This window comes from Petralouisia sp., assembly GCF_056822245.1.
This window is the reverse complement of sequence record NZ_JBQIOP010000026.1, coordinates 1-57666: the sequence shown is the minus strand read 5'-3', so window position 1 is coordinate 57666 and position 57666 is coordinate 1. Positions and strand designations below refer to the sequence as shown.

General features: G+C 45.1%; 53 protein-coding genes, 1 tRNA gene and 5 pseudogenes. 12 read left to right on the top strand and 47 right to left on the bottom strand.

Features of this window, described 5'->3' with window-relative positions; all coding sequences use genetic code 11:
- Nucleotides 1-44: 44 nt before the first annotated feature.
- The 3 genes from ACTO17_RS11770 to ACTO17_RS11760 form a co-directional block, all read right to left on the bottom strand.
- Nucleotides 45-995, bottom strand: a complete 951-nt coding sequence (locus ACTO17_RS11770) for a site-specific DNA-methyltransferase (RefSeq protein WP_482558070.1) — start codon at nt 993-995, stop codon at nt 45-47.
- 226 nt (nt 996-1221) lie between these two features.
- Nucleotides 1222-2499 carry a plasmid recombination protein gene (locus tag ACTO17_RS11765; protein ID WP_482558069.1) on the bottom strand — a complete coding sequence of 426 codons (1278 nt, stop codon included), beginning with the start codon at nt 2497-2499 and terminating at the stop codon, nt 1222-1224.
- Nucleotides 2500-2880: 381 nt separating this feature from the next.
- On the bottom strand, nt 2881-3111 hold the full coding sequence (locus ACTO17_RS11760; protein ID WP_482558068.1) for a helix-turn-helix domain-containing protein: 231 nt from the start codon (nt 3109-3111) through the stop codon (nt 2881-2883).
- A 174-nt stretch (nt 3112-3285) separates the two neighbouring features.
- Here ACTO17_RS11760 and ACTO17_RS11755 point away from each other — a divergent pair, with 174 nt between their 5' ends.
- Entirely contained in the window at nt 3286-3906 is a 621-nt protein-coding gene (locus tag ACTO17_RS11755; RefSeq protein WP_482558067.1) for a helix-turn-helix domain-containing protein, read from the top strand.
- A 31-nt stretch (nt 3907-3937) separates the two neighbouring features.
- Nucleotides 3938-4762 (top strand): annotated as a pseudogene (locus tag ACTO17_RS11750) (tyrosine-type recombinase/integrase); the annotation flags it as partial.
- Between the two features lie 24 nt (nt 4763-4786).
- On the opposite strand, the gene ACTO17_RS11745 reads toward ACTO17_RS11750, so the two are convergent.
- From ACTO17_RS11745 to ACTO17_RS11735, 3 genes are all read right to left on the bottom strand, one after another.
- A complete protein-coding gene (locus ACTO17_RS11745) occupies nt 4787-5548 on the bottom strand; it encodes an EFR1 family ferrodoxin (RefSeq protein WP_482558066.1) in 762 nt (253 codons plus the stop codon).
- 67 nt (nt 5549-5615) lie between these two features.
- Nucleotides 5616-5834 (bottom strand): pyridoxamine 5'-phosphate oxidase family protein, encoded by a 219-nt coding sequence (locus ACTO17_RS11740; protein WP_482558065.1) that lies wholly within the window; start codon nt 5832-5834, stop codon nt 5616-5618.
- A 42-nt stretch (nt 5835-5876) separates the two neighbouring features.
- Nucleotides 5877-6515, bottom strand: coding sequence for an MBL fold metallo-hydrolase (locus ACTO17_RS11735; RefSeq protein ID WP_482558064.1), 639 nt, complete (start codon nt 6513-6515; stop codon nt 5877-5879).
- A gap of 137 nt (nt 6516-6652) precedes the next feature.
- On the opposite strand from ACTO17_RS11735, the pseudogene ACTO17_RS11730 reads away from it, so the two are divergent.
- Nucleotides 6653-7245 (top strand): annotated as a pseudogene (locus ACTO17_RS11730) (transposase); the annotation flags it as partial.
- A gap of 321 nt (nt 7246-7566) precedes the next feature.
- Here ACTO17_RS11730 and ACTO17_RS11725 read toward each other — a convergent pair.
- Nucleotides 7567-7977: a hypothetical protein gene (locus ACTO17_RS11725; protein ID WP_482558063.1), complete on the bottom strand. Its 411-nt coding sequence runs from the start codon at nt 7975-7977 to the stop codon at nt 7567-7569.
- Nucleotides 7978-8672: 695 nt separating this feature from the next.
- Between ACTO17_RS11725 and ACTO17_RS11720 the strand changes: the two genes are divergently transcribed.
- The 4 genes and pseudogenes from ACTO17_RS11720 to ACTO17_RS11705 all read left to right on the top strand — a co-directional run bounded on the left by ACTO17_RS11720 (nt 8673) and on the right by ACTO17_RS11705 (nt 11844).
- Nucleotides 8673-9476, top strand: coding sequence for a PD-(D/E)XK nuclease family transposase (locus tag ACTO17_RS11720; protein WP_482558062.1), 804 nt, complete (start codon nt 8673-8675; stop codon nt 9474-9476).
- A gap of 139 nt (nt 9477-9615) precedes the next feature.
- A pseudogene (locus tag ACTO17_RS11715) lies at nt 9616-10023 on the top strand (transposase); the annotation flags it as partial.
- A 180-nt stretch (nt 10024-10203) separates the two neighbouring features.
- Nucleotides 10204-10654 (top strand): annotated as a pseudogene (locus ACTO17_RS11710) (transposase); the annotation flags it as partial.
- A gap of 65 nt (nt 10655-10719) precedes the next feature.
- Nucleotides 10720-11844 (top strand): annotated as a pseudogene (locus tag ACTO17_RS11705) (IS3 family transposase).
- Here the strand turns inward: ACTO17_RS11705 and ACTO17_RS11700 are convergent.
- From ACTO17_RS11700 to ACTO17_RS11620, 17 genes are all read right to left on the bottom strand, one after another.
- Nucleotides 11841-12014: a hypothetical protein gene (locus tag ACTO17_RS11700; protein ID WP_482558061.1), complete on the bottom strand. Its 174-nt coding sequence runs from the start codon at nt 12012-12014 to the stop codon at nt 11841-11843. The pseudogene ACTO17_RS11705 and the gene ACTO17_RS11700 overlap by 4 nt on opposite strands.
- Nucleotides 12015-12149: 135 nt before the next feature.
- The gene (locus tag ACTO17_RS11695) at nt 12150-12620 is read right to left on the bottom strand and encodes a nuclease-related domain-containing protein (RefSeq protein WP_482558072.1); all 471 of its coding nucleotides are present in this window, start codon (nt 12618-12620) and stop codon (nt 12150-12152) included.
- On the bottom strand, nt 12620-12784 hold the full coding sequence (locus ACTO17_RS11690) for a hypothetical protein (RefSeq protein WP_482558060.1): 165 nt from the start codon (nt 12782-12784) through the stop codon (nt 12620-12622). The genes ACTO17_RS11695 and ACTO17_RS11690 overlap by 1 nt, the downstream gene beginning before the upstream one ends.
- A gap of 74 nt (nt 12785-12858) precedes the next feature.
- On the bottom strand, nt 12859-13353 hold the full coding sequence (locus ACTO17_RS11685) for a hypothetical protein (RefSeq protein ID WP_482558059.1): 495 nt from the start codon (nt 13351-13353) through the stop codon (nt 12859-12861).
- Nucleotides 13354-13397: 44 nt separating this feature from the next.
- Nucleotides 13398-13964 carry a DUF4303 domain-containing protein gene (locus tag ACTO17_RS11680; protein ID WP_482558058.1) on the bottom strand — a complete coding sequence of 189 codons (567 nt, stop codon included), beginning with the start codon at nt 13962-13964 and terminating at the stop codon, nt 13398-13400.
- 48 nt (nt 13965-14012) lie between these two features.
- The gene (locus tag ACTO17_RS11675; protein ID WP_172539119.1) at nt 14013-14672 is read right to left on the bottom strand and encodes a hypothetical protein; all 660 of its coding nucleotides are present in this window, start codon (nt 14670-14672) and stop codon (nt 14013-14015) included.
- A 296-nt stretch (nt 14673-14968) separates the two neighbouring features.
- Nucleotides 14969-15319, bottom strand: coding sequence for a winged helix-turn-helix domain-containing protein (locus ACTO17_RS11670; protein ID WP_482558057.1), 351 nt, complete (start codon nt 15317-15319; stop codon nt 14969-14971).
- Between the two features lie 357 nt (nt 15320-15676).
- Nucleotides 15677-16795: a serine racemase VanT catalytic subunit gene (vanT, locus tag ACTO17_RS11665; protein ID WP_172537811.1), complete on the bottom strand. Its 1119-nt coding sequence runs from the start codon at nt 16793-16795 to the stop codon at nt 15677-15679.
- A 4-nt stretch (nt 16796-16799) separates the two neighbouring features.
- Nucleotides 16800-17840 (bottom strand): acyltransferase family protein, encoded by a 1041-nt coding sequence (locus tag ACTO17_RS11660; protein ID WP_482558056.1) that lies wholly within the window; start codon nt 17838-17840, stop codon nt 16800-16802.
- Nucleotides 17841-17874: 34 nt separating this feature from the next.
- On the bottom strand, nt 17875-18714 hold the full coding sequence (locus tag ACTO17_RS11655) for a D-alanyl-D-alanine carboxypeptidase family protein (protein ID WP_482558055.1): 840 nt from the start codon (nt 18712-18714) through the stop codon (nt 17875-17877).
- A 127-nt stretch (nt 18715-18841) separates the two neighbouring features.
- Nucleotides 18842-19903 carry a D-alanine--D-serine ligase VanG gene (vanG, locus tag ACTO17_RS11650; RefSeq protein WP_482558054.1) on the bottom strand — a complete coding sequence of 354 codons (1062 nt, stop codon included), beginning with the start codon at nt 19901-19903 and terminating at the stop codon, nt 18842-18844.
- 339 nt (nt 19904-20242) lie between these two features.
- A complete protein-coding gene (locus ACTO17_RS11645) occupies nt 20243-20755 on the bottom strand; it encodes a Uma2 family endonuclease (protein ID WP_172537814.1) in 513 nt (170 codons plus the stop codon).
- A 240-nt stretch (nt 20756-20995) separates the two neighbouring features.
- The gene (locus ACTO17_RS11640; RefSeq protein ID WP_482558053.1) at nt 20996-24730 is read right to left on the bottom strand and encodes an Ig-like domain-containing protein; all 3735 of its coding nucleotides are present in this window, start codon (nt 24728-24730) and stop codon (nt 20996-20998) included.
- A 165-nt stretch (nt 24731-24895) separates the two neighbouring features.
- Complete coding sequence (locus tag ACTO17_RS11635; protein WP_482558052.1) at nt 24896-25690, bottom strand: class B sortase; 795 nt, start codon at nt 25688-25690, stop codon at nt 24896-24898.
- Complete coding sequence (locus ACTO17_RS11630; protein WP_482558051.1) at nt 25677-29909, bottom strand: MSCRAMM family protein; 4233 nt, start codon at nt 29907-29909, stop codon at nt 25677-25679. The genes ACTO17_RS11635 and ACTO17_RS11630 overlap by 14 nt, the downstream gene beginning before the upstream one ends.
- A gap of 205 nt (nt 29910-30114) precedes the next feature.
- Nucleotides 30115-30717, bottom strand: coding sequence for a TetR/AcrR family transcriptional regulator (locus tag ACTO17_RS11625; protein ID WP_482558050.1), 603 nt, complete (start codon nt 30715-30717; stop codon nt 30115-30117).
- 194 nt (nt 30718-30911) lie between these two features.
- The gene (locus ACTO17_RS11620; RefSeq protein ID WP_482558049.1) at nt 30912-31625 is read right to left on the bottom strand and encodes a FlxA-like family protein; all 714 of its coding nucleotides are present in this window, start codon (nt 31623-31625) and stop codon (nt 30912-30914) included.
- A gap of 181 nt (nt 31626-31806) precedes the next feature.
- Here ACTO17_RS11620 and ACTO17_RS11615 point away from each other — a divergent pair.
- Nucleotides 31807-31880 (top strand) — tRNA-Val (locus ACTO17_RS11615).
- A gap of 71 nt (nt 31881-31951) precedes the next feature.
- Here ACTO17_RS11615 and ACTO17_RS11610 read toward each other — a convergent pair.
- From ACTO17_RS11610 to ACTO17_RS11515, 20 genes are all read right to left on the bottom strand, one after another.
- Complete coding sequence (locus ACTO17_RS11610) at nt 31952-33037, bottom strand: sensor histidine kinase (protein ID WP_482558071.1); 1086 nt, start codon at nt 33035-33037, stop codon at nt 31952-31954.
- Between the two features lie 58 nt (nt 33038-33095).
- A complete protein-coding gene (gene vanR / locus ACTO17_RS11605) occupies nt 33096-33800 on the bottom strand; it encodes a VanR-ABDEGLN family response regulator transcription factor (protein ID WP_482558048.1) in 705 nt (234 codons plus the stop codon).
- Between the two features lie 214 nt (nt 33801-34014).
- Entirely contained in the window at nt 34015-35292 is a 1278-nt protein-coding gene (gene purD, locus ACTO17_RS11600; protein WP_172538279.1) for a phosphoribosylamine--glycine ligase, read from the bottom strand.
- Between the two features lie 78 nt (nt 35293-35370).
- Nucleotides 35371-36018: a phosphoribosylglycinamide formyltransferase gene (purN, locus tag ACTO17_RS11595; protein WP_482558047.1), complete on the bottom strand. Its 648-nt coding sequence runs from the start codon at nt 36016-36018 to the stop codon at nt 35371-35373.
- The gene (gene purM, locus ACTO17_RS11590) at nt 36012-37037 is read right to left on the bottom strand and encodes a phosphoribosylformylglycinamidine cyclo-ligase (protein ID WP_172538277.1); all 1026 of its coding nucleotides are present in this window, start codon (nt 37035-37037) and stop codon (nt 36012-36014) included. Before purM ends, purN begins: the two co-directional genes overlap by 7 nt.
- Before the next feature lie 92 nt (nt 37038-37129).
- Nucleotides 37130-37630, bottom strand: a complete 501-nt coding sequence (gene purE, locus ACTO17_RS11585; protein WP_482558046.1) for a 5-(carboxyamino)imidazole ribonucleotide mutase — start codon at nt 37628-37630, stop codon at nt 37130-37132.
- Nucleotides 37631-37671: 41 nt separating this feature from the next.
- Nucleotides 37672-39201, bottom strand: coding sequence for a methyl-accepting chemotaxis protein (locus tag ACTO17_RS11580; protein ID WP_172538275.1), 1530 nt, complete (start codon nt 39199-39201; stop codon nt 37672-37674).
- A gap of 26 nt (nt 39202-39227) precedes the next feature.
- The gene (locus ACTO17_RS11575) at nt 39228-41300 is read right to left on the bottom strand and encodes an aminopeptidase (RefSeq protein WP_482558045.1); all 2073 of its coding nucleotides are present in this window, start codon (nt 41298-41300) and stop codon (nt 39228-39230) included.
- A gap of 34 nt (nt 41301-41334) precedes the next feature.
- Entirely contained in the window at nt 41335-41652 is a 318-nt protein-coding gene (locus ACTO17_RS11570) for a DUF6142 family protein (RefSeq protein WP_172538273.1), read from the bottom strand.
- Nucleotides 41624-42103, bottom strand: a complete 480-nt coding sequence (locus tag ACTO17_RS11565) for a VanZ family protein (protein ID WP_172538272.1) — start codon at nt 42101-42103, stop codon at nt 41624-41626. The genes ACTO17_RS11570 and ACTO17_RS11565 overlap by 29 nt, the downstream gene beginning before the upstream one ends.
- Nucleotides 42104-42114: 11 nt before the next feature.
- Nucleotides 42115-42267, bottom strand: a complete 153-nt coding sequence (locus tag ACTO17_RS11560) for a hypothetical protein (RefSeq protein ID WP_172538271.1) — start codon at nt 42265-42267, stop codon at nt 42115-42117.
- 29 nt (nt 42268-42296) lie between these two features.
- Nucleotides 42297-42971, bottom strand: a complete 675-nt coding sequence (pyrE, locus tag ACTO17_RS11555) for an orotate phosphoribosyltransferase (RefSeq protein WP_172538270.1) — start codon at nt 42969-42971, stop codon at nt 42297-42299.
- 206 nt (nt 42972-43177) lie between these two features.
- The gene (gene ilvD, locus ACTO17_RS11550; RefSeq protein ID WP_482558044.1) at nt 43178-44962 is read right to left on the bottom strand and encodes a dihydroxy-acid dehydratase; all 1785 of its coding nucleotides are present in this window, start codon (nt 44960-44962) and stop codon (nt 43178-43180) included.
- Nucleotides 44955-45737 carry a FadR/GntR family transcriptional regulator gene (locus tag ACTO17_RS11545; RefSeq protein WP_482558043.1) on the bottom strand — a complete coding sequence of 261 codons (783 nt, stop codon included), beginning with the start codon at nt 45735-45737 and terminating at the stop codon, nt 44955-44957. Before ACTO17_RS11545 ends, ilvD begins: the two co-directional genes overlap by 8 nt.
- Before the next feature lie 28 nt (nt 45738-45765).
- A complete protein-coding gene (locus tag ACTO17_RS11540; RefSeq protein WP_172538015.1) occupies nt 45766-46881 on the bottom strand; it encodes a D-TA family PLP-dependent enzyme in 1116 nt (371 codons plus the stop codon).
- Entirely contained in the window at nt 46874-47338 is a 465-nt protein-coding gene (locus tag ACTO17_RS11535; RefSeq protein WP_172538016.1) for a RidA family protein, read from the bottom strand. Before ACTO17_RS11535 ends, ACTO17_RS11540 begins: the two co-directional genes overlap by 8 nt.
- A gap of 12 nt (nt 47339-47350) precedes the next feature.
- Nucleotides 47351-48487, bottom strand: coding sequence for an iron-containing alcohol dehydrogenase (locus tag ACTO17_RS11530; protein WP_482558042.1), 1137 nt, complete (start codon nt 48485-48487; stop codon nt 47351-47353).
- Between the two features lies 1 nt (nt 48488).
- On the bottom strand, nt 48489-49565 hold the full coding sequence (locus ACTO17_RS11525) for an N-acyl-D-amino-acid deacylase family protein (protein WP_482558041.1): 1077 nt from the start codon (nt 49563-49565) through the stop codon (nt 48489-48491).
- Nucleotides 49566-49576: 11 nt separating this feature from the next.
- A complete protein-coding gene (locus tag ACTO17_RS11520) occupies nt 49577-50101 on the bottom strand; it encodes an amidohydrolase family protein (RefSeq protein ID WP_482558040.1) in 525 nt (174 codons plus the stop codon).
- A gap of 78 nt (nt 50102-50179) precedes the next feature.
- Complete coding sequence (locus tag ACTO17_RS11515) at nt 50180-51667, bottom strand: sodium:solute symporter family protein (protein WP_482558039.1); 1488 nt, start codon at nt 51665-51667, stop codon at nt 50180-50182.
- 353 nt (nt 51668-52020) lie between these two features.
- Between ACTO17_RS11515 and dgoD the strand changes: the two genes are divergently transcribed.
- The 4 genes from dgoD (at nt 52021) to ACTO17_RS11495 (ending at nt 55634) form a co-directional block, all read left to right on the top strand.
- Nucleotides 52021-53169: a galactonate dehydratase gene (gene dgoD, locus ACTO17_RS11510; protein WP_482558038.1), complete on the top strand. Its 1149-nt coding sequence runs from the start codon at nt 52021-52023 to the stop codon at nt 53167-53169.
- Nucleotides 53170-53196: 27 nt separating this feature from the next.
- The gene (locus ACTO17_RS11505; protein ID WP_482558037.1) at nt 53197-53859 is read left to right on the top strand and encodes a bifunctional 4-hydroxy-2-oxoglutarate aldolase/2-dehydro-3-deoxy-phosphogluconate aldolase; all 663 of its coding nucleotides are present in this window, start codon (nt 53197-53199) and stop codon (nt 53857-53859) included.
- A 19-nt stretch (nt 53860-53878) separates the two neighbouring features.
- Nucleotides 53879-54901 (top strand): PfkB family carbohydrate kinase, encoded by a 1023-nt coding sequence (locus tag ACTO17_RS11500; protein ID WP_482558036.1) that lies wholly within the window; start codon nt 53879-53881, stop codon nt 54899-54901.
- A 172-nt stretch (nt 54902-55073) separates the two neighbouring features.
- On the top strand, nt 55074-55634 hold the full coding sequence (locus tag ACTO17_RS11495; protein ID WP_482558035.1) for a MerR family transcriptional regulator: 561 nt from the start codon (nt 55074-55076) through the stop codon (nt 55632-55634).
- Between the two features lie 318 nt (nt 55635-55952).
- Here the strand turns inward: ACTO17_RS11495 and ACTO17_RS11490 are convergent, their stop codons facing one another.
- The 3 genes from ACTO17_RS11490 to ACTO17_RS11480 all read right to left on the bottom strand — a co-directional run.
- Nucleotides 55953-56366 carry a DUF3788 domain-containing protein gene (locus ACTO17_RS11490; RefSeq protein ID WP_482558034.1) on the bottom strand — a complete coding sequence of 138 codons (414 nt, stop codon included), beginning with the start codon at nt 56364-56366 and terminating at the stop codon, nt 55953-55955.
- A gap of 32 nt (nt 56367-56398) precedes the next feature.
- On the bottom strand, nt 56399-56815 hold the full coding sequence (locus ACTO17_RS11485) for a pyridoxamine 5'-phosphate oxidase family protein (RefSeq protein WP_482558033.1): 417 nt from the start codon (nt 56813-56815) through the stop codon (nt 56399-56401).
- 377 nt (nt 56816-57192) lie between these two features.
- Nucleotides 57193-57666, bottom strand: a 474-nt coding sequence (locus ACTO17_RS11480; RefSeq protein ID WP_482558032.1) for a hypothetical protein, incomplete at its 5' end; no start/stop codon positions are given.

Below are 57666 nucleotides of genomic sequence, written 5' to 3'. Positions count from 1 at the left end.
TCGTACAGGATCACTTTCTTTCGTATTTTTTGTTTGCAAACTTATTATACATCAGAAAGTCCTGTATGACATTTTTTTATGGAAAAGTTGTAAAGTGGTGAATAAAACTCAAATGTTTCTTTTGTGATTGCCCAAGTCCTATTTACGTTTGCTGGAAATTGCTCACCATTTTTGGGATTAATCATAGTAAAAAAGCTATTGGGTCGTTCTTCTGCCGTTGTCTGTTTTGTTAAATCATGTATTCGCCAAGGTCTGTTAGGAATATCTTCTGTTTCATAATACTTTCGATTATTTTCTCGCTTTGTAAAAGCATTGAACATTTCACTTTTGGCATAAACCAAAATCCACTCATAATCTTGAGAAATCCCAAAGGGAACATCCGTTTTTGCGGTACGTTTTCTCCAAGGTATCATTCCTGCAAAATTCTGTTCTCCCAAAATGCTATCGCATAGCAGCTTCAAATTAGCTTGTTCATTGTCATCAATGCTTATAAATATAGCGCCTGCATTATGCAACAATTTGTGTGCAATTTTTAACCGCACTTCCATAAATGAAATCCATTTTGAATGAATGTATCCATCTGATTTTGTAATATAATTGTCATCATATTTAAAATCATCCACTCCTCTGTTATATGGTGGATCAATATATATTAAATCAATTTTTCCTTTATGTGTTTTCTCCAATAATTTTAATGCGGACAGATTATCCCCCTCTATTAAGAAATTCATCTTCCCATTGCCTTTATCAATAAACAACTCTTTGTCTTCTTTCAATACGGGAGTATGCGTATCAAGAATATCATTTATCTTTTCTCTATGTTCTTCAAAAACTAAACCATATTTTTTCCCATTGACATCTTTTTCTATTTGGTTTAAGTATAATAACAGATTTCCGGTGTTTTCATCTTGCGGTGCCGAAGCTATATACTTTCGTATCTCTTTTATTTTATCTAATAGGTCATCTCTCTTTTTCTTTGAAATGTTTATACTCATTAGTTCCTCCACAATATTAAATGTATCTATATCTTGCACTTGACTAATTTTACCATAAATCTAGTAAAAATAACAGATTATTGCGGAATTATCTTGTGCAATAGCGTGAAATAAACTCATTAGTTTTTATGTAATCCATCGAAATTTCGATGGATTTGTTATAGCTTGAAAATGATATACAGATTATATATAAATGATATTGATAAATAAAGATGTTATAATCTATTTACATATGGTTCCGGCTCATTTTTACACCCATAAGCTGTACCTGCTGTTCGGCAGCCTCCACATTCTGCGCCAACTGCTCCATTGTGTCTGTGCGGTTTTCAGGCTTGATTTCCGGCTGTATCAGTTCCTTTGGGTATTCCTGCCTTGTATGGATATCCATATAGGATTTCAGCCGGTAATAATAGCCTTCATTCCTGCTATCTTCAAACACAGGGGAAACTTCACCCTTTGAAGTCTGCCACCGCATAAGGCGTGGAAACCAGCACAGTCCGTCCACAATGATTTCCTTAAATGAATTGAGCAGCTCCCCAAGTGCGGTAAACAGTCCCCGAAAGCTGTTTCCTGCCTCTATATCCTCCCCACGTTCCACATGGTTCGCAAATTCCTCAATCAATGGCGCAAAGGGAAGGTACGCCTGTATAAACTGCTTTATCTTTTGGAGTGTATTCAGAAAGATATTGGAACTTTCAATCTCCCCGTCCAGTTCCTCTAATTTTTTCTGCGTAATGGATTTCTGATGGTTCAGAACGAGAATGTCAGCCTCCAGTCCTATTTTATCTGTTGATAGTTTTTCAATCTTTTCTTCCTCATTTGCAACTTTGTATTCCGCAACCGTCAGGTCATGGTTTTTGTCCTTTTTCTTTGCTCTTACTTCCTGCTGGAATATGGCTTTCATATAATAGCTTGCATCTGCCCGCATTTTATCCTGCAAAATTTCCGACAGGACTTGGGGCGTGAATACGGAACGTTTTGACACTTTTGTTGACAGCCCCCGCTTAAATCCCCTCCCTACCGGAACTCCTACAACGTGCATATGCGGGCTTGCTTCATCAAAATAGACTGCTGCATTTGCAATCTTAAAATCCGGCAGATACTCCTGCAATTTCAAAATGAGCTGCTTATAGACCTGTTTCATAAATATTTTGTCCCCGCTGTTCTGTTCCCCAAATTTTTTATCCCCGCATTGTATGATGACTTCCACCGTCATGTCCTGTTCCGTTTCGGACACATGTTCAAAATAATCGCCAATCCGTCTTTCCAGTCTTGTCTGCTTTGCATTGTATTCATGCAGTGCGGCATCAAATTCTTTACGGTATACATTTTTCACGTCCTGCATGAGATTGGTTGTCCCATAAAGAAGTGTGATGTTATCCCTGCTGTAATCCTGCGAATGGTATTTCCTCAGATTGTGTTTTGCAACTCCGGCGAGTTTTGCCTTGCTGTTGATTGCGCTTTTCTTATTGCTGATGTGGTTGCTGAAAGAAATCTCTCCCATGTTTCCTCCTTGATTTCATGTTGAAACAGTGCGGTTATCATCTTGGCTCTGCCATAGATGATAACCCCCTAGCAGTATTGTCAAAGCCAATGGAACATTGGCTTGCCAATACTGCGGGGCTCTCCGAGGGTATCCAGTGAAATGTGCTTTCAGCATATTGGAAACAATTTTTCGGCTGTTTTATGCCTGTTTTTCCAGCAGTCCTTTTATTTCTGCCCGTCTTTGTTATCCTTATCTGTACCCAATATACGGATTACGCTGAATTACATTTCTGCTGTTTCCAGCGGTCAACTGACTTTGTTCAAAGTAATTGCACTTTTTAAGTTCATTTTCCAAAAATGATTGTATTTTTTAAGTTCACTGTAGCTGCTTATCTGTCCTTTATACAACCGCCTTTCTTGTGACAGCCTTGACATTTCCCTTGTCCCGCAAATCCCTTCCTTCATTGACCGTCATAAACAGTTCCAGAATGTCCTTTTTGATAAGTACCTTTCTCCCCACTTTCAATACAGGGAGTTTATCCCATTCCACCAGCTTTCTCAGTGTGTTCCGACCGATGCCTGTGTAGTCTGCCGCCTCCTCAATGGAAAGGGCAATCTTCATTTCTGCCATTCATTCTCCTCCTCTTGAATTGCATTATGCAATTATATAGTATGCTTACTATACATCATTTATATTTCTTTGCCAAGCGTTATGTGATTTTAAAAATTATTTTTAACTTGCATACTGCAATAATGGTTTTGGTATGGTATACTTTAACCATACCGATAAAGGAGGAAACCCAACATGAAAGACAAAGAGTTGCGCCGGATAATCGGCGACAGAGCAAAACAACGGAGACTGGAACTGGGCGTCAACCAGCCTTATGTTGCTGAAAAAATGGGCGTCACCGCATCCACCATTCAGAGGTACGAGGCAGGAACGATTGACAACACCAAGAAACTTGTCCTTGACGGTTTGGCAGATGCCCTCCATGTTTCCGTAGAGTGGTTAAAAGGCGAAACGGAGGAATACGAATCTGACATTACGGATAAAAAGGAAATGTTAATACGTGATGCCATGTCTTCCATTTTTTCAAAGCTGCCTTATGACATGGAAACTTCCGAATCAGACTTTTCAAAAGACCTGTTGTTACTGATGTTGCAGGAATATGAGCTGTTTGTGGATTCGTTCCGCCTTGCGTGCAGGAAATTTAAAGGAAATGAGGAAAGCGCAAGACTTGCGGAGACAATGGGATTTGAATCGGAAAGGGAATATAATGAAATCATGTTCCTGCGGGAGATTACCCACACTGTAAATGCCCTTAATGATATGGGCGACATAGTGAGGCTCTACTCCAAAAACCCTGACACCGCCGCTGCAAGGCTTTCCGTTCTCTTATCAGGGGAAGATTCCGATTCGGTATAGCGGGACGGCAGATTTTATGCTATCCTTATTTTCAGAAAGCAAGAGCGAAACGGAAAAGCTGTTAAGGCAGGCAATGGAGGATTATGAAAGCAAGAAATTCATTGCAAAGGCGGATAATATCACTCTCGGACAGTTGCTTGACACATGGGCAGAGGAAGAATTAAAGACAGGAACATTGAGCAATGGCACTGTCGGTACTTATTTACAGGCAATCAACCGCATTAAACAGCACCCTGTAAGCAGACGAAAGCTAAAAACAGTTACTTCGGGGCATTTACAGCAGTTTATGGATTTGCTCTCATTCGGTGGAACGGTTGAGGACTTTGTTTCAAAGGGATATTCTATTGACTATATACGGTCTTACTCCGCAGTGTTGCAGCAGTCCTTCCGCTTTGCAGTGTTCCCGAAACAGTACATCACATTTAATCCCATGCAGTATGTGGTAATGAGACACAAAAAGGACGATATGGATTTGTTTGCGGAGGAAACGGACGCTGAAACAGGCAAGGTCAAGCCTATTTCGTATGAGCAGTATCAAAAACTGACTGCACAACTTGGAAAACGAAGCAAAGACGCAATCCTGCCTGTACAGATAGCTTATTTCACCGGGCTTAGGCTTGGGGAAGTGGCAGGCCTGACTTGGCAGGACATCAACCTTGAGGAACAATATCTGACAGTCCGCAGGAGTGTCCGTTACAACGGCGCTACCCATAAGCACGAAATCGGCTCAACCAAGAGGAAAAAAGTGCGTATAGTTGATTTTGGAAATGCCCTCGCTGACATCTTGAAGAAAACAAGAAAACAGCAGCTTAAAAACCGTATGCGGTATGGCGAACTCTATCACAAGAATTTCTATACAGTACCATTTACACTCTCCTCATCATAAATATTTCTCAATCACACTCTGCTCCACAACCTTTTTCCCAAGCAAGGTCATAGCTTGCTTCGGGCAATTATTGATACACCTATAACACATGGTACACTGGTTATTCTGTACCACTTTCTTATCAACAATCTTGATATTATTCATAGGACATAACTTTTCACACCTGCCACACCCTATGCACTTATTTTCATCCACTCGCAGCTTATCTGAATAGTTCTTTGTCTTATGTCCAAAATACAACCTTTGACCAAAGAAACCCGCCATGCGATATAATATGCCAATTCCCTCCTGGGTTGGTTTCCCTAATTTCAAAAGCTGAACCGACTTGCTAATCTTCTGCTCCGCTTTCTTCACCAGCTCCTTGTTCTTTTTCAGCGGACGCTTCAACACTTTTTCATCGCCTATGCTATCCGGCATTTTCAAATGCAATCCGCCTATTAGTTCTGCTCCGCATTGCTTTAAAAGCCGTCCAAGAATTCCTGCCCCATCACCACTAAACAATCTCATTGTGACAATAACAAAAACCTTTTTATTCTTCCACAGTTCTTTATTCTTAATTATAAAATCACGCAGTATCTTCGGCACAGTACTATATTGCACAGGATATGCAAATACAAACATTTCTTCATTTCTCACAGCTTCAACAATGTTATTATCCTCTATTGAAAAGGATTTAGCAGTTTCATCATATTCATTACAAAAGAATTCCACTGCGTATCTCGAATTGCCAGTACCGCTAAAATATATCCCTACCATTTATACCTCGTTTCCTGATCTGTTAAGACTTCCATCTTTCCAACTAACATAACACCAATATATTTAATCAATCCCTTATGATAAAAATAAATACTGCATTAGGATTATTTAGAAACTGCTTCACTCTAAGAGATAATGTATTTGTAGAGAAATAGAATTCCTTCAAACTACTCATTTTTCTAGGTTTTAATATTGCTTTTACATTCGGATAACCATTCTCATCCACAGAACATATGAAACTAACCTTTTGCTTTTTTATAAATTTTTGTATTGTGTTCAAATCCATTATCTAAATACATTTTCTGGTACTTTTGCTCCCGTGCACATTTTATTTCACCCATTTACGATTTCGCTTTGGTTTCCCATGTCCAAAATAAATTGTTTTCGCTCCCATTTCCCCAATGCGTTTTGCACTTTCTAACATTTTATCTTTATCTGTGTACAGCATTGATATGGTTGGATAAAACATATTCATTAAAGCATCTCCCACAAACAATTTGTCACCTTCTATCTCTAAACCAACAGAACCCTCTGTATGTCCCGGCAATTCAACAACCTTTGCATCAACACCATATTTATTCAAGTTGTCTCCCTCCTGTAAATACACCATTGGCTCAAATGCATCCAGGGTATCCTTCTCAAAACTATTTAAAGATACTAATAATACTATTTTCCCCAAAAGAGTTTTTGCCGACATTTTTTGTTTCCTATTATCCGGTATCATATTAATATCTTTTTTACTCATTGCAACCGGAATGTTTAAAGCATTAGCAAAATAAGCTGCATTTTGACAATGATCCATATGACCGTGAGTGAGTACAATTAAGCTAACCTGAAACTCCCTGCACTTTTCTAAAATCTTTTCCCGATATTTTTTTCTGCCTGTATCAATTAATATGGCTTTATCTTTATCAACCACGATATAACAATTCACATTACCCGAACTAATTCTATGTATATTAACCATAATATATATTGAACCTCACTTATATTGAACTCAGCAATTTCCCTAATTTAACCTGTTGTGCCAGTTGATTTGACATAAAAAATTTCAACAAAATGTGCTATTCTATAGTTGTACACGACTACGAAAGGAGGCACATTATGTTGAAGTTCCAAGATGATTATACCACTCTCATAGCAGCTTTTGAAGATTTTATTTTGCTTGTTTTAACAATTATTGATGGTTTGTATCAACAGTTTGTCTCTACATCTGTTTCACAGAGGAGAAATGTGGACACAGCAAAGATGTCTGATTCCAAGAGCATCACTTTGAGTATCTGCGGCAAACTGCCTGGGATAGACTCTGAAAACGCCTGATATTCCTTTGTAAAACGGAATTTCCGCCATCTCTTTCCCCAGATCTGCTGCTGCACGCGATTCAACTGGACCAGAAGAGCCCTTTTGCAGGTGACAGAGCTGATCCGTCAAAGGCTGGCCAGTCATTCCCCATACCATCCAGCCGTTATTTTGTGGTTGACAGCTTCCCCCTCCCAGTCTGTAAGTTTGGGCGGGCCCGGTACTATCGTTCCTTCTGTGCAGATGGTACAGATTATGGCAGGCGCCCTTCCAAAAAAGAAACCTATTTTGGCTTCAAGGTTCATGCCCTGGTTACCTTGGAGGGCTATATCACAGCTTTTGAGATCACCCCAGCCTCAGTGGATGACTGGGAGGGGCTCCGGGATCTTGCACAAAACCGCATTGGTGCCTGATGTCACTGAAGCCATCTAATTATAATTGGGGTATAATCTGTGCATGGCCTTCAACCGTATATTTCAGAACCTTGTGACCTTGCAAAAATCAAGCAGTGAATCTTCTGAAAATTAAGTTTTTAGCATTTTGAAGGGACTTTTGTGGTTTTTTTGTACATTTCGGTGAGCTATGCAGTTTTGGTTATATAAGTAGCACAACGAGTTAAGTTACACACTTTCTTTTACACTCTCGCCTAAAAGAAAAATACATCCGTACCTATGATAAATGCGTAACATTCCCCGACAGACTGTGTCCCTGGCAGTCGGTCAAACCCTGACAAATCCCTCCTTCCAATGCAAGTCCCCAATATAATAACAGCTTACAGCCCACTCCGTTCTCTCGTTCGCGCGCTGCATCAGGCGGCACTCTTCCCGTGCGCGCTCCTCAGTCAAAAAACATGAACTTTCGACAATATCAATCTCATCGAGATGTTCATTGGTATTCCACCCCTGCACAAACCATACAGACTTCGGCGCGATATGGTCAGGATTGTCAGCAATTTCTTTTTTCACGATTCCATACGTGCAGTCATATTCACAAAAGCCCTGAACATTTTCCAGATAATACCGCGCTGTTTCCTCTGCCTGCCCCTGTGTCAGGAAGAAACCAATTAGAAAATCCTGTGAATAATTGTCATAACTTAATTCCCTGTCCGTCAATATCAAACGATATACCATATACCGCCCACCTTTCTTATGACTTTCTTTTCATTATAAGAATACCAGATCACTGTGTCAAATGAATTTTGGTTCTTTCCACCTTCATCTTTTTAAATGTAAAAAATAACTAATCTATTACTCCGACATTTAACCTCCGGAGTAATAATCAGCGGGAAGTTTTTCCCATGAATAAGGCATTTCTACATATTTTTAAAAAATATGCCTTTGGGCATTTTTTGTAATAACCATTTATAAGTTTATCCTGGCGCAAAAAAGGAAACTGTTTTGCAGGAAGAAGGAATGTGGTAAAGTATAAAAAACAGTCTGCAGTTACTGTCTGCTGAAAACATCTATAGTAACCCCCCATCTTGCACAGCCTGCCGTCTAGCGGGCCGCATGGCCATCCATACTATGGAAGCCAAGGGCTTTCATAGTAAACCCCCATCTTGCTTAGCTTGTCGTGCGACAGGCCGCATGGCCATCCATACTATGGAAGCCAAGGGCTTTCATAGTAAACCCCCATCTTGCTTAGCTTGTCGTGCGACAGGCCGCATGGCCATCCATACTGTGAAAGCTTTAGCTTTCATAGTAAAGCTGACCAGTCAAATCCGAAAGTAAAGTTACACTATTGAGCTGTTGTTCTCAAATTGAAAAAATAGAAACTTTATGGTACTATGATTATACAAAAGTAAAATTGAAAGCGGGTGAGAAGCTTGACAGTGACGGAACAGATAGACCAGAAGCATCAAGAAGATTTACAGAGACTAAGAGGTTTTCGCCTGCTTGATGATGATTTCCTTACAAAGTGTTTTGAGGGAGATACGGCAAGCATAGAATTGGTATTGCAGATCGTGTTGGAAAAGCCAGATTTAAAGGTGCAGGATGTCCGTACCCAGGTATTTGTGGAGAACCTGCTGAACCGTTCGGTGAGGCTGGATATTTTGGCTACGGACAGCACAGGGGCAAAACTAAATGTGGAAGTACAGCGCTCCGACAAAGGCGCCGGGAACAAAAGAGCAAGGTATAACTCCAGCATGATGGACGCAAACCTTTTGAAGAAAGGCGAGGACTTCGACAAGCTGCCGGAAACGTGGGTAATCTTTATTACAGAGAATGACGTAATGGGAAAAGGGCTGCCACTCTATCCGATTGAGCGGTGCTTTTTAGGAACCGGGGAAAGATTTGAGGACGGTTCGCACATACTGTATGTAAATGGCGCTTACCGTGGAGATACGCCAATTGGGAAGTTAATGCATGACTTCTCCTGCACAGACGCTGCGGAGATGTATTATGGGACACTGGCAGACAGGGTGAGATTTTTCAAAGAGAGCAAGGAGGGAATCGAAATTATGTGCCAAGCTATGGAAGATATGAGGAATCAGACATTGAAAGAAGGAGCCATCAATTCCGCAAAGAGAATGTTGGCAGATGGGATTTTGACACTTGAAAAAATTGCAGAATATGCAGGACTTCCTCTTGACGAAGTGAAAAAATTGAAAACAGAACGAACAACATAAAACAAAATCGTAAGCCGGGGGAATGTAAAATAAAGTGTGTAAGTTAGAAATACTGCAAATCTAACTGCACACTTTATTTTTCTGTATAAGGTGGGCTACACTCAAAGAAAGGATGAAGAAAAGGATGGGTACAGCACTTATGGCACGAAGAAACAGACAGAACACAAGAGGAGCAGCAATCGCGCAGGCAATTATGGCGGAATACCAGCCGCAGACAAGGGAAGAGATGCAGGATGCCATCAAGGATATTTTCGGCCCGATGTTTGAGGCCATGCTCCAAGGTGAAATGGATTCCCACCTGGGATATGGAAACAACAAGCGCGGGGAAAAGAATACCACGAACAGGCGCAACGGTTATTCCCATAAGTCCGTCAATACTGCATATGGGAAAATGGATGTTTCCGTGCCCAGGGACCGGGAAGAAAGCTTTGAACCCAAAGCAATCCCCAAACGCACAAAAGATATCAGCAGGATCGCGGACAAGGTATTGTCCATGTATGCGAGGGGTATGAGCCAGCGCGGTATTGCTGATACTGTGGAAGATATTACTCCGGCGGTTAAATATCGACGTTTTTACTTGCTTAAATTTCCATCTGCCACGTTATGACCGATAAAGCGGGGCAGACCCTCATCAATCGTTGTAGCACTCGCTACAACTCATTCTTCCGCCTTGCAGATGAAAATTTATTCTGCATAAAATTCGTCGACATTTAACCGCCGGAGTAATATATACGGTTTTGATATTTCCCATGAGACCATTTCAACGATTACGGACAGGGTAATCGGAACTGCACAAAAATGGCAGAACCGTCCACTGAAAAAGTTCTGCACATTCCTTTTTGTCGACTGTATTTACGTTACCATACGCAAAGAGACGGAAACAAACAACTGTGCGGTATATGTCGTTCTGGGCTATGATGTAAACGGTATAAAGGATGTGCTGAGGCTGTGGATCGGCGAATCGGAAGAGAAACACTAATTGGATGCAGATATTTGTCGAGATCCGGGCAAAGGGCGTGGAAGATGTGCTGTTCATCAGCATAGATGGCGTATCAGGACTGAAAGAAGGGGCAGGAAGCAGCATGTAGCCCAGCTTTATAATTATGGAAATGCGGTCAGGGAAGATCATGTACACGACAAACGCCATAGAATCCGTTAACTCGAGTTTGGATAGGTTACAATAAACTGGACAGATTTTTTAAGGTCATATAATAGAAAACCAATAAGCAAAGGAGCATCCAATATGACCGAAACAAAACAGAAAAGAAAACCCTGCAAGTACACAGATGAATTTAAGCAGCAGCTAGTGGATTTATACCATTCTGACAAACGTAGATGCGATATCTGCCGGGAATACGATATTGCCCATTCCCTGTTTGATAAATGGGTAAAGCAGGCGGAACACTCCGGCTCTTTCCATGAAAAGGACAACCGTACACCAGAGCAGCAAGAACTGTTAAAACTCCGCAGGGAAAACCAGCAGCTTAAAATGGAGAACGATATTTTAAAGCAAGCGGCGCTGATCTTAGGACGAAAGTAAATGTGATCAAGGCGAATGCCCACAAATACTCTGTATCAGCAGTGTGCCGCGTCCTACAGGTAAACAGAAGCACTTATTATTACGAGGCAAAACAAAGGCCGGATGATTCAGAGCCTGCCTCGGAAATCACAGAAATTTTCAAAGCAAGCCGCAGCAATTACGGTACACGCAAAATAAAGAAGGAGCTGATGAAAACAGGTATCCAGACGCCGGATTGGGCGGATCATGAAGCAGCAAGGGCTTGTTTCCAACTACACAGCCGCACAATTTAAGCCGCACAAAGACACCTGCAGCGAATCTGAAACAGAAAATGCTGTGAACCGCCAGTTCCAGGGAAGGGAATACAGGGATGTTGTAATAAGCGATCTAACCTATGTAAGAGTCGGGACAGGCTGGAATTACATATGTATCCTTGTAGACCTCTATAATAGGGAAATCATAGGTTATAGTGCAGGAGAGCATAAAACAGCGGAACTTGTAAAAAAAGCATTCCAACGTGTGGAAGGAAACCTTGCGGATATCCGCCTGTTCCATACAGACCGTGGAAACGAATTCAAAAACCAGACAATCGAAGAACTTCTGGAGGCATTTAATATAGAACGGTTCCTGAGCCAGAACGGATGTCCATATGATAATGCCGCAGCAGAAGCGACATTTAAAATCATAAAAACAGAATTTGTATGGAATGAAACATTTGCAGATTTGAAGGAATTGAAATTGAAGTTATGGGATTCTGTGAACTGTTATAACCATCACAGAATACATTCCGCTTTAGGATATCAGACACCGGTACAATACAGGGAAAACAACCTTAAAAAAGTTGTCTAAAAAAGTGTTGATAATCCCGTGTCAATATCCGCTTCACGGACACCCGCCAGGATTTCCAGAATCACGCCCTCATAAATCCCGGAAAATCCTGCCAAATCTGAAATTCCGATATGCGAATCCTTCATCAGGTGCAATATCTTGTCCCTCGTACCGAGCGCCTTTGTGCCCATTGCTACGTTTTCTTTCCCTATAATAAAATCCTCCATTTCCTAAAAAATTTATATTTTTTGTTTCTTTGCAGGCAAAAAAATAGCGCATAGATTTTTGATTCTCTATGCGCCCTGGCGCTGTACTGCTTTATTTAATTATGATTGGTTCCCATCCTGCTGTAACAGCGTGATAATCTGTTCTATCTCTTTGGGGTGGAGATGATTATTTCCTTTCGTATGAATCGCCCTGTGAATGTCCGAAAGACTGGAAATGATATACCCGCTGTCCACAGGACTGTTTTGATGGAGCAAAATGACACGCCCCTCCACCCATGCCTTGATCCGATGACACTGAAGGTAATGTGCCAACAGATAAACCTGTCTTTTTAACTGTCTGATTGGATTTTTCACCTGCTTTGCATACATATTCCCAAAACTGATGATTTTTATTTTCTGCCATTCATAATCATCTTCATCCCCTATCAACTGGCCGCTGTAATTCTTGATCTCAAAAATAAATACGCCAAATTTATTGACAACGGTGCAGTCCATCTCTGCCCGCTTACTGTCATACGCTATTTCCGTGTTTGTGAGCAGATAATCGCCTTCCTTAAGAACCCGGCTTATTATTTCCGCCGCAATCTTCTCCCGTGCCTGCCCGCCCTGCTGTTTGCAGGTTCAAATGTCCAGTCCAAGGAGGACAGCCATTTTATAAACACGGCGGCCAGACAAATGAACAGACCAGCCAGCAGAATCCCAGCCACGGCAGCCACTGCCCACTTTAACTCCATATACTTTCCTCTTTCCCGTTTCTTTCGTTTTTATTCCCCGCTACCCGCAGCAATAGTTTTACAAACGGGAATTGTCAAGAATAATATGCCCAGTCAATTCCAGGATAAAGTTCCCCTGTTCGAATGAAATATTCAACTGCTTTTACACCTGCATCCATATCTGTAATGGCTTGACATTTTGGAATGGGAGATTGACCATCGTAGTCGATCGGGGTATATACATTTTCATCTCCCAAATCTACTTCTTCAAGCCGCTCCACTGTATTGGCATACTCAGGATTGTAGGAAAAATAGGTTTCTGTATTTTCGCTGCCATAACACAGGGACAGCCATTCTCCATCCGACACTACCTCCAAGCATATGTCACATAATTCTCCATCAGGGTCTAAGCACAAGCTGACCTCAATACCTTTTGGCACATCATTTAATATTTTGCCAATCAAGTCCGGCGTAATTTCATCTTCATTGTACTGTTCGCCATAGGAAGCACATTCAATATTCTTCACAACAGTTGTATTGTGGTTAAACGATGGAATAATGTTTGTTTTTGTAAGAATTTTAAATTCCATTCACTTTCACGCTCCGTTTCTAAACCTGAATTTACTGTTACGGGTTAATCGTTTTTTGGGGTTTCGCAGGTTTCCAAATATTCCGACAACAGAGCCGAAGGCGGATTTAGTCGCAATGCCCGGTCATATTCGGCGCCATCACCGTCAGGCGGAGCCTGTTCTACATTGATGACCACACATTCCCTCTCTTTCCCAGTCCCAAACAAACCGGAAGCATCGAGCCTTTTCATGGCCGCCTCCATAAGAGCAATCCGCTCTTCCCACTCGGTCTCATATAGTTCATCATCGGATAATTTACTTGCCCTTTGATCCAGCAATGCACCCACTTCGCCAAAAAATTCATCATATCCATAAATAGCATAGGGAGAGTCTGAGCTATCCCATTTCCACCAGCTCTTGTCCTCATTAGTTATCTGCTGTTCCTTTATGGATTTTTCCAAGGCTTCGTAAGACCATGCTGAAATATAGGGGTGCATTCCCTCATCAAATACAAATACATAAAAATAAAAATGTTCTTTGGTTGTTTCTTTCAAAGACAGGAACGCCGCTCTGGCAGCGGTTATAAGAGCTACCATTAATTCCTCATTATCTTTTTCAGTACACATATCCATCTTGACCTTTCTTTTTTTAATCCCGATTTTACTTTCAAAAACTGGATTTTATTTATAGTAATATGCCGCTATTTCATTAAATTCCAAACCGTTTCTTCTGCATAAAAGCGCGAAATCGCCTTCACCGTTCCAAGAATGAAACAGCCTGTGCAGTTTGATATAATATCGAAATTCTTGTTGTAATTCAACATCTATATCATGCTTTTTCAGTATCTCTTTACCAAGCTCTTCTGCCTCGTCAAGTTCCGAAACATTTTCAAGGCAGGAATATTCTGGAAAATGATGTGCGCCAAAGGAAAGCAAATAAATCAATCTCAACATCAGAATCCTGGCTGTTTTGAAATCATCTTTATTCTTCTGATAAATCGAAACCGTTTCATCTAAATCTCCAAATAGCTCACAATGCCATCGTGCCTGTGGCAAAGCTCCTTGATTCACAAAAGGAAAAAGTTCCTGCCCTAAACGAATAGAAACCTCATACGGCAAAGAATAATCCTGGAATAATTCTACATGATTATCGCAAATTTCGGTGCAGACTATTGTAATAAATTCTTTATGAACATCCTCTGATAATGTATCATAATACTTCATAATTTCACGGATAACTGCATTCGCCCTCTTCTTTAAGCCCTGTTCCCAAAATTTACAATAGTCATTTAAGCCTCTTTGCAATTCTTCAGGCAATTGTGGATAATCAAAATGCTTCATGAAAACACCCCTCCAAATACCAATTTGATACTCTTTGGCTTCTCTAAAATCCGCTTTTTGTATGTCAGAATGTTATATACTGTGTCCTTGTATAACTCTGCTCCATATACTTGTGATGGCAAAAAAAACAAAAAATCCAACAGTAACACCCCTGACAACAGGCGCCATTCCTGCCCATATGCCGATATACATAGAGCTATGCCGCTCACGATCCAGATTCCTGCTGAAAATGTATTTATATTCATCTTATCCTCCATCCTGCGCATACCGCAGAACCAGCGCTGATTTTCACGGGTCTATTCCCCAAACGTATAGCCGAGGCCAAAGATATTTTTTATGTAAATGTACTCTGTATTTTTCTCGATTTTTTTCCTCAGACGGTTAATAGAAACCGTAACTGCATGTTCCTCCACATACTTGCCATCTATATCCCAAACCTGATTTAATAATACATCTTTCGTTATAATCCTGCCCTTATTCCTGGATAATAATTCAAGCAATTTCCATTCCTTTGGCGTAAGCTTTATTTCCTTTTCCTTCAGCCATACTCTTTTCTTTTCGTAATCTATTTTTAAATCTTTATAATACAGTATCGCTTCGGAATCAGTATTCCTCTTTATTTTAAGCCATAAGCCCAATAGGCCCAATAGGGGTTGTCGGAAAACAGCAATTTTTCACAATATACACCCGCCATTTATAATACTAAAGCGTATTTGAAAAATGCTCTAAGAACTTACAACTATATTGTGTATAAATTTCATTTTCCGACAGCTCCCTGCTTATATTACTCCGGCGGTTAAATATCGCAGTATCTTACTTGCCCAAACCTCCATCTGCTGCGTTGTGCCCGATAAAGCCGGGCAGACCCTCATCAATCACTGTAGCACTCGCTACAGCTCAATCTTCCGCCTTGCATATGAAGATTTGTTCTGCGTAATCTACGTCGATATTTAACCGCCGGAGTAATATTTTTAATAAGACGCTCCAGAAAGCAGACAGAATCTTTAAACCGCAATCCGCTCTAATCGCTCCCCCATTCTGCTTAAAATCTCGTTGCTGATGGTGCCTGCCCATCCGGCCATATCTTCTGCGCGGATTTCCAGGTCTCCGGATTTTCCAATCAGCACGGCTTCATCTCCGGGGGCCGCCTGTTCTATATCGCTGAGATCCACTAACATCTGATCCATGCAGATCCGGCCAATCACAGGGGCCGGTTTTCCATTGCAGAGCACTTGTCCCCGGTTGGACAGGCTTCTGGGAACGCCGTCGGCATAGCCGATGGAAAGCACGCCGATTTTCTGATTTTTCCCGGCGCTGTACGTCAGGCCGTATCCGGCGCTTTCTCCCTGATACAGCATCTTCACGCTTTCCACTCTGGCTTTCAGTGAGAGCACCGGTTTCAATTCCACCGATGCATTAATTTTGTCATTTTTACCGCTTAAGATTCCGTACAGCGCAATTCCCGCCCTGGCGTAATCAAAACACAGTTCTGAATAATTCAAAATTCCATAGCTGCCCTGCAGATGGCACTTAAATCCGCTGATTCCCCTTCGGTGAAGTTCTTCTGCCACATATTCAAAATGATGGATCTGCTCTAAGGTATAAGCCCGATCTCTCCCGTCTTTTCCATCGGACACGCACAGATGGGAATAGATTCCCGTCACGTTCAGATTGGGGATTCGGAATATTTTTACAATTTCTTCCATATGATCCCACCGTTCTCCCAGACGGTGCATTCCTGTATCGATTCCGACATGAACTGTGAATCTTCTTCCGTCACGTTTCAGCTGCCTTGCATAATCTCCGTCTACCACGGTCTGAATCAAATGATAGGAAATCAAATCGTCAAACTGTTCCGGATGGGTATAGGACAGCACCAGAATATCTCCGGTGATCCCGTTTCTGCGAAGCATGGCCCCCTCTGCGGCTGAAGCGACACAAAAGCTCTTCACTCCCTGAGCCTGCAGCGCTTTGGAAACCAGAACCGCCCCATGGCCGTATGCATTCGCCTTAACTGCCGGCATCAGGTCACAGTCCGGCGGCAGCAGGGAACGAAACTGTTCCATATTATGCTTTAAATGTTCCATATTAAGTTCTATCCATGCACGTCCTTTTTGATACATAAGCTCACCTCTGCATTTTGTTTTTCACAAATTTCATTCCTTCTGCAGCTCCAAAGGAAAGGATCAGCGTCACAAGACAAACCAAGAGATAATGCGCCAATGACTGCTCCACCAGTAAATCTGTCATTTTCACTGCCCCTGCCAGGCCCCGCACCAGAATAATGCTGACAGGATGAATGATGTATATGCACATGGACAAATCCCTCACAATTGACGCGGAACTGCCCTCCAGGCCAAGCAGCAGCTCAAACAGAAAAAACATCACCGGAATCAGCATAAGGTACATGCTGTTATGCTTCTGCCATTCCAGAGCCCAGGTCAACATTCCTTCCGCCAGCATTCCCGCCATGGAAATGGAAAGTCCCACGGCCGCTTTCCGTACCTCTAATTCTGCCTTTCCGTTGGCCAGAAGCACCCCAAGCCACAAAAACACCGGTGCAAAAAAAATGCCGTTTCTGGTGTAAGAACTGATGGTAAAAATTCCCTGATACATCATTTTCAGTGCGGGAATCTGGCTGACCAGCTGATAATAGCTGTCGCCTCCCGTCCCAATCAGGTACAGCAAAACAGTAACAGCGGCTATTGCCACCGGGCTTAACAGATGCATCATTCCCACCAGCAGCAGACAGCCCAAAATCACTGCCGGCAGATACCAGAGATGGTAAAAAGTCCCGTCAAAAAAGATTTCCTTCAGCCATCCTCCCAGACCGATATTACACTGTTTTGCATAAATCTTCACCGGCAGGTAGATACAGGTTGCCGCCCCGTACAAAACTGCTGTTTTCTGCAGAAATTTTTTTAATTTCTGAGAGGCATGCTCCGCCTGCCGGGAGTTTCTTCCCATAGATTTCTGATAAGGGGCAAGCACAAAATATCCGGTGACCATCAGAAAAAATGGCACTGCAATCCTTCCAATACAATAAGTTACAAGAAAATCCGCCGTTTCACTGAAAGATTCCAGGGGTGACGTGTGAATTGCCACAATTAAAAATGCTGCAATCAGCCGGAAATCATCAATTGCTCCGTAATTCTTTCTTTGTCTCATGCTTTCTCCCTCTGTTTGGTACTGTAATCCAGTTTCATAAAGCCGCCGTGGTGATAATAAATCCGTCCGCGTTATTTCCTGAAATTTCCGGCCAGGCTGCAAGTCCTTTCCACTCGGTTACAGGCCCCCGGGCCCTCAGATATCCGATTCTGTAATGTTTCCAGGTCAAAGGATGCACCGTCAGATCAAACTGTTTCAGCCATTGGATATATTCTTCTAAAGCCATCCCTGTCTTTTCCATAATCTCTGCATGGGGCTTTCCCACATATCTGAAATGCCAGGGTTCTGCGCCGATTCCTGTAATTTTCTGCTTCTCGGATTTATAACGCTCCACAAAACCAAACTCAGCGGCCTGTTCCCGGAATTTCCTGCAAATTCCCTCATTGGGAAAATCCGGCCTGATAAAATCTATTTCCGGCTGATCTTTGGCCAAATCTATGGCAAGGCCTGTCTGATGCTCGCTGTGATCCGGAAAAGCCACATATTTTTCTGTAAATTCCCTGCCGTTTTCTTTCAGGGAATCATTAAAAATTTTTACCTGCTCTGACCTGGCGCGGTACCCGCTGACGCCTACGATACGCCGAGACAACTGTATATCGTCTCTTTCCAATTGGGAAGAGAACAAATACTCAGAATGCTTCAACAATTTCTGCAGCATCTTTGCGCTGTTCTTTTCCATAAGAATCTCCGGCTGCTCTGTGAAAACAGAACACAGTTCTTCCCCGGACAGGCCGTGTCTTACCGGATGCTTCTGATTTACCAGCACCAGATTTCCCTGATAGATCTGCGCCTCTGTCAGCAGTATTCTGCCTGTGTGAGTTCTCTGTGAAAAAATATTCCTTTGTTCCTGCTCCAACAGCATGGCATGTTCCATTTTGCGCCCTCCCTGTATCTTAATTCCTCTGTATTACTCCGGCGGTTAAATATCGACGAATTTTAACCGCCGGAGTAATAATTCCTGCAAACGCAAGCACAGTTCTCCAAAAAACTCTCTTTACGCCTTAATCATTCTCCTGCAATTCCAACAATCGCGACAGCAGCTCTTTAAAAGAAATTCCTGCTTCCTTCATCATATTGGGATAACGGCTGTGGGAAGTAAAGCCGGGAATTGTGTTTACTTCATTAAAATAAATCTCGCCTGAGGGAGTCAGGAACATATCCACTCTGGCAAAATAACTGCATCCCAGACCCCGGTAAATGATTTTCGCCGTCTCCTGAATTTCTTCTGCTTTTTCAGGGGAAATCCGGGCAGGCACATGAATTTTCGAAGTTTTTAAGGTATATTTTTCCGTATAGTCGAAAAACCCTTCTGACAATTCGATTTCATCCACTGCGCCTGTTATTAATTCCTTTGTTCCAAGTACCGCGCAGCCTACCTCAAATCCTGTTATCATCTCCTCTAAAATTACAGAAGAATCATATTCAAAAGCATGTTCCACTGCCGGGCGCAGCTCCTCCGGCTTTTCCACTCTGGTAATACCGAAGGAGGAGCCTGCCCGCAAAGGCTTCACAAACAGAGGATAGCCCAGTTCCCTGCCTTTGATTTTAATGTCCATCAGATTCCATTCTTCTTGGGCAATGGTGTAAGATCGGGGAACTTTTACCCCCTGTTCCCCGGCCAGGCGGTGGGCCGTTTCCTTGTCCATGCAAATTGCTGAACTCAGAGTTCCGCATCCAATCACCGGAATCTCAGCCAGTTCCAGTACACCCTGTACGGTTCCGTCCTCTCCGTTTTTTCCATGCAGAATGGGAAGCGCGCCGTCCAGGGAGATTTCCTCTATGCCCTGGCTTTTCAGCAGCAGGAGCCCATGCAGTTCTTTATCAGGAGAAACGAAAGCAGGAATGCACTCCCTGTCACTGTACCAGCGATCCTCCGGAATATTGGCCGGATCTCCCTGATACAGATACCACTTTCCCGTTCTGGTAATTCCAATCAGAACAGGCTCATATTTTTCCGTATCTATATGGGTGATTACTGCATATGATGATTGGAGAGAAACTTCATATTCACTGGAGCAGCCTCCGAATAAAATCGCTATTTTCTTTCTGTTGTTTCTTTTCATAAGATTTGTTCTCCTTTTTGTATGTTCATTTATTCCATATCATACCCCCGGGAAATGACAGACAAGTGACTTTCCTGTGACAAAATAGTCATTTATTACGGTATGTCAGAGCATAGGGCGCTTAGCTCTCCGCTTTTCATCAAAGTATGATTCCCTATGCTGAACATATCGTTCTTTACGGTATGTCAGAGCAAAACCCCGCCTGCTTCATAAATTAATTTTACGAAACAGACGGGGCATTTGTTTTAATATTCTGTTGTTTCTTTCCTAAGAAAAAGTTAAGGCTTTTTCACATTTTTCTGAAGAAGATTTCAGCAGTTCTTTTTCAATTCTTCAAAATCAGGGTTCTATCTCATCAAATAAATCATCAAATGTTATCTTTACATTTGGAAAATGAATCAGTTTCAGTTCATTTTTATTGGATTCTGTCACGGTTACCCACAAATAGTATCTGGGAATGCCGTTTTCGTAATCCAAATCATAAATCTCAATCTTCCTTTTTCTCCAGTCCACAATCCAATATTCTTCGATTTCCTGCATTCGGTATAAATCCATTTTTTCGCCCCGGTCATAACTTTCTGTGGAGGGGCTTAATACCTCCATTACAAACCGGGGAATGCCGACAAAATGATTCCCTCTTTTTTTCTTGGTCTGACAATTGATGGAAGCGTCCGGAATCACCGCTTTTTCTTCTCCATCCTCTGTCTGCCACTTATACTGTACGTTATCAGAATATACAAAACATGTGCTGTTTTTCAACTGTTTCCGGATTGCCGCCACAAAATTTACAATTACCGCCGAATGCTCTGGGGCAGCGCCTGCCATGTCCATAATCTGCAGATTCAAATCCATGTGTTTCGCCTCCTTATATAAGAACTATGATTTTATAGTATATCTCAGGAAACACCTTTGGTTTTATTTGATTCATGATTTCATTCCTGTTAACTTTCTTATATGGTAATTTCATTATACCAATAGGCAGTTTGGGTGTAAAGCCTTTCTTCCATTATCCAGAAGTTAACCGTAAAAAATCCCCTGCTTTGCATATTTTGTCTGCAAAGCAGGGGATTTCTTAAATTTTAATGTGCCGTATTACCATTCTGTAATTTTAACATAAATTTTCTTCACAACACCGTCGACATTGGATGCCTTGATTAATTTTGTATAGCCTTCTGCATCGCTGTCTGTTATTACATATTTAATAGTGTCATTTGAAAAAGTAATGTTCAGTTTGGATAAAATTTCCTCATCCGTCACATCCGCATACCGTTCTATTTTGAGAACTGCCCGCCTTACGATTTCTTCTCCAGCTTCATCATAGATACTGTCCTCAGTTGTCCACCAGTTATCCATTTCTGACTCTGCAGTGACAATGCGAATACCGAACATACCAGAAAGTTCTTCGTATTTGTCCTGAATGTCATACAGTTTTTCGCTTGCTTCGTTATAGCTTTCTGTATCTGTTATCTGATCCATACCATCTAAAATGCCATCCACAACAGCTTTATCTGCTGCAATTCCTGCATTCTCTTCAAACAGTCCCATATAAATGCTGCATTGCCGTGCCAGATCCGCCAGTTCTGCCTGAGCCTGGTTTGCCAATATCTGCAGCCATACGTCTAAGATAAGACCTGTTTCGCTGTCTGTAACATGAACTACATATGGATATCCTGCTTCAGTCGTGGGTTCTAATACTGCAGTTGAACCCTCATCGGATGTAACAACTGGCTTTTCCATAGTCTCTCCAAAGTCAAGTCTGCACCGCACCACAGAACGTACACGGATAAGTTTATCATCTTCATCATATTCATTTACAGTATCTCTGTAATAACCCAGTAAATTGTCTGCTTCCAGATAGAACGAGTACGCAGCATTATCTAGTGTATTCTGAATCTGCCGCAATTCAGTTAAGATGGTCTCAACCGCTTCCAGATTCGCTGCGGAATCCACCTGGCCTTCCAGCGCTTCAATCTTTGCGGCGATTTCTGTCTTTGCTGCATTATCAGAAAATCTCATTAAATCTCTCTTTGCCGATGCAGCATTTTCTAACGCCTCTGATTTCTTTCTCTCCAGATATTTAGCATTTAATTCCTCTTCTGAAAGACCGATATCCTCTGTGTCTCCTATAAAATTGCTCACAGTATTTCTCGGGATAATCGTATGGGTTCTGGAATCATAATCACATACATACCACAGGTTTCCTTTTTGATTCGGACAGTGGTATACGATGGTGTTTGAACCAATGGTTACTGTTACCCGTATGGATGATTTTCCAAGCATTTCTGAATCCACTGTACCTCTTTCAGAAAAATTATGGATATAGAACCGATATACCCCGTCTGTTTCTTTATAAATAGTGGTATGCTCAGGCCCTTCATAATCTACGTCGTCTACATCCAAATCTGCCATTTTTTCTCCATTGTAATAATAACCTTCGTTACTATAATACACATGGAATTCCCCACTTCCATCTGCCCTCGGGCCTACTAAATGGGAATCAATATCTGAACTTGCTCCGGAGGCTTCTGTTCCCCAGGTTAAGGTAAACTGCACCTGCCCCTGGCCGGTAATCGTTTCCATCTTCTCATCCACTACACAATCAGGCAGCTGGGTAAGATACGGATATGCCACAACGATATCTATACTGGAGGCATTGTATCTCTCTGCCGTTTCGGAAAGATTCTGACGCAGATCCAGCACTTCTACGGTATAAACTCCCGCAGGCACATCCGTAAACTGATAGATTCCGTCTTCATTTGTCTGTGCAGTTTTGAAAGCTTCGCCCAAAACATTGCCGGCTCCTTTTCTTAATTTCACCTGGAATCCGGCTGATACCGGCTGTGCAGTCAGACCGATCCGCACTACACCCGTAACGGAAGGCGCCGGATCGCATGCCGCAATTTCATTGCTTAAAAGAATCGTTGTGCCGCATACATAGCCGTCTGCCTGATTACTGGTGATTACAACGTTCTTAACATTTGTCTTATAGCCGTCTTTCTCTGCAATCAGCCAGTAATTTCCCACTGTAACATTTTCTATGGTAAAGTTTCCTGTCTCATCAGTTACAGCAGAACTTTCTGTTCCCTGAATAAATTCTCTGTAATTTTCTCCATTGATACTGCTGTTTGCATTTGTGTAAGGCAATAAATATATTTTCGTACCTGCCGAAACTCCGTTTACCGCCTGCTTTTCTCCGGAATCTGTGCCGTCAGACGCTCTCTCTGCCTCTTCCGGAGTTACTACCGGAGCATCTTCTTCCAAGTTATATTCATTGACATTGCCTGATACCTTCACCTTCTGGCTGATGCCAAGCTCCTCTCTCATTTCAGCCGGAATGTTCACAACGTCATTGTCTGAAATAATTGTTACAGAAATGCATCCCAGGCCCCAGATGGACGGCAGACAGGATCTGTCGGCAATATTTGCCCTGGTATGCTCTCCGCCGGGCATAATGGTCATATCCCATGCCACGCTGGCTGCAATCCGCAGTTCTGTTTCTGTTATGATAGATGAATCTGCCGCTCCGGCTCCCAAAGTAACATTGACATACCTGTTTCCCTTAATGTTCAGCGCAGTATTTCTGCCAGGAATATTCAAATCTTTTACATATCCATTATTTTCCAGAGTAAACTGCTGGTTTCCTCCGCTGTTCAGATTGATGGTGGCGCTTCCGCTCTGGCCTACCACAATGCGGCCTTTGGAAGCATTGAAATACACTACATTGGTGGAATTTTCCACGTATGTGTTCTGTGCGATGGCAGTGATTGTTACTTTTTTGAACTTGCCGTCGTTGGCAACATCTGCATTGGGCGCATTGATTTCCAGAGTTTTGCCGGAATAATCTCCTTTTGGAATTACAATCTGCCCCGCAGCATTTGAAGTATACACAATATCGCTTACCATTTTACTGGAAAGCGCCTGGTTCAGTTCTGCCTGATTGGAAACATTGCCTTTATAGGCAACCTTTACGCTGCAGGCTGCGCTTTTGCCGTTGGCGGCAGATGCAGTTATATTGGCTGTTCCTTCTCCCACTGCTTTCACTGTTCCGTCATTGCCCACTGTCACTACAGCAGGTGCAGAGGACTTCCAGGTAATTGCTTTGTTGGTGGCGTTATCCGGCTTTACTGTTGCTGACAGTTTTTTGGCTTCTCCCGGCAGCATATTCAGATTCGTCTCATTCAGCGCAACGCTTCCAACTGCAATATCAGGATCTGCCGGCGGCGTAACTACTTTTTTCCTTTTTACCGTCACTTTACAGGACGCAGATTTGCCCGTGCCGTCTGCTGCTGTTACGGTAATTTTTGCCTCGCCGGCTTTTACTGCCTTGATCTCTCCTTTGGAATTAACGGTAACTACCTTTTTATTGGAAGATTTATAAGTAACTTTCTTATTGGTGGGCTTTTTCGGCGATACAGTAACTTTCAGTCTCGCCTTGCTGCCCTCTTCCAGTTCCACAGATTTCTTATTTAATTTTATCTTGGTAACCGGCGTGCCGACTACAATTTTGCAGGTCGTCTTAATCTTCGTTCCCTTCAGTTTGGCAGTAATTGTAGCCTTGCCGTTCTTTTTTGCCTTTACTTTTCCCTTGGAGGTAACGGTGGCAACCTTTTTGTTGCTGCTGGTCCACACTACCTTTTTCTTTTTCGCCGCTTTATTTTTGGCGGCCTTTAACTGTACGGACTTACCCTTTTTCATCGTATAAACAGACTTGTTCATCGTCACCTTATACTTGGAGGGCGATTTCTTGGCTGCCTGGGCAGTGATGCACTGGCCTGCGGTCAGACATACCAAAAGCAGCATTAACAGTGCTTTTCTCCATTTTTTCATAAATCTACTCCTTCATATCATATTATAATTGAAATATTCCAGTCTTTTCTTTTGTATAAACAATTTTTTATTATTTCAGAAATCTAAAGAATTTACTGAATATACAATTATTATATCTATAATAATTTACCCCCCCCCGAATTGTCAATACAATTATGGAGAATTTTACCTGTTTTTATTTTTTGGCAGAACCGCCTGCACAATCAATCTCTGGCTGCTCCAACCGGTGCATGTGGATAAAGTCACGATTCCCGCCGGATGACTGATATCTGCATCTGTGGGATAAAGCGACTCTTTTACCGCCTGCCGCACATATTCCTTCCACTCTTCTTCCTCTGTAAATTCCGTCTGGTAAGCGCTGCTGTCTGCCTCCACCTGCCGCACCGAAAAAATCGGACAAAGGTACACTGCGTCCTTGGTTACAAGGGTAAGAATTGCATGTTCTTCGTAATACTCCCTGGATTCATACTGTTTCAGCAGGCCCAGCATTTTCCCTCCCGCTCCATTATGCCCATAAATGATGAAATGAGGGCCGCTTGTTCCGGAACGGTAATCCAGAAATAAACTGCCAAGGGGATTTTCACTTCCATCCGGCAAATGTTCCAGATAATACTGATTGTCCTTCCCCAGCATCACCGGATAATCCAAATCTGTACCGGGAATCTGCAGCCAGGCAGCAATGCCGGAATATTTTTCTGCCAACTGGGAAACATATCCGGATAATTCAGGCGCTTCCAGACACAGGGCTTTTATCGCTGCGCTTTCGGACGCATCTGTCCGGCCTGATGAAACAGAATCAGAAAAAACGGCGGAGGAAAATCCCCGTCCGCCGCCGATTTGTCTGTAAAATTCATTTCCGCGGTGCAATTTGGCCAACCGAATCCCCAGCATCACACCAGAAATAATAAAAATCACCAGTACCGCACCATAAACACTTTTAAATACTTTATTTTCTTTCACGCTTTTTCTCCCGCCAAACATAGTATAACGTCATCATTGCCAATACCGTTCCTGACAGCAAAACAACCGCTTCCAACCATACCGTATCATCCCCGGTTTTGGGCGTATCTGCATCTGTGCCAGAATCACCCGGCTGCCAGGAAATTTTCTGTTCTCCTGAAGCATTGGGAGTTTTAGAATTATCTGGGAGTTCTGATGCTCCGGGAATTTGGGAATCGCCTGAGTTCTCTGGTTTTTCTGGTTTTTCTGAATTTCCTGGGTTCTCCGGTTTTTCTGAATCTCCCGGGTTCCCGGAATTCCCTGGGGGTTCTGAATCCCCGGAATTTCCTGGATTTCCAGAATTATCTGGATGTTCTGAATCTCCTGGATTCCCGGATTCTCCTGGATTTTCTGGTTTCTGGGAACTTCCCGGATTCTCGGAATCGCCAGTGTTCCCCGGGTTCTCGGAACCGCCTGAGTTCCCCGGCCTCTCAGAACCTCCCGGATTTTCTGAATCTCCTGGGTTCCCGGAATCATCTGGGTTCCCCGGCTCTTCAAAACCTCCCGGATTCTCCGGTTTTTCTGTATCCTCCGGGTTCTCTGGATTCCCGGAATCGTCCGGATTCTCCGGAGTATCGGAGCCCTCTGACGAACCGCTGTCTGTCTCAGGCGGTTTTGGCGTAACCGGCGGTTGTTTTAGGGTATTGGAAACTGTCAGAACCGGATCTGTTTCATGCACTTTGTATACAGAAGTATCCAGCTGGTAATCCGGCGGCGCCTCTGTTTCTTTCAGCCAGTATTCCTTTCCTTTGTCCAGTCCCGGAAAGGAAATCTCTCCCGCCTGTCCGCTGACGCCTCTCTGAACCAAAGTCCTGCATTCTTCCTCTTCATACAGTTCAAAAACCGCTCCGGCCAGAGGCGCTTCGCTGCCGCTTATTACCTTATGAACTGTCAGTGTCCATTGCTGTTCTTCCGTTTTATACGCTTCATTGGTTAAATCCAGCTGCAACTCAGATTTTGCCGCCCCTGCCGTAATCAGCAGACCCTGCGCCGTCTCTGTTACCCCATCGGGAAGATGCGTCCATCCAATGGCGCTTTCATAACCAGGAAGGCTTTCCGTTTCTGTCAGTTCATATACTGCCCCGGGCTTTACCAGAAATGACAGCTTTCCCTGATCATCCGTGGTTCCCCGGGCAAACGGCAGACCTCTTTTATGATTGTCATTGTCCCACTGATACAGGGTAAATGACACCCCGGCGAGAGGTTTTTGATTATCACTGTCGGTTTTGGTGACGGCAATACCTGCTTTTCTGGCTGCGACGCCACCGCCGCCTCCGCCTCCACCGCCGCCCACCGAAGCGCTGTTGTTTTTGCTTCCGCCCAACAGCACGGCGCCGCCCTCAAAACGGACGCTGTTGCCATAATTGCCTGCCTGACGTTTCATAATATCCGCCGTGTAGGTCAGCACATAGGCATTCCGGCTGCCCGCTTCAATGGGAAGCTTCACCGTAAAACTGTTTGATTCCAGATCATAATTTTCTGCCTGCAGCGAAAGCCCGTCCCCCTCTTTTTGATAGTTTGGCTTTTGTCCGCCGTTTCCTGTAGTTCCTGACAATCTTGCTTTATAAAAACGCAAGGTGTCCAAATCCACTTGAAGCCGTTTGTCCAGAGTGTCCACAAGGGACGGACATTCTGAAAGGGCAAGGCCGTAGGGATTGATCAGCACCTCATACTGAATCAGCTCTTTCGGTTGATCTACGCTGCTGCTTTTCACCAGCCCATGGTTGACAAAATTTCCGGATACACTGTGAGAAACCTTCCCAAAGGGCACACTGTCAGCTATTCCATTCATCACAATGGTATTGGAAATCCGAACCGCCTCATTGCTGCTGAATCCGGTTTTCTCAGGATCTACCTCCGTATCAAAAGTAACAGTGGTTTTCTCCGTCACATTTCCCAGATTAATGGTAAGTTCCTGCCCCTGGGCCTCTGCCGACGCTCCTGCAATTACCGGCAGAGTTTCCAGGGAATCTTCCGCATAAGTCAGCCCCTTTGGCAAATCATCGGTCAACATCACTTCTTCCATAGGCAGACCCGCTGCGTCTACTTCCACCGTCCACTTCATTTTCCCGGCTGTATAATCGTAAATGGGCGTTTTTTTGGTCAAAACCACCGCATTGACACTGACAGCGCTTTCTGCTTTGGCGCTTCGTGCAGCCGTTGTGTTTTTTCCAATCAGCATATCTTCCGTTGAAACGATATTTTTCAACTGCTTCCTGGAAGTGTTATTTGCAAAAATACAGGGATCGCACACTTTTGTCTTATAAGCAATCGTAATGGTTTTCGCACCCACCTCTCCTGCCGTTATGGTAAGAACCTGATCTTTATAGTCTGCCTTCACCAGATCTTTTTCATCTTCCGCAGGTTCCTGATTGTTGATCAAAACAGAAATACCGTCCGGATCGCCCGCCAGTTCCAGTCCGCTGCTATGCCCCTTTTCAATGCAGACACCGCCAATCTCCCGGAAATCGTCTGTAAACGTGCCGCTTTTCAGATAGGCTTTATGAGGATTAATGGTTACCGTCCAGTCAATCGTGCGCAAGCTTGCGTTGTAACCGCTGTTGGATTTCACCAGGGTAGCTGTACCGGGCATACCGCTGCCGTCTCCGCTATCCACAGGGGTTGTGACCTTCGGCGCTTCATAATCTTTCCCATTATAATGAAAGGTAAACCAGGCCACATTATTTCCCAGATTGGTTCCGCTGTCATACATTTCCTCCGGAACCCTGGTCTGGTATGTGAGGATCACGGTTTCATGTTCTGTGACAATGGGTGAAACAGTAAATCCGTTCTGCCCGTCCTCCAGGACAGCCGCCGATACTCCGTTGATTTTCACAGAATCCGCATCCAGCGTACTGCCGGCAGGAAGCTGATCATGAAAAGTCAGGCTGTGATCTTCTGAAAAGGAAAAACCATTGGGAGAAAAAGTAACCGTCCAGTCAGTGGCAGAACCCGTACCGTCGTCATATCGTGTGGTCGTCCCTTTTTTCGTCAGCCAGACAGGCTGAGGAACCGCCACCGTTTGGCTGCTTGAAATGTTAAGTCCCTGAAATTCTCCGTCTGTTTCTGCAAACAGTTCCACTCCGTTGGTCACTTTCTGCCCGCCTTTGCCTCCTGGCAGAAGAAGCTCGTCTTTGATCACTGTTTCATAGGTAAGAGTCAGCGCCTGAGCCGGAGCTCCCTGGGTAGCGGCCCCTGCGCGAAATTTCCTGCCGCCGAAGCTCAGCTGGACAGAACCATCCTCATCGGACGCTTCCTCCAATACATAGGCTTCCTCCTCACCTGTAATTTCCTCCCGGGAATGATAGGCGGCAAGCTCCATACCGTCGATTTTCGCACTGCCTGCAGCATAACTGTGAAGGGATGGGTCAATCACGTCCCGCAGTTCAAATTCTGTCTCCATTGTCAGATCGCCGCCGGCGGGATTTTGCCAAGGTGTATATTGAATCGTCCAGGCAATGGTTTTTCCGTTTAGGCTTCCGCTCTTTTTCACCTGCGCCTGCGCTTCCACCGGTTCGCGCTCTGCATAGCCGAATTTCAGCGTTTCCCCGTTTTCAAACTTCATGGCATAGAGATTTTTTCCGTCAACGGGAGTTTCTCCCTCCGGCGGTTGGCCTGCACGGCCGCAGTTTAAATAGAAAAATGCATCCTGAAGCTCGCCGTACTCCGCTAAAACTGTGCCGGAGCCCTCCTCAGACGCGTCAAAAATAACCCATGCCCTGACCCCGTCTGCAAAAATTGCCCCAAACCGCCGGGGCCCCTCCTCCGTCATTATGGTCAGTTCGGAACCTGCATTCCCCAAATCCGGCAAAACCAGATGCGGAGATACTTCCAGATAATAGTCGGTATCCGCCTGGATTATGCTGCACTGCTCCTGTGTAATTTCGTACTCATAACGAAGCGCAAGCTTCCGATCTTTTTCCAACAGAGCATGCTCCTCAATGACCGCTTCCTCCGGCAAACCGTCGGCTTTGGCATAATGAAGCGTAATACTCTGAAATTCCACAATCCCGGAAAGCCTCTCTTCTTCCTCCGCTTCTGCTGCAGTCCCCGGCAAAAAAGCAGTCATCATTGACAGGCACAAAAAAACAGCCAGCAGTTTTCTTCTGCCCCTTCTCCTGAAATTCGAATTCTGCCAAATCCCTTTGTTTCCAAAAACATTTCGCTGAAATTTCAACATTCCATAACCTTCTTTCTTTTAAATTATCGCTTTTGGAGTGAACGTTTATTTACTTAAATTGTAAAAAAAATTGCCTTTCGGCATCTTTTCTCTTCATGGAACGATACAAATCCGGAACTCGGTTTTTCAGGAAAATAAACATTTACTTACCTGTGTTCAAAAACAAACCGCTCTGCAGCGGTAGTTTTTATTACTTTTTCTCCTTTTACTTCTCCAGCTTCAGATAACCGCTTAAACCGGTCGTCAGCAGTCGAAATACCGTATCCTCAGTCTCCTGATTATCCGTGAGCACTCCTTCTACCACATATTTGGCATACATCACCGTGGAACTGAGCACATGAAGCCACAAAAGATCCTGATTGATCTGCCTCAGCCCCGGAAATGCTTCCAGAAAATCGTGAACCATCCCGGCAAAAGAACTAAAATAGGACGCATCCCGGCACTTGTCGAACTTTGGAAAAAAGGCACTGTCCCGGAAACGGTGATAAAAAATGGTTTCATCCGGATGTGCCACCCAAAATCGGAAGTAAGGCTGCCACAGACTCTTAACTGCTCCCATCGGATCTGTGATTACTTCCTTCGGATCAAACTTCACATGATCGAAAATCGCTGCCGCCCGTTTGTCCACGTATACAAAGCTCTCAATCAACAGCTGATCCTTACTTTCAAAATAACGGTACAAAGCCCCGGGGGAAATTCCCGCCACATTACTGACGCTTTGGATGCGTGCCCCTTCTAAGCCATTCTGCCGCACGACCTTCATCGCTGCAAAAATAATTCGAGTTCTGGTATCATCCAGAATGACCACGCTCCCTCCAAAAAATAATATTTTGGTGCATTTTTGTTTCTTTTGAAATTATACACTTTAATAATGTTATTGACAATACCTTTTTAACAAGAAAGGTCTGGCGGCATGAAAATCTGTTACTTTTTGCAGGGATTTCCGCGTCATCTGAGCTGTTTCTCACTTTTTTTGTTCAGCAAAGGACTGCCTATCCGGCCCTACAAATAGATGTTTATGGAAGGATATTGAGGCATATGTTCTGCTTTCTCTTTCTCTTCCTGTTCTCTGTCGGCTTTTTCAGAATTTTTGTCTTTCTCTTCATCCGGGCCTGCTTCCTGGGCTTTCTTCAGCTCTTCGTTGGCGCTGTTTAAAGTGCCCAGCTGGGAAGCCTCGGCTTTCGCCGCCTTATCTTCCACTTCGGCCAGTTCTTCTTTCTTTTTGGATACGTCTGCGCCCCGGCTGCTGTCTAATTTAATTTCCGTTTTCAGGATTGCCGCCTTGTTTTCCATTCCGGTTGCCGTTGAACCCTGAACCTGTGCCTGGCTCAATGCTGCATCTGCAGAAATCATGGCCTTCATGCCTGCCTTTGACATTCCTCCAGTCCCTTTGGTCCCGGACTTTCTGCTGCTGCCGCCAAAATCATCCGCGGATGCTCCTTTTTCCTGTTTTCGTTCCGCATTCATTGCTTCTCTGCGCTGTTCCATCTGATGCTGTCTGAGCTGATTGTTTAAATCATTGATTTCCTGCATGATTTCCTGGCGCTTTTTACTCTTTTCCTCCATTTCCATTTCCTGATTGGAAGAGAGATTCTGAAGCTCTTTCTGCTTATTTGCAATCTGTTTTCGGATACTCTTGCTTACAGCATCCTCTTTCTGCACCATTCCTGCCTGTCCGGGACTTTGAGCTGTTTTGTTCACTCCATTGATTTTCATTCTGACAACCTCCTGTCTGTTTTCCTGAAATCCTTTTCCTGTTGCTTAATGATTTAATCCATATATCGGAAAAGAACGAACAGCGCGCAAGGAAAATGTTTTTAATCGTCTGTTTTCTGTTGTGAAATGATTTTCAGTAAACTCTTGCAATTTCAGATGATAGTGCTATAATAGATCACATGGAAGCATAGCTCAGCTGGGATGAGCGTTCGCCTCACACGCGAGAGGTCATGGGTTCGAGCCCCATTGCTTCCATTTTTTGTTGCACTGCTTTTTATAATCTGAAGTTTCCCATTCGTTCCGCCCGGAACGCTGCCTGCCGTATATTACTTTGCCGGCAATTCCACCCGAAACGTCACCTGCCCGTTCCCGCTCTCTGCAAGTATTCTGCCCCCGTGCCTGGTGACAATCTCTTTTGCAATGGCAAGCCCCAGTCCTGCGCCTCCTGTATGGGAGTTTCTGTCCGCATCCAACCGGTAGAATTTATCAAAAATTGACTCCAGTTTTTCTTTGGGAATGGTTTTTCCCTGATTGCGGAAGGTAATAATCATTTTCTCCTGCTGCGGTGTTTTGACTTCTTCCACGAAAATATCAATCTGCGTATTCCTGTCACTGTAGGCAACGGCATTTTTTAAAATATTGTTAAACACCCTTGCCAGTTTGGCCGGATCGCCGCAAATGCTTACATTTTCATCACTGTGAAGCACGGCCCGGTTTCCTTTTTCCTCCAGAAGAGGATAGAATTCCTCCAACATCTGCAGCAGCATATAGTACAGATCAATTTCTTCTTTTTCCAGAACGATTTCCTGAATATTGTACTTGGTAATTTCAAAAAATTCATTAATCAGCTGTTCCAGACGATTGGCTTTTTCCAGCGTAATATGCACATATTTTGCCTTCTGCTCTGTGGGCATGTCCGGCGCTTCCTCCAAAAGACTCAGGTAACCGATTACGGAGGTAAGCGGCGTCCGGATATCATGGGCCAGATACATTACAAGATTATTTTTCCGTTCCTCTGCAAGCTTAGATTCCAACTCCCGCTTTTCCAGGGTCTGACGCAGAACGTTCAGCTTCCGCTCCATCGGCTCCATTTCCTGAGTCAGAACAATCTCTTTGTTGTCTCCCTGAATCAGCGTATCCAATGCAGCGTCTATCTCGTTAAAATACCGGATAAACCAGGACAGGGAAATCCGAAACAGCAAAAGAAAGCAGACTGCCACCGCCCCGAAAATAAACAGCCAGGCATTTTCCCTCAGCCCATATTGATAAATATTCAGTGCATCCAACAGCTCCAGCTGAAACGCATCCTGCAAAAACTGTACAATCCAGTCTCCCACCCTGCGGAACCAGAAGTGCCTGTACAATGCGGAAATAATGAGAAATGTCAGTATTACAATGGCAACAGTCTGCATAAATATGCGGAAAATCAATTTGGAATACGCAGAATTTCTTTTTTTCCTTCTTATTCGTTCAGTTTTCAATTTTATACCCCACTCCCCAGATTGTTTTAATATACTTGGGATGCTCCACGGAATCTTTCATTTTCTCCCGCAGGTGGCGGATATGTACAGTTATGGTATTATTGCTTTTATTGTAATACTCATCTTTCCATACACCGTGAAATAATTCCTCAGAACTGACCACTTCCCCTTTCCGTTCACATAGAATCTTTAATATGGAAAATTCTGTAGGAGTCAGCACCAGGGGTTTTTCATCCAGCTGGCATTCATGGGTCTTTACATTCATCACCAGTCCCCCATGCACCAGAAGGGAATGATCCTGAACTTCCGGAACCGGGGATTGATTGTAGCGTTTATACCGGCGAAGCTGAGCTTTGACACGGGCCACCAGCTCCAGGGGACGGAATGGTTTCGTCATATAGTCATCGGCTCCCAGCATCAGGCCCCGGATTTTATCTATCTCTTCATCCTTTGCTGTCAGCATAATCACCGGATAATTATGGCTTTCCCGAATCGTCCTGCATATTTCAAACCCGCTGGTTCCCGGCAGCATAATATCCAGTATCGCCAGGTCAAATTCTTTCTCAGACACATTTTGCAGCGCTGTCTCTGCAGAATAACAGGTAACCACTTCAAAAGTTTCACTTTCCAGATAAAAAGCCACCAAATCGGCAATTTCTTTTTCATCATCCACTACCAGAATTCTGTCTTTCATATTATTATCCTTTCCCAAAGGCTGAGTTAAAATTTCTTATATTTCATATCGGTATATTATAACAAAGACCTCTGGAAAATTCCTGTGTTATTTCCTTTCAAAATATTAAATTTTCCTTAAAAATATCAGAGAATCCCTGAAAAACAGAGGATTCTCTGATATTTTTCAAATGCCTTTTCTCTTCACGCACTTTTTTATCAAAATACTGCAGGCATTATTCTTTTATTTCATCAATTGCCTTTCCAATATCGTTTCTCATATATTTATGATCGAATTCTGCCCATTCCGCAGCCTTATAGGCATTGGCCCTGGCTTCTTTCAAATCATTTCCCTTGGCGGTAATTCCAAGGACGCGGCCTCCGTTTGTCACAAGCTTTCCATCCTTTAAGGCTGTTCCCGCGTGGAAGCAGTAATACCCCTCTTCCTCATGAAATTTCTCCAGACCTTTGATTTCAAATCCCTTCTCATAGGACACGGGATACCCGTCGGACGCCAGAACCACGCAGACTGCCGCGTTGTTTTCAAACTGCAGATCAATGTCTGACAGCCTTCCTTCCACACAGGCTTCCATCACCTCAATCATGTCATTTTTCATTCTTGGCAATACCACCTGGGCCTCCGGATCACCGAACCGGGCATTGTACTCCAATACCTTAGGCCCGTCTTTGGTCAGCATCAGGCCGAAGAAAATAATTCCGGTAAAAGGACGCCCCTCGGCAGCCATCGCGTCCACCGTCGCCTGATAGATATGCTTCCGGCAGAATTCATCCACTTCTTTTGTGTAGAACGGACTGGGAGAAAAGGTTCCCATTCCTCCTGTATTCAGGCCCTGATCCCCGTCTTTGGCGCGCTTGTGATCCTGGGCGGAGGACATGATTTTGATGGTTTTTCCGTCCACAAAAGACAATACGGACACTTCCCGGCCTGTCATAAACTCTTCCACCACCATATGGTTTCCGGCAGAACCGAACTTCTTATCTTCCATAATCTCTTTTACGCCGGCTTTAGCTTCTTCCAGAGTATTGCAGATTAACACGCCTTTTCCCAGCGCCAGGCCGTCTGCCTTTAAGACAATGGGCATTTTCGCTGTTTCCAAATAGGCCAGAGCCTGTTTCGGATCGTCAAACGTTTCGTAACCGGCTGTGGGAATGTTGTATTTTTTCATCAAATCCTTGGAAAAAGCTTTGCTTCCCTCCAGAATTGCGGCATTTTTCCTGGGGCCGAACACCTTCAGTCCCTCTGCCTCAAATACATCCACAATCCCGCCTACCAGGGGATCGTCCATGCCGATAATGGTGAAATCAATCTGCTGTTCTTTGGCGAAAGCCGCCAGTTTGTCAAATTCCATGGCGCCGATGGGCACACATTCCGCAATCTGCCCAATGCCTGCATTGCCAGGCGCACAATATATCTTATCTACTTTCGGACTTTTGGCCGCACTTGCCGCAATGGCATGCTCCCGTCCGCCGCTTCCCACAATTAAAACTTTCATTCCCGTCTCCTCTTTCCATCGGTATGCAGACCGCAGAATTCTCTGGGTCTTTGAAATTCCTCCCGGTTCTGTTCTCAGTCAGTCCGTTTCTTCTCCAGGCTCATCCTGAAGCAGAACTTTGCCGTTTTCCACATGGATTTTTCCATTGGCAATCAAATCAATGGCCCGGGGCAGAATCTTCCACTCTGCCTGCTCCATCACCCGCCGCTGCAAAAGCTCCGGCGTATCATCCTGTTCCACCATCACCGGCTGCTGCAGAATAATAGGGCCGGTGTCCGTTCCCTCGTCCACAAAATGCACGGTGGCTCCTGTCACTTTCACCCCCCGTTCCAATGCTCCTTCATGCACCTTTAAGCCGTAGTAGCCTTTGCCGCAGAAGGAAGGAATCAGGGAAGGATGAACATTGATGATGCGGTTTCGGTACTTTTTAATCATGATTTCCGGCAAAACCACCAGAAAACCGGCAAGTACCACCAAATCAGCCTGATAGCTGTCCAGTTTTTCCAGAAAGGCTTCATTGAACTGCTCCCGGCACTGAAAATCTCTGGGAGAGATACACGCTCCCTCAATTCCATGGGTTCTGGCCCGCTCCAACGCATAGGCTCCTGAATTGTTGCTGATTACTGCAGCTATGGTTGTATTGGTAATGGTTCCCCGCTCAATTCCATCTATGATTGCCTGCAGATTTGTGCCGCCGCCGGACACGCAAACTACAATTTTCAGCATAAGGTAACCCCTTTCTCTCCCTCTTCCACTCTGCCGATTACATAAACCGTTTCTCCTGCTTCCTGAATGGCTTTTACGGCTCCTTCTGCGTCTTTGGGATCTACCGCCAGTACCATGCCGATTCCCATATTGTAGGTGTTATACATCATTTTTTCTTCAACCTGGCCTTCTCTTGCCATCATTTTGAAAACAGGCGGAATCTCGTAACTGTTTTTCTCAATGACCGCATGTTTTCCTTCCGGCAGCATACGGGGCACATTTTCATAAAAACCGCCGCCGGTAATATGGCTGCAGGCTTTAATCCGGATACCTGCATCTTTCACTGAACGAAGGGCTTTTACATAGATTTTGGTAGGCGCAAGCAGCGCTTCTCCCAGGGTTTTTCCCAGCTCCTCATGATAAGTGTTCAGAGTTTCCTGATCCATTTTAAATATTTTCCGCACCAGGGAAAATCCATTGGAATGCACGCCGGAGCTTGCCATGCCAAGCAAAACATCCCCGGCCTTTAATTCTTTTCCGGTAATAATATCTTTTTCATCTACCACGCCTACTGCAAATCCGGCAAGATCATATTCCTCCTCCGGATAAAAACCGGGCATTTCCGCTGTTTCTCCGCCAATCAATGCGGCATCGCTCTGGATGCATCCTTGAGCCACACCGCTGACAATGGTAGCGATTTTCTCAGGATAATTCTTCCCGCATGCAATATAGTCCAGGAAAAACAAAGGCTCTCCGCCTGCGCATGCAATGTCATTGACGCACATTGCCACACAATCAATTCCAATGGTATCATGCTTATCCAGCAAAAAAGCCAGCTTCAGCTTCGTTCCCACTCCGTCTGTGCCGGATACCAGCGTGGGTTTTTCCATATCCTTGAACTTCTCCATGGAAAAGGCGCCGGAAAATCCGCCAAGCCCGGTCAGCACTTCCGGCCGCATGGTCTGCTGCACATGCTTTTTCATCAGTTCTACTGATTTGTAGCCTGCCTCAATGTCTACGCCTGAATTCTTGTAATCCATTCTCTTTCCTCCTAAATCTTTCCTGTATCTCTGTCTGAATTTCCTCTGCTCCCGAATCAAATCTGGCTCCGTCTCAGGGTGTTTTGGGTTTCTCAATAATTCTTATATCCTACTTCCTGCAGCCGGGCGTCCTTCGCTTCCACCTGCTCTTTTAATTTCATGGAATAATCTTTCAGTTTTGCAAGCAGCCCTTTGTCTGAAGTTGCCAGAATTTTGGCTGCCAGAAGCCCTGCATTGGCGCCTCCGTTGATTGCCACTGTTGCAACCGGGATGCCTGAAGGCATCTGTACGATAGAATAGAGAGAATCCCTGCCGCCCAGTGATGTGGTATGCATGGGAATTCCGATCACCGGCATTGGGAAAATTGCGGCGCACATTCCAGGCAGATGGGCTGCCATTCCTGCCCCTGCAATAATTACCTGAAATCCCTTCTCTTCTGCCGTTTTGGCATATTCAAAAAATACATCCGGCTCCCTGTGGGCTGAAATAATTTTCATTTCATATTCAATTCCCAGCTCCGCTAAAATGTCCGCCGCCTTTGCCATTACCGGCATATCTGAGTCGCTGCCCATTACAATTCCTACTTTTGCCATAAACTTTCTCTCCTTTATCTAAGTAATTTTTCTGTTTCCTGCTAATCCTGATATTTTTTAAAGCCCTGAACAATTTCCTGGACGCCGTTCAAAAGCTGCTTGGCCTCCTGAGCCTCTGCCTGATTCTGCTGGCTTCGTTCCTCTGCTTCAGACGCGCTGGCAGAAACCTGCTGGCTGGTGGCCGATAACTGGCTGATGCTTTCGATAATCTTGTCATTGGAATGCACCAGATTCTTAATCTTGGAATCAATATCTTCAATCCTCTGGGTCAGCGTATCCACATTATCACGGATTGCCATAAACCCTCCGGCTGTATTCTCAATCATTTCATTCTGCTTCCTGCTTGCCTCAATGGAAACTCCCACAATATCCACAGCGTCCTTTGCGTTGGTATTCAGCTCTTTTACAATTCCGGCAATCTGTTCTGTAGACTTTCTGGTCTGTTCTGACAGTTCCCGAATCTGATCCGCAACCACTGCAAATCCACGGCCCGCTTCTCCTGCCCTCGCGCTCTCAATGGATGCATTTAACGCCAGCAGATTTGTTTGACTGGAGATCTCAAAAATAACCTCTGTGATCTGTTCCACTTCTTTTGCCTTATCCTGAAGCTGAGACATGGATTTTGCCACCTGGGTATTGGTTTCCCCAATGGTCTCGGCGCCTGCCCGCATCTGGTTCATCATATCCATGCTTTCCTCAGCCATACGGGCAGACGCCTCCGCTGCCTCCACCATAATCCTGGCATTTTGAGCGGTTTCTTCAATGGCGTCTTTAATCTGGGAAGTCATCTGGGTCTGCTCCTGCACGCTTTCCGCCGTTATCTGGGTGCTGACCGAAATCTCCTGAATCGAACTGTGCACTACCTGGGAAGAATCCCGCAGATGCTCCACCAGGTTATCCGTATGGCCTACTTCCGACTTCACCGCTTCTGAAATACGGATAATATCTTCCATCATCATATTCTGCCTTGCCTGCTCGTCCTTAATGGCCCATATGGTGTCATGGTCAAAATTCTTTGCCGCTCTGGCAGTTACATGATAAGTCAGAGCAACCGTAATACCGATGCAGACGCTGACCAAAGTCAGTTCATCTCCCGTCAGGCTGCCGGCTGCCGCCAGTACAACGCCCCGCAGAACCATAAAGGCCATGATTCCTGCAAAGGCCCTTTTTTCAAACTTCCTGTCATAATAGAGAATCAGGGCAATCATCATCGGAAATATGTAAGTGCAGGCCAGAACGCTTTTAGCCGTCAGCATCATATACCCCCAGCCTGCCAGAAATGTTCCCAGCATTACATACCGCAGCGTCTCACCGGACCTGTCTTTAAAATACATTCCAAAGCTTACCAGCGTCCCCAACAGCAAAACAGCCACAGGAAGAGCCGCCATCTTCCCATAGGAAATGTCCTTGGATACAAACTGGCTCAGCAAAGCCAGGGTAAGGGGAATATCCATAAAAGCCATCAATAAAAGCACCGTCTGATTTGCCTTGGCATCCCGGGCCGGCTTTTCGCTGTATTTACGCACAACCATCTTTGTTTCTGCCGCCTTATTATTTGTTCTCTCCTCCATGTTGTTCCTCCGTAATCTCTATTTCTTTAATCTAATGGTTCGTTCAGCAATTCCGTTCCCGGCACTGCAAATTTACCGTCCCGTATCACATCCACCCAGGCGCCGTCCTTTTTCTGCACCGTAATTCGATCCAGTTCATCATAGGGAATGGTAATGTCTGTATGGCAGTTAAAATAGGCTTTCTGCAGATCCTCCTTCCGGAGTATGGACACCTCATTGTCTCTTGCCACAATTTCTTTTCCGTCCGGATTAAATACCGGAGTGTCCTCTGCCAGACTGTAGCAGGTGTCCCCCACCGCAAAATGAGGCCCTGTTTTCTCTGCAATCAATATGGGCAGTTTATCCTGAATCTGGTACTCCATCCCCATCCGGTAAGCGGTGGTATTGGTTCCGATGGCAAATTCCCCCAGCGGAAGCGTCTCATGATGCTTCAGCAGATTTTCCTTTAAAAATGCCTGATTTTCTGCTTCCGTCCCAAAATTTTTACAGGAATACCGGCTGATCATGCCGTCCTTAAAATCCACTTCCAAATCCAGATATTTCATTCCGTTCAAATATACCTGCGTCACATGGAGATGGCCGTTGGTTCCCTGCAGCCTGGGGGAAGTAAACACCTCGCCCACAGGAATATTCACATCCGCCACGCAGTTCTCAAAGGCAGTCTCCCGGCTTCTGTCCTTTAACGGATACAGGGCAACCGTCAGATCTGTGGTATTTTTCCCTTTTCCGGTAATGCGCACAGATTCCCCTTCATCCAGTACGTCAATGATTTTCTGCTGCATGTCCCGGTATAACTGATAATCAAGGGTATTCACTTTCACCGTTTCCGCGAAAATCTCCTCAAACCGGAGGCCAATCTCAGGAATGGGATAGGCAATTATGGTAAAACTGCGTTCTTCTCCCTTAATATACTGGTTGGTTACCTGCATTGCCTGATTGGAATAATAGACATTCAGCTTCTGCTGCTTCTCGTCAAACTGCCATGCATAAGGATTAGCCTTCGGTTCAAATCCCGCTTCTCCAAAGGTTTCCACCACTGCAGGCCCGCCGTACCAGGAGGCTTCTTTTTTCCTTGCTTCATAGGCGGTTTTTAACACCTCAAGCCTGCGCTCCACCAACGCCTTGTCCAGATAAAGAGCCCGATCCGACTTGTGATCGTACTCATACTGACGGTTGGGAGAAACACTGACAATGCTGCCGCTTCCATTTCCCCTGCCGGAAAAAGAAAGCTCGCCGGTCCGCATCACCACCGGCTGCAAACCCATTTTCTCAAAATTCTTCACTGCCGCGCGCATCATCCGTTCAAAACCAATGGGATAACGCAGGTCTGCAAATTTCTTTTTCGACAGCTCCTTTCCTGTCACCTCAAAGCCAATCCGGTATCCTTCGGTATAAGTATCTGCCATTGCCTGAATCTGTTCCTCAGACATCCGGTTTAAAAACTCTGCCGTTTTCTTCTCATTCTCCGAAATATAAATGCCGTAGCGGTAAAGATACCGCAGATCCTTTAAATCGCTGTCCATAATGATACGGGTGTAAAAGTCCATCTCTGGATTAGTCTGGGCCATCACGCCCATTTCTGTAAACACTTCCCCGTAATCGTGGAAAAACCAGTAAATCACCTGCTGTACTTCCTTTTCCTCCGGCAGTTCTTCCTGCTCAAAAAGGTTGTAAATTTCCACCAGAAGCTCACTGAATATGGTAATGTCATAAATTCTGCCTTCGTAAGCATAGGGAATCAGCGAACGGAGATCCGCATATAATGCTCCAAGCAATTTGCCGTAGGGTTCTCCAAGTTTCAACACTGCATACTCCGGATTTCCATAGCTCTCCCCATAATGCTCCGGCAGTATTTCTTCATAGAGAGAATAGTTCTGCCTGCTCATTTCCTCCAGGCTCTTTTTATCCCATGCACCGGAAGTCACTTCTTTTTCCAGCCCTCCAAGCCTCCGGAGAAAAGACGCTCCCCGGCGAAAATAGTCCAGGTACGGCTGCTTTACCGTCTCTTCTGTTTCGATCTGTTCCAACCGTTCCAGTACCAGAGGATACCGTTCTTTTACCGCCTCACGGTATGGCTGCCAAACTTCACAATAACCCATCTTTCCAATCTATCCTTTCCAAATCGTCTGTTTCTCAGAATCCAAGCATATACACTGCCACCCAGCCTGCCAGTGTGAGCACAGAACAAATGCTGCCCAGCACCGGAAATAATTTGTAACTTTCTTCCTTTAAACTGGAGAGCCCGATCATCAGCGACACCAATGACACAAACAACGCAAATAGGCCTGCGCTTCCCACATATACACTGGCATTTCCGCCGTTTTGTATGGAAAACGCCACCATCCCAACGCCTGCAAACACAGAGCACAATGCAAGCATCAGAGATATTTTTCCTCTTCTGGAATGCTTTTTCCCTGCAAATTTAAACCCGCCTTTTTTCTTTTGTCTCATAATTTCTCCTTACCCGGTTCATCCAATAAAAAGTCAGGCAGCCCATTGCGCCTCCTATGGTATTCAGCAGCATATCGTCCACGTCAAAGCTTCCCACTTTCGACACAAGCTGAATGGTTTCCACCGCAAGGCTGACTTCAAAACTGAAAAATACAGTATACAGAAAATTCCTGCATCTGGGATACAGAATCGGCAAAAAAAATCCAAAGGGAACAAAAGCCACAATATTTCCCACCAGATTCAGCAGCACCGCCTTCGTTCCCAACGTATGCCGATGGACAATAAAACGCCTGATTTCCTTAAATAACTCCAGATTATAGTGATAGGTACGGCCCTCAAAGGTACGGCCGGTGCTCTCTGCAAAAAAAAGGAAATAGGCCAAACAAATAATATAGACTCCGAACATGATTCTGCTGCATATCCGGAGTGTTTTTTTATAATCTTTCTTCAATTTATCCGCCCTTAAAATATGATATCTGATTTACGTTTTAAGATTCTGGCGCCGCTGACAATAGACAGAACCCCGCAGGCAATTCCGCATACCAGGACAATTACCCCCAGCGCAATATTTCCGGCTCCTGTTACTGCCATTGTCTTGTATATTTTTTCGTTCATTCCAAACCTCCGAAATAATCTTCCAAATCTTAATTTGCTCCATACTGGGCATAGTAATTATCTATGGCCGCTTTCATTTCATCATTAATATATATATTTCCTTTATATGGTTTATTATACAAATATTCTGTAACATCTTTCATGGTAACAATGGCGTTGGCATCAAAGCCGTAAAGCTCTTTGATTTCTTCTAACGCGCTCTTTGTTCCCTTGCCCCGCTCCATCCGGTTCAAAGACACCATCAGGCCCTTAATCTCAATATCGGCCTGGGAACGGATAATGGGCACTGTCTCTTCCATGGACTTGCCGGAGGTGGTAACGTCCTCAATAATCACAACCCTGTCCCCGTCTTTCAGCTTGCTGCCCAGTAAAATTCCGGCGTCTCCGTGGTCTTTCGCTTCCTTCCGGTTGGAACAGTAGCGGATTTCTTTGCCGTATAATTCGCTGTAGGCCATAGTGGCGGCAACGCTTAAGGGAATTCCCTTATAGGCCGGTCCGAATAACACGTCAAAATCATCCCCGTAATGCTCATGAATGGCCTTTGCATAATATTCCCCCAGTTTGCGGAGCTGCGCGCCTGTCACATATGCGCCTGCGTTCATAAAAAACGGGGATTTCCGTCCGCTTTTTAAGATAAATTCTCCGAATTTCAACACCTGGCAGTCTACCATAAATTCAATAAATTCCTGCTTGTACTGTTCCATGTCTATCTAAATCCTCCTGTTGATGCGGGTTCCCGCGATTTTACTCCTCAAATACGGTTTTATTTTACCATAACATGTTTAAAATAACAATTCTTTTCCTTTGATTTTCTCCACAATAAAAAGCAGGCGGCTGCACTGTATCATTGTTCTGAAAATTACAGTACCGAATGCCAAAAAAGAGCCTGCAGAATGCAGACTCTTTTTCATCAATCCATATACGCGCCCTTCATCGCGCTCACCGCATGCTGGGCGTATAATTTCAGCAATCCCCTGTCATATTTGGAGGTAAAGCCTTTCCAGTTGTTCTTTCTCTCTTCCAAAACCTTCGCAATCTCTTCCTCCGGCAGCTCTTTGCCCTGAATGCCTACGATGGCCAGTTTGCGCCCTTCCACGTCAAGCTCAATCAAGTCTCCTTCTTCTACCAGGGCTATGGGGCCGCCGGCGGCCGCCTCCGGTGATACGTGCCCAATCACCGGCCCTCTGGAAGCCCCGGAAAAACGGCCGTCTGTAATCAGAGCCACGGACGCCGCCAGTTCCGGATCAGAACAGATGGCTTCTCCGGTATAGAACATTTCCGGCATACCGCTTCCTCTCGGTCCTTCGTAGCGGATAAATACAGCGTCTCCCGGCTTGATTTTTTTCTTCAGTACTGCGTCAATGGCCTCTTCTTCGCTGTCAAAGGGCTTCGCCGTCAGTTTCGCTCGGAACATTTCCTTCGGGCATGCCGTATGTTTGATCACGGCTCCTTCAGGCGCAAGATTGCCCCGCAGAATGGCAATGCTTCCGTCTGTGCCCAGGGCATGGTCAAAATCACGGATAATGTCATTTGCTGCAATTTCTTTGCCGATAGCCTTGCCCTTTTCTTTCAGGATTTCACTGCAATGCTGATAGAACCCGTTCTTTTTCAGCTCTTCCAGATTCTCTCCCAGGGTTTTGCCGGTGACGGTCATCACATCCAGGTGCAGAACTTCCTTAATCTCTTCCATAATCCTGGGAACTCCTCCTGCATAGTAGAAATACTGTGCGGGCCAGTCGCCTGCCGGACGGATATTCAGCAGATAATGGGCTCCCCTGTGAAGTTTGTCAAAGGTATCGGCGTCAATTTCAAATCCAAACTCATGGGCAATGGCAGAAATATGCATCACCGCATTGGTGGAACCGGAAATAGCCGCATGCACCATAATTGCATTCTCAAAACTCTTCATGGTGACGATATCTTTGGCCTGGATGCCCTGCTTCACCAGCTCCATCAGCTGCTGTCCGGCCTTGTATGCAGCCTCTTTCAGTTCCGGCGCGGTAGCAGGCATCAGCGCGGTGCCCGGCAGCATCAGTCCCAGCGCTTCCGCCATCACCTGCATGGTGGATGCAGTTCCCATAAAAGAACATGCGCCGCAGCTAGGACATGCGTGCTGCTTATAATAAGTAAGCTGTTCTTCCGGTATCTCGCCCCGCTCAAACTGTGCGCTGAACTTGCCGATCTGCTCTAAAGTCAGCAGTTCATTAATCTTACAGCCCGGATCATCCGACAGATATTCCGACTTCACTGCCGTTGCTTCCATTACGCCTCCGGTAACCACAACAGCGCTCATCTCCTTATTGCGGCCAATGCTCATAAGCATTGCCGGAAGCGCCTTGTCGCAGCTGGAAACAAAAATCCCGCCGTCAAATGTTGTGGCGCCTATCTGGGCTTCCACCAGATTTACAATTGCATCTCTGTGAGCCAGGGAATAATTGATGCCGTCATGGCCCTGGGCCATGCCGTCGCACATGTCGGTAGCATAATAGCGCGCCGCTTTGCCGCCGTTTTCATCTACTCCCTTTACTGCTTCTTCTACAAAAACATTCAGATGGCCGCTGCCCGGATGGCTGTTGCCGTAGGTGCTTTCCACAATAATCTGCGGTTTGCCCAGGTCTTCCACTTTCCATCCCATTCCCATTCTCAGCGGGTCCATCTCCGGAGCAATCTTTCTGATCTCCTGACTTTTATACATGGTCGGACCTCCTGTTTTCATCTTCTATGATATCTTCTGCCGCATTATTTTTTCGAATTACCAGTTTTTCCAGTGTTTCGCCCCGCCGGAGGGCTTCCCGGCGCAGCTCCTGGCCGTTATAGGTCAGATGCATCAGCATCATATCCTTTGCCCACATAGGATTGCGGGCCTTTAAGGCCTCTAAAATATCTCTGTGCTTGGCTTCCGTCTCTGGCTCCGCTTCCCGGTGTGTATATTTGATAAACAGATCCACGCTCTGGCGAATAATGGGAATCAGCTTTGGCATCACCAGATTTCCGCATGTTTTTGCCAGATAAATGTGAAATTCCACATCCACATGGAGCCGCTGCTGCTTTAAGCCGGACAGACGCTCCATTTCTTCACAGATTCCCTCCAGTTCTTTTAACTGCTCGTCTGTGATATTCATAGCCGCCATATAAGCAATATCCGGCTCTAACAGCATTCTGATCTGATGCAGATCCCAGGTCAGCCGAAACTGTTCCGGTATTCTCTTAAGCCCCAGAGGATCTCCCACGTTCCCCTTCCCATCAGAAAGAAAAGTGCCCGAACCCTGCCGCACTTCCAAAATATTCTGGGAAACAAGAATCTTGATCGCCTCCCGGATGGTTCCGCGGCTGACCTTTAGCTGCTCCGCCATTTCCATCTCTGTTCCCAGACGGTCGCCGGTCTTTAGCCCCTTCATTCTGATGTGTTCCAACAGCCCGTCGGCAACCTGTTCTGCCAGCGTACTGCCATGTTCTTCTTTTTTCTTCATACCCCAGACATCTACTTTCTCTTATTCCTCAAATCGACAGCTTCCGGTTTCTCGCCGTCACTTCCCACCAATCGGTGAGCTTCCCTTTTTCAATCACCGGAACCGACGGATACAACGCGCTGGTAGGGCATACGTGCATCGGAACGGCAAACATAACATCTCCCACCTTCGGCATATCCGCCCTGTGCTCCGGCGGAAGCTTCACAACCCAGTGTTCTTCATTCTGAAGAACGGTCGTTGCATATTCCATGCCGACAAGGACAGCCCGTTCCGGATTCGGATCTGTGGCTACCGCCTTAGTTCCCATATCCAGGGTAAAGGTATCCTCTCCCTGCACGCTGATTACCCTGGTCAGCACTGCCGCTCCCGGCTCAAAGGGGAGATCCGGATAAGCCGCTGCATAGCCGGCGTCCTGTATGACACAGGTTCCCGGACTTAAATAATCCCTGTTTAACTTCTGATGGCAGGGGAAGGAAGGGGTGCCGCCGAAAATGATAATCCCGCAGTCCATGCCGCTGTCTCTCAGCGCATGTTTCATGGGCTCTATCTGTTCATTCAAAGCAGTCACTTCTCTGTTTCTGACCTGACAATCACTTTCATGGCGGTGCCCGTCATAGCAGTGCATGCCCCGCATACAAATCCCCGGCAGTTTCGCCCACTGGCGGTAAACCGCTTCCACCTGTTCCATGGGCACTCCGGTCCTGTGCTGTCCGGTATCCACATCCATCAGCATTTGTATCTCTGTCTGTTCTTTGACGGCTGCCATGGCTGCCAGTTCCACCTGCTCTGTGCAGTCTGATATGGCAAAGAATTCCGTCTCCGGAAATGTTTTTGCCAGAGTCAGAAAACGTGGAATATTGGGCCCCACCAGAGGATAGGCCAGAGTCACTTTTTTTGCGCCTGCGGCCGCGCACATTTCCGCCTCCGCAATGGTTGCGCATTTAAACCTGTCTATGCCGTACTGCATCTGCAGCTTGACAACTTCCGCCATCTTATGGGTTTTCACATGGGGCCAAAGGCGCTCCGGGCCTTCGGCATATGATATCATTCTCTGAATATTTTCTTCTATAATTTCTTTATAATACACCAGCTGGGGAGAAATTACCGATTCTTCTCCCTCAAAGGAATATCTCGTCTTATTCATATTCTACCAGAACTTCAATTTCGCAGGCAATTCCGCCGGGTGTGGCATTGGTGCCGATGGCGGTACGTGCCGGAAGTCCCTTTTCCTCTCCAAATATATCTAAAATCAACTGGGAACCGCCGTTCACAACCTGAGGCTGCTGTTGAAAATCATCTGCGCTGCGGACAAATCCCAACACTTTCACAAAACGTTTAATCCGGTTCAAATCTCCCAGCTTGTCATTTAAGTTGGCCAGCAGGTTCAGGGCGCAGTTGCGGGCTGCCTTCTGTCCCTCCTCCACAGTCAGATCTTTTCCCAGAGTTCCGATTACATTCTCATCTCCGATGGCCGGGCCGCATCCGCTGCAGTACAGAAGCTTATCGCCGAATTCCTGTACCGGTGTGTAGATTCCGCCTTTTGCCGGAGGCTCCGGCAAGGTTACTCCAAGCTCTTTCATTTTTGCATATACATCTGCCATTTTCTTTTCCTCCTATTCGCAGAGCCATTTCATGGCTTTTCTTAATTTTTCCGCCTCCTGGGGACAATCTTTCACAAAGGGGCTGTGATAGAGATCCTGATATAGTTTTTCCACATTTTCTTCTGTGGGTTCAATTCCGATATCTTTTAAAGTTAAAGGCATGTCAAAAGAATGCATCATCTCCCGCAAAGCCGGAATCTGATCCTCCTGCCCGTTGAAGGACAGCTGCATGCTCTGGCCTACGGCCACAATTTCGCCGTGGATAAAATCTTTTGCTTCCTGTGTGAAATGCGTGCGGATCAGCTCATAGCACTCATGTCCGAGAGCCGTCTGCCCAAACCCTTTGCTGCATCCGCTGATTACGCCTGCCACTGCAATATTCAGGTAAGTGATATCCTCCACTTCTTTGGTCAGCTTCCCTTCCCTGATATCCGAAACGGCCTGAACGCCGCGTTTCCGGTAAGTATCCATTGTATATTTGGCCAGTGTAAATGCTGTCACAAGTCCCACGTCAAATTCCTCAATGGTAATATTGTCATGGCCGTTCTGCATCTCCACCATCTTGGCCATGCCGTCTAAAATGCCGCTTGCCGCATAGCGGGCAGGCTCTTTGACAATCACGTCCATGTCCACCACGATGGCATTCACTTCAAAATTATGACGAAGGCTTCCCAGAGAGGCCCCTTCTTCCGTATACATCACGCTTAAGGGCGCAAAGGCCGCGCAGGTGGCAATGCTTGTAGGCGCCTGAATAATGGGAAAATGCCCGCTTCTTGCCCCGGTCAGTTCTCCGGCAAAATAAGCCGCCGCTTTGGCCTGATCCATAATGCGGCCGCCGCCCACTCCCAGGATCACGTCGCATCCCCGCTCAACTGCCTGCGCCGCATGCTCCCTGGCTTTTTCATAGGTATTCTGCGCCGGATAAAGAGACAGCTCATATTCGATTCCGGCGTCTTTTAAAGCTTTTTCAATTCTTCCCTCTGTGGCTTCCCAGGCCCGCGGGCCGGCAATAATCAGAGGCTTATCGCCCAAACGGCGGATCTCCTCCGGAAGCGTCTCCAATGCCTCCCTCTGCTGAATGTAACGTCCGCAGCCGAATTTCCAGGCATAATCCAGTTTGATTTCCTCCAGGCTTCTTGCTTCTGCCATCTTATTTTCCTCCTGCCAAAATATTTCTGCCGCTGCAGATATGATTCAGCCATTGATCATCCTGAATCACAAGAGCCCCGTTGACAAACAGATATCCCAGTCCGTCTGCCAGACGCGCCGGGTCCTGGAAGGTTGCATGATCCTGGAACGTTTCCGGATCAAATACCAGAATGTCCGCATAATTGCCTTCCATCAACACGCCTCGGCCTTCAAGCTTCATACGCTCTGCCGGCTGCCCGGTCATTTTGTGTATGGCTTCCTCCATGGAAAGCAGCTTTCTCTCTCTGACATATTCCCGTATCACCTTGGGAAATGCCCCGTACATGCGGGGATGGGGCGTATCTGTCTGTGCATAAATTGCGTCTGAAATAAAGTTGGAATAGGGCAGCTTTGCCACCGTATCAATATCTTCCTGACACATGCTCATATTGATAATCGCTGTTTTCCCGTTTTCACTGTGCATCAAATCAGCGGCAAGGGCTTCCGGGTCTTGATATCCGAACTGCTTTGCTGCCTCTGTCACTGTCATGCCAAGCATTTTCTGAAATCTTTCCTCTGTCACACCACTGATTATAATACGTTCCCAGCCTAATGTCACGCAGAAATTGTCCCAATCCTCATAGGGTATGCGGCTCAGCCTGCGGAATTCCTCCACCCCTTCTTCTGTGCCCAGCTTTTCCAGCGCGCCTGTCATATCGCCGGCCACAAATACCGGCGGAAGCATGGTAGTAAGGGCTGTGCTCCCTCCCTCATAGGGATAGAAGTCGCAGGTCACATCCTGCCCCTTGGCCCTGGCCTCTTCAATCAGCTGAATCGCCGTATGAATGTCTTTCTGCCAGTTCTGAACGCCGCAGCTCTTAAAATGGCTGATTTCCAGCGCGCACCCGGCTTCCTTGGCAATTTTGATAACTTCTTTGATGCTCTCCACCATACTGTCGCCTTCTCCGCGGATATGGGTGGTGATCACACGGCCGTATTTTCCCACCGGTTTCAGAATGTAGGCAAATTCTTCGGTGGAAGAATAACATTCCGGCAGATACATAATTCCCAGGGAAACCCCTGCCGCTCCGCGCTTCATGGCGTCCTCAATCAAATCCCTGGCTTTGTCCAGTTCCTCCTGTGTATAGGGCTATCTGCAAATCCCTTTACCGTAATTTTAACCGCTCCCGTTCCGATCATGGACGCAAAGTTCAAAGGAAGCCTGGCAGAATCCAGCGCTTTCAGATAATCTTCATAGGTTCTCGGAAGGGTGAGTTCCATCGGCCCTAACACCGCTTCGTCAAAATCATACATTTCTCTTGCGCCCTCGTCTGAGGAAGGGCAGGGCGTCAGGCTGATTCCGCAGTTTCCCACCACTGTGGTGGTAATGCCCTGGGCCAGTTCTCTTTTTCCGAACTCCGGATCATTTAAAGGTTTTGCATCGCAGTGCCTGTGAATATCCACAAACCCCGGGCAGACAATTTTCCCCTGCACATCAATCACCTGTTCTGCCTCTGTTTCTCCGATACAGCCAATCTTTTCGATTTTGTCGCCGTTTATCAGGACATCCTGCTGTTTTGCCGGATTGCCCAATCCATCATATAACATACCGTTTTTTAATAATATTGTTCCCATAATTTCCTCTCCTGCCGCCAATGACAAAATGGGGGCTGAGTTCCCCCACCCCCCATTTCTGGTCAATTGCTATGTATTCTATTCACCGAGACGCGCGTCAAATACTGCTTTTACACGATCTGCTTCCGGTGTTGTATCTGCCGGAGTTACAAGACTTACAATCACGCCGAATATCAATGTAATAATTGTAGCCGGAACTGCAGCGCCGCCCAGGTTTGCATCTACCCATCCGCTTACAGACGGAAGCAGCAGGTACAGAATACCGAACACTGTACCGGAGAAGATACATGCCAGACCGCCCTGCCAGGTAGCCCGTTTCCAGAAACGTCCCATAAACATACATACAGCAACGCCCGGAAGCAGGGAGCCTACCACTTTCTGGATGTAGGTAATAACGTCATTTACAAAAAGCGTAATCAGGAATGCGATTGCCAGGGTAACCACCAGAGCAATTCTGGAGTACTTGGGATAATCTTCTTCCTTGATCTTCTTGCCTGTCACGCTGGGATACACGTCTGTCAGAAGAATTGTGATACCGGAAATGGCATCGGAATCTCCGGAGGACATGGTTGCGGACAGACCTGCAATCATCAGCACCAGACCGAATACCGGGCCGAGCACATGGGTTGCCATAAAGGAAAAGGCATAGTCTGCGGATTCCAGTGTCACGCCCTGTTCTGTTGCAATTGCAAATGCGCTCATACCGATTACAGCTGTTACAAAACTCCAGAAAAACAGCATAATGCCGGAGCTTAAGAATGCTTTCTTTGCCGTTCCCTTATCTGCAGAAGTATAAATACGTGTACGGTGCGTTGGTGTGCCGATAACGCCCATGTAAGTGGACAGCACCAATGCAAAAGCCGCCATCATACCATAGGAGCCGATTCCGTAGAATCCCATAGCGCCGGATTTGCCTGCCGCGTCAAATGTTTCCGCAATCTTTGCATATCCGCCTGCCGCCGGAATAGCTCTTACAGCAATGAGTGCGAAACCTGCAATAATTACGCAGAACTGCACTGCGTCTGTAACAACCACGGCCAGATATCCGCCGATAAATACATATACTGCAAATGCCAGTACCGTAATCAGCTTGCAGAGCACATCATCCAACCCTGTGATGTACGCCAGATATTTGGAACCGCCGTTCATATGGTTGCCCAGCCAGATAATTTCAATCACGAACATCATAAATCCCATAACCTGACGCACAATCTTTTTCCCGCCGTAATAATACTGCGCCTCTTCTGACATTGTGATGAAATTTTTCTCACGGATGTTCACAAACATCAGCATGGAAAGAATACCTGTGGAAGCGCCCAGTCCATAGATAGCGCCGCCCCAGCCATGATTGAAGCCGTTTCCGATAGCGCCCATGGATGAACCTGTACCGATCATCGTAGCTCCGACCGTACAGAAAATCAGGAAAAATCCAAGGTTCGAACCACCCGTCAGGAAGTTTGAACCGCCTGTTTTTCCTCTTGTTGAGAGAATGCCTACCGCGATCATAAAGCCGATGTAAAGAAGAAAACCGACAATAAACAACGGTACATACCTAGAATCTAACATAAGATCCCTCCTTTAAATTTTTCTCTGTGCAGTTTTGTTGGACAAATTGCATTTTTTTGTCCAACAAATTTTGTGCTTCTTAGAAATTACTACATTTTTGTAGTTTTGTCAATGAATCAAAACCTTTTTCTTTGGCATTTTCTTTATTTTGTCATATATGTATTAATTCTCATTCTATTTTTTATGCATAATGTCGAATTGTTTTTCCATGCCAAATGGTATATTATGATTATAAACAATTCTGCTCTTATAGGACGGATTTCCCAAACCCGTATGAATTTGTCAGATTCGTCCTACAACTTTATATTTTATTAATAATTTGGCAAACACGTTTCAAAAAGGAGGAAATCACAGTGAAAATCACAGAAGTAAACACTTATACCGTCCGCCCCAGATGGGGATTTGTGGAAATCATGACAGATGAAGGCATTACCGGATGGGGCGAGCCTGTCCTTGAGGGCCATTGCAGCACCGTTCTCGCGTGTGTACAGGAAATGAAAGATTATCTCATCGGCGCTGATCCCAGGAATATCGAAGACATCTGGAGCACCCTCTACCGGGCCGGCTTCTACCGGGGCGGCGGCGTTTTGATGAGCGCAATCTCCGGCATCGACCAAGCCCTCTGGGATATCAAGGGCAAATCTCTTGGGGTTCCGGTTTACGAGCTTCTGGGAGGCGCATGCCATACCAAAATGAAAGTATACAGCTGGATCGGCGGCGACCGTCCCTCCGACGCAGGCGCAGCCGCCCTGGAAAAGAAAAACGCCGGTTTCCAGGCTATCAAGATGAACGCCACCGAGGAGCTTCAGATGATAGATACCTATGATAAAGTAGACGCTGTTCTGGAGCGGGTAGCCGCCATCCGGGAAAGCTGCGGAAAATATTTCGGCATTGCCATCGACTTCCACGGACGCGTGCACAAACCCATGGCAAAAGTTCTGGCCAAAAAGCTAGAGGAATTTGATCCCATGTTCATCGAGGAGCCGGTGCTTTGCGAAAACATGGAATATTTTCCGGAAATTGCCGCTGCCTGCAATATCCCCATCGCCACCGGAGAGCGTCTTTTCAGCAAATATGACTTCAAACGGCTTCTTCAGACCGGCGGCGTAGACATTATCCAGCCCGATTTAAGCCATGCTGGCGGTATTACCGAGGTGAAGAAAATCGGCTCTATGGCAGAGGCCTATGACGTTGCCTTGGCTCCCCACTGCCCCCTTGGCCCCATTGCCCTGGCAAGCTGCCTGAACGTAGACGCCACCTGTTACAATGCGGTCATTCAGGAGCAGAGCATGGGCATTCATTACAATGTAGGCAAGAGCGTGCTGGATTATGTAAATAATAAAGATGATTTCAAGTTTACTGACGGCTATGTAAATCTGCCGAAGCTGCCTGGACTTGGCGTAGACGTAAACAAGGAACTGGTGCTGGAAGAAAGCAAGACCAATCACAACTGGAAAAATCCGGTATGGCGGCATAAAGACGGCTCAATAGCAGAATGGTAATCGGAATCAGCGAAAAAGGAGATTGAAATGAAACCCACAAGAGAAGAGATTATTCAAAATGTATATGACAATAAGATAATTGCCATTGTACGGGGCATGGAGCCGGAGCATTGCGTAAATCTGGCCCGGGCGCTGTACGAAGGCGGCATCAACATGGTAGAAATTACTTTTAACCAGAAAAGCACAGACCATTTTGAAGCGACAACCAAAGCCATCCGGGCCATCAGCGAAGAGCTGGCAGAACAGGTTATGGTAGGCGCCGGAACGGTGCTGACAAAAGAACAGGTGGATCTGGCAAAAGAAGCGGGCGCTCTTTACATCATCACCCCTTCCACCACCCCGGAAGTCATCCGCTACGCAAAAGAGCAGGGAATGGTGACCATGCCCGGAGCCATGACTCCCTCCGAAATTGCAGCCGCCTACGAAGCCGGCGCAGACTTCGTAAAAATTTTCCCGGTGGGCAATCTGGGGGCCGCCTACATCAAGGCTGTCAAAGCCCCCATGAGCCATATACCGGTACTTGCAGTGGGCGGCGTCAACGAGAAAAATGTTGCGGAATTCATCAAAGCCGGCGCCATCGGAGCCGGAGTAGGGGGCAATCTTGTGAATGCCCAGTGGATTCAGCACGGTGAATTTGACAAAATCACAGCATTGGCCCGGGAATTTGTAACCAACGCAAAAGAAGCTTAACAGAAAGGAAAATAAAACAATGGCAAAAATAGTATGTTTTGGTGAAATTATGATGCGTCTGAACCCGGAAGGATATCTCCGGTTCGTTCAGGCAGGAAGCTTTGAGGCAAGCTATGCAGGAGGCGAGGCAAATGTAGCTGTTTCTCTGGCAAATTACGGCAATGACGCTGCATTTGTAACAAAACTGCCGGACAATGATTTAGGCCAGTGCGCCGTCAACAGCCTGCGCCAGTTCGGCGTGGATACCTCCGGCATTGTCAAAGGCGGCCCCAGGCTCGGCATTTATTTTGTGGAAAAAGGCGCATCCCAAAGACCTTCCAAAGTCATTTACGACCGGGCAGGCTCTTCCATCGCTCTGGCAAAACAGGAGGATTTTGACTGGGACAAGATTTTTGAAGGGGCCGACTGGTTCCACTTTACAGGAATCACCCCGGCGCTGGGCGGTGAGAATCCTCAGATCTGCTTAGATGCCTGCAAAGCCGCAAAGGCAAAGGGCGTAAAAATAAGCTGCGACCTTAATTTCCGCAAAAAACTCTGGACCAGCGAACAGGCCGGAACAGTCATGGGCGAACTGATGCCCTATGTGGATGTGTGCATCGCAAATGAAGAGGACGCAGCGGATGTATTCGGCATTCATGCAGAAGGAACTGATATCAACACCGGAAAAATCAGCCGGGAAGGCTATATCGGCGTGGCAAAAGAGCTGTCTGATCGTTTCGGCTGCGAATATGTGGCAATCACTCTGCGGGGCAGTATTTCCGCTACAGACAACAAATGGGCAGGCATGCTTTACAAAGACGGACAGGCATGCTTCTCTCCGGAATATCTGATCCATATTGTAGACCGCGTAGGCGGCGGAGATTCCTTCGGCGGCGGATTGATTCATGCCCTCAGCCATGGATATGAACAGCAGGACGCTATCAACTATGCTGTGGCGGCATCCTGCCTGAAGCATACCATTGAGCATGATTACAATCTGGTATCCGAAGCCGAGGTTAAATCCCTGGCAGGCGGAAACGCATCGGGACGGGTGCAGAGATAACAACTTAAAATAACTTCTAAATTTATTTACTTTGGCAAATGATTACTTTCAGGCCGCTGAACCATGATTTTGACGCAACATAAGAAAAATCATGGTTCAGCGGCCTGTTTATATCAAAAACATATTGACTCTTCCGCAGCGTAATGTTTTAAGATGAAACCGGAAGGAGGGAATGATGAAAACGGTAAAAGATGTAGCAGCGATCACCGGAGTAAGTATAAGGACACTGAGATATTATGATGAAATAGGTTTGTTAAAGCCGGCAAAAGTAACAGAGGCAGGATATCGCTTATACGACAGCAAGGCAATCGAGCGATTACAGGAAATCCTGTTCTTTAAAGAATTGGAGATTCCATTGGAGAATATAAGAAAGATTATGGAACACCCTGCTTACGATAAGGAACAGGCTTTGTTCACTCAAAAAGCCTTGTTAGAGCAAAAGCGAAACCGGTTAAACGGGATTATCGAGTTAATATCTGATGTAATGAAAGGAATCAATACCATGAGCTTTGAAGCATTTAACGAGAAAGAACTGCAGGAAATTTTAGACCACACATTAGAATGTATGCCAAAAGAAACACTGAAATTTACAAGCAATTTATGGCGGCAAAAGAAACGGACAATGAACACGCAGCAGCAAAAGCCGTCGAGCGCCTTGCCGAAAATTATAAGAAAATGTTCCGCCTTGACAATGCAAGGAATATACTTTTGGATTTGGCAAATGAATATCTGAACTTTCCAAACCTGGCAGAAGCAACCGACCGTCAATTTGGAAACGGCTGCTCTGAATATGTTGCGTATGCTATTCGAACATATTACGGCGTTTAGTTTTTTCTTATACAATCTGCGGCTGTGTCATAAAATCTGTGTAAATAAGCGGTCTGAAAATTTGATTTGGGCTGCTTGATTCCTTTACTCAAAGTGCCAGAAGCCAGTCAGGGCAAGAGGTTCAGCCTTTACGGGCTTTTGGCATTTTGATAAAATTCATTCTGGCAGTCCAGAGGACTTACACACATAATCTGACTTTATATTTGGATCTCGCCAAAATCCATTACTTCCTATTCGGCTTTCTTTTAATGCCTAATAATTTAATTAATTCATGAAACATTGATGTATCCGTCGGTTCAAACATTACCCATTTACCATCATGATAGGTTTGTGCCTTATCATAAATTTTTTGAACTTGTTCGGAATAATTATTTCGTTCCGTTTCAAATTTTTCTCTCTCAGCTTTTCCGAAGATAATCATAAAACCTATTCCATGTTCTCTTGCATACAGTGCACAAAGCGTTTTGCCGCCTCGCCGGTATTTATACTCATAAGTCCATGCTTTACCGCCTTTATTCCACTGACATTCCATTTCATACTTTTCATCAATTAACATGCACAGCTGATTCCATACATCATATAAAGATTGCCCAACTAAAGCTGTCATTTCCTCTGCATCCGGTATTTTACCAAGCATAGTTGTTTCTCCTCCAAAATAAAATCTAAGGTCTAAAATTCATACTTTGTTCCATGTGACAATAACAGTCCATCGGTTAATTCTACACGTAAAATTACAGTGTTTTCATCATCAAAGTTATTATGTCCGTTATCAATCCATTCTGCAAAAACTTTTCTCAGTTTATCAGTAATCGCAACATTTTCTTCTTTCCCAAAATAACCTAAATTGACACCTTTTCCATGCGCTGTAAACCAATCGCCGGCAATTGCAACAGCAGAATTATTTTCAATCTGTTTCATTTTATTTGAAAGCGCATATGTAATGATATAAAATGCTTTATTCTCATAATAAGCATTTACATACCGCACATACGGCATATCATTTTTTACTGTTGATAACGCTATAATCGTGTCTCTTCCAAAACGCTCAACCATTATTTTCTCAGCTTCCTGATTCCAATTGCCCATAAGTTATCTCCAAAATTTTTAGGGTACTGATTTGATTATACCACTAATATTATAAAAGTAAAAAAATAGAACTTTATATTCAATACATGACAAGGCAAATTACCTACTCAATGGAAGTGTTAGAATTTTTGTGGGCTGTGTCATAAAATCTCTGTAAATAAGCGATCTGAAAATTTATTTTGGACTGCTTGGTTATCTTGTCCAAAATGCTGGAAGCCAATAAAGGCAAGGGTTTCAGCATTTACAGGATTCTAGCAATTCGATAAAATTAAAATTGTAGTTCGGACAATTTACACAGATAAAATGACACTCTCAATTACACACTTTCCATGCACTTTTCATTGATTCTTAATTTTTAATTATGCTCATTTCAGCGTCTACAGAATCTCTTTTTTTATTTCTATTATTTCTTCATCTGATAAATACGGAAAATAATCCCTTAATTCATCCACTGTTAATTTTCCGTTCTCTAACATTTTTTGTATTGTCCCTTTTGCTACTTGTTTCGCTGCCTCCTTTCGCTCGCTTTCCACATAAGCGCGCATTACCTGCTCTTCATCAAACAATGTCATCATCATGTCCACAACCTCCTTTTCCCTGCTCGATAGATACTCTTTCAGAACATCCCTGTCTTTACAGATATTGATGGTATTGGTAACTGCTTCCCTGGTTCGTCCATATAATTTCACTTGCTCGTCATATACTTTTGTAAAGGCGACATATTGACTAATAATATCATTGTTCTTTCCGTCGTATATCATTTTTACCTTTACATCAATGGCACAGTCTTCCCCATTGAAAAACTCTTCTGAGAGAGAAACATATTCCGGCTTGCTTACCCTTTTTCCGGT

Coding starts and splice junctions, on each gene's coding strand:
- ACTO17_RS11620 (WP_482558049.1), bottom strand. CDS start 31,625: ATGAAAATCAATGGAGTGAACAAAACAGCTCAAAGTCCCGGACAGGCA.
- ACTO17_RS11655 (WP_482558055.1), bottom strand. CDS start 18,714: ATGGAACATGCCATGCTGTTGGAGCAGGAACAAAGGAATATTTTTTCA.
- ACTO17_RS11540 (WP_172538015.1), bottom strand. CDS start 46,881: ATGAATAAGACGAGATATTCCTTTGAGGGAGAAGAATCGGTAATTTCT.
- ACTO17_RS11685 (WP_482558059.1), bottom strand. CDS start 13,353: ATGGAATTTAAAATTCTTACAAAAACAAACATTATTCCATCGTTTAAC.
- ACTO17_RS11675 (WP_172539119.1), bottom strand. CDS start 14,672: ATGAAGCATTTTGATTATCCACAATTGCCTGAAGAATTGCAAAGAGGC.
- ACTO17_RS11755 (WP_482558067.1), top strand. CDS start 3,286: ATGAAAGACAAAGAGTTGCGCCGGATAATCGGCGACAGAGCAAAACAA.
- ACTO17_RS11490 (WP_482558034.1), bottom strand. CDS start 56,366: ATGCTTGGTAAAATACCGGATGCAGAGGAAATGACAGCTTTAGTTGGG.
- pyrE (WP_172538270.1), bottom strand. CDS start 42,971: ATGGAACAGTACAAGCAGGAATTTATTGAATTTATGGTAGACTGCCAG.
- ACTO17_RS11660 (WP_482558056.1), bottom strand. CDS start 17,840: ATGAGACAAAGAAAGAATTACGGAGCAATTGATGATTTCCGGCTGATT.
- vanR (WP_482558048.1), bottom strand. CDS start 33,800: ATGAAAGACAGAATTCTGGTAGTGGATGATGAAAAAGAAATTGCCGAT.
- ACTO17_RS11680 (WP_482558058.1), bottom strand. CDS start 13,964: ATGGATATGTGTACTGAAAAAGATAATGAGGAATTAATGGTAGCTCTT.
- ACTO17_RS11515 (WP_482558039.1), bottom strand. CDS start 51,667: ATGTTAGATTCTAGGTATGTACCGTTGTTTATTGTCGGTTTTCTTCTT.
- purD (WP_172538279.1), bottom strand. CDS start 35,292: ATGAAAGTTTTAATTGTGGGAAGCGGCGGACGGGAGCATGCCATTGCG.
- ACTO17_RS11645 (WP_172537814.1), bottom strand. CDS start 20,755: ATGGATTTGAATCTGCAGATTATGGACATGGCAGGCGCTGCCCCAGAG.
- ACTO17_RS11700 (WP_482558061.1), bottom strand. CDS start 12,014: ATGGGCACAAAGGCGCTCGGTACGAGGGACAAGATATTGCACCTGATG.
- vanT (WP_172537811.1), bottom strand. CDS start 16,795: ATGTATCAAAAAGGACGTGCATGGATAGAACTTAATATGGAACATTTA.
- purE (WP_482558046.1), bottom strand. CDS start 37,630: ATGGCAAAAGTAGGAATTGTAATGGGCAGCGACTCAGATATGCCGGTA.
- vanG (WP_482558054.1), bottom strand. CDS start 19,903: ATGAAAAGAAACAACAGAAAGAAAATAGCGATTTTATTCGGAGGCTGC.
- ACTO17_RS11525 (WP_482558041.1), bottom strand. CDS start 49,565: ATGAAGCGCGGAGCGGCAGGGGTTTCCCTGGGAATTATGTATCTGCCG.
- ACTO17_RS11640 (WP_482558053.1), bottom strand. CDS start 24,730: ATGAAAAAATGGAGAAAAGCACTGTTAATGCTGCTTTTGGTATGTCTG.
- ACTO17_RS11745 (WP_482558066.1), bottom strand. CDS start 5,548: ATGGTAGGGATATATTTTAGCGGTACTGGCAATTCGAGATACGCAGTG.
- ACTO17_RS11495 (WP_482558035.1), top strand. CDS start 55,074: ATGATGAAAACGGTAAAAGATGTAGCAGCGATCACCGGAGTAAGTATA.
- ACTO17_RS11770 (WP_482558070.1), bottom strand. CDS start 995: ATGAGTATAAACATTTCAAAGAAAAAGAGAGATGACCTATTAGATAAA.
- purM (WP_172538277.1), bottom strand. CDS start 37,037: ATGGATTACAAGAATTCAGGCGTAGACATTGAGGCAGGCTACAAATCA.
- ACTO17_RS11580 (WP_172538275.1), bottom strand. CDS start 39,201: ATGGAGGAGAGAACAAATAATAAGGCGGCAGAAACAAAGATGGTTGTG.
- ACTO17_RS11735 (WP_482558064.1), bottom strand. CDS start 6,515: ATGGTTAATATACATAGAATTAGTTCGGGTAATGTGAATTGTTATATC.
- ACTO17_RS11520 (WP_482558040.1), bottom strand. CDS start 50,101: ATGGGAACAATATTATTAAAAAACGGTATGTTATATGATGGATTGGGC.
- ilvD (WP_482558044.1), bottom strand. CDS start 44,962: ATGTATAAAAGTCAGGAGATCAGAAAGATTGCTCCGGAGATGGACCCG.
- ACTO17_RS11725 (WP_482558063.1), bottom strand. CDS start 7,977: ATGGTATATCGTTTGATATTGACGGACAGGGAATTAAGTTATGACAAT.
- ACTO17_RS11575 (WP_482558045.1), bottom strand. CDS start 41,300: ATGGGTTATTGTGAAGTTTGGCAGCCATACCGTGAGGCGGTAAAAGAA.
- ACTO17_RS11560 (WP_172538271.1), bottom strand. CDS start 42,267: ATGAACGAAAAAATATACAAGACAATGGCAGTAACAGGAGCCGGAAAT.
- ACTO17_RS11485 (WP_482558033.1), bottom strand. CDS start 56,815: ATGGGCAATTGGAATCAGGAAGCTGAGAAAATAATGGTTGAGCGTTTT.
- purN (WP_482558047.1), bottom strand. CDS start 36,018: ATGCTGAAAATTGTAGTTTGCGTGTCCGGCGGCGGCACAAATCTGCAG.
- ACTO17_RS11570 (WP_172538273.1), bottom strand. CDS start 41,652: ATGAGACAAAAGAAAAAAGGCGGGTTTAAATTTGCAGGGAAAAAGCAT.
- ACTO17_RS11765 (WP_482558069.1), bottom strand. CDS start 2,499: ATGGGAGAGATTTCTTTCAGCAACCACATCAGCAATAAGAAAAGCGCA.
- ACTO17_RS11500 (WP_482558036.1), top strand. CDS start 53,879: ATGGCAAAAATAGTATGTTTTGGTGAAATTATGATGCGTCTGAACCCG.
- ACTO17_RS11630 (WP_482558051.1), bottom strand. CDS start 29,909: ATGTTGAAATTTCAGCGAAATGTTTTTGGAAACAAAGGGATTTGGCAG.
- ACTO17_RS11530 (WP_482558042.1), bottom strand. CDS start 48,487: ATGGCAGAAGCAAGAAGCCTGGAGGAAATCAAACTGGATTATGCCTGG.
- ACTO17_RS11545 (WP_482558043.1), bottom strand. CDS start 45,737: ATGAAGAAAAAAGAAGAACATGGCAGTACGCTGGCAGAACAGGTTGCC.
- ACTO17_RS11740 (WP_482558065.1), bottom strand. CDS start 5,834: ATGGATTTGAACACAATACAAAAATTTATAAAAAAGCAAAAGGTTAGT.
- ACTO17_RS11760 (WP_482558068.1), bottom strand. CDS start 3,111: ATGGCAGAAATGAAGATTGCCCTTTCCATTGAGGAGGCGGCAGACTAC.
- ACTO17_RS11610 (WP_482558071.1), bottom strand. CDS start 33,037: ATGCAGACTGTTGCCATTGTAATACTGACATTTCTCATTATTTCCGCA.
- ACTO17_RS11505 (WP_482558037.1), top strand. CDS start 53,197: ATGAAACCCACAAGAGAAGAGATTATTCAAAATGTATATGACAATAAG.
- ACTO17_RS11535 (WP_172538016.1), bottom strand. CDS start 47,338: ATGGCAGATGTATATGCAAAAATGAAAGAGCTTGGAGTAACCTTGCCG.
- ACTO17_RS11690 (WP_482558060.1), bottom strand. CDS start 12,784: ATGGAGTTAAAGTGGGCAGTGGCTGCCGTGGCTGGGATTCTGCTGGCT.